The sequence below is a fragment of the Nocardia altamirensis NBRC 108246 genome, assembly GCF_001612685.1.
Classification (GTDB): Bacteria; Actinomycetota; Actinomycetes; order Mycobacteriales; family Mycobacteriaceae; genus Nocardia; species Nocardia altamirensis.
In genome coordinates this window covers 1-56455 of sequence record NZ_BDAY01000075.1, presented here as the reverse complement: position 1 = coordinate 56455, position 56455 = coordinate 1, and the positions used below count along the sequence as shown (strand labels likewise).

Annotated in this window: 57 protein-coding genes and 3 tRNA genes (1 of these 60 cut by a window edge); 28 read left to right on the top strand and 32 right to left on the bottom strand. The window is 66.2% G+C overall.

Features of this window, described 5'->3' with window-relative positions; all coding sequences use genetic code 11:
* Window positions 1-379, top strand: the final stretch of a protein-coding gene (locus NA11_RS33195; RefSeq protein WP_167837784.1) for a right-handed parallel beta-helix repeat-containing protein. 998 nt of this gene lie to the left of the window's left edge; only the last 379 of its 1377 coding nucleotides appear in the window; the start codon falls outside the window, past its left edge; its stop codon occupies window positions 377-379.
* A gap of 282 nt (window positions 380-661) precedes the next feature.
* On the top strand, window positions 662-1468 hold the full coding sequence (locus tag NA11_RS33190; protein WP_084655272.1) for an SGNH/GDSL hydrolase family protein: 807 nt from the start codon (window positions 662-664) through the stop codon (window positions 1466-1468).
* Between the two features lie 339 nt (window positions 1469-1807).
* Here the strand turns inward: NA11_RS33190 and NA11_RS33185 are convergent.
* The 6 genes from NA11_RS33185 to NA11_RS33165 form a co-directional block, all read right to left on the bottom strand.
* Window positions 1808-1884: transfer RNA gene (locus NA11_RS33185), tRNA-Glu, on the bottom strand.
* A gap of 33 nt (window positions 1885-1917) precedes the next feature.
* Window positions 1918-1991 (bottom strand) — tRNA-Glu (locus NA11_RS33180).
* Window positions 1992-2004: 13 nt separating this feature from the next.
* Window positions 2005-2084: transfer RNA gene (locus NA11_RS45925), tRNA-Tyr, on the bottom strand.
* Between the two features lie 423 nt (window positions 2085-2507).
* Window positions 2508-2939: a nitroreductase family deazaflavin-dependent oxidoreductase gene (locus tag NA11_RS33175; RefSeq protein WP_069165997.1), complete on the bottom strand. Its 432-nt coding sequence runs from the start codon at window positions 2937-2939 to the stop codon at window positions 2508-2510.
* Window positions 2940-3148: 209 nt separating this feature from the next.
* Window positions 3149-4285, bottom strand: a complete 1137-nt coding sequence (locus NA11_RS33170; RefSeq protein ID WP_069166014.1) for an alkaline phosphatase PhoX — start codon at window positions 4283-4285, stop codon at window positions 3149-3151.
* Window positions 4286-4457: 172 nt separating this feature from the next.
* A complete protein-coding gene (locus NA11_RS33165; protein ID WP_069166013.1) occupies window positions 4458-5111 on the bottom strand; it encodes a maleylpyruvate isomerase family mycothiol-dependent enzyme in 654 nt (217 codons plus the stop codon).
* A 193-nt stretch (window positions 5112-5304) separates the two neighbouring features.
* Here NA11_RS33165 and NA11_RS33160 point away from each other — a divergent pair, with 193 nt between their 5' ends.
* The 3 genes from NA11_RS33160 to NA11_RS44250 all read left to right on the top strand — a co-directional run bounded on the left by NA11_RS33160 (window position 5305) and on the right by NA11_RS44250 (window position 12077).
* The gene (locus tag NA11_RS33160) at window positions 5305-6174 is read left to right on the top strand and encodes a PGAP1-like alpha/beta domain-containing protein (RefSeq protein ID WP_218023426.1); all 870 of its coding nucleotides are present in this window, start codon (window positions 5305-5307) and stop codon (window positions 6172-6174) included.
* Window positions 6167-10306, top strand: a complete 4140-nt coding sequence (locus NA11_RS33155; protein ID WP_167837783.1) for an NACHT and WD repeat domain-containing protein — start codon at window positions 6167-6169, stop codon at window positions 10304-10306. Before NA11_RS33160 ends, NA11_RS33155 begins: the two co-directional genes overlap by 8 nt.
* Window positions 10307-10493: 187 nt before the next feature.
* A complete protein-coding gene (locus NA11_RS44250; RefSeq protein WP_084655271.1) occupies window positions 10494-12077 on the top strand; it encodes a hypothetical protein in 1584 nt (527 codons plus the stop codon).
* On the opposite strand, the gene NA11_RS33145 is transcribed toward NA11_RS44250, so the two are convergent.
* Window positions 12078-14648 (bottom strand): ATP-binding protein, encoded by a 2571-nt coding sequence (locus tag NA11_RS33145; RefSeq protein ID WP_141717971.1) that lies wholly within the window; start codon window positions 14646-14648, stop codon window positions 12078-12080. It abuts the gene before it with no gap.
* Between the two features lie 143 nt (window positions 14649-14791).
* On the opposite strand from NA11_RS33145, the gene NA11_RS45920 reads away from it, so the two are divergent.
* From NA11_RS45920 to NA11_RS33130, 3 genes are all read left to right on the top strand, one after another.
* Window positions 14792-14968, top strand: coding sequence for a hypothetical protein (locus NA11_RS45920; protein WP_167837782.1), 177 nt, complete (start codon window positions 14792-14794; stop codon window positions 14966-14968).
* Window positions 14965-17148 carry a linalool dehydratase/isomerase domain-containing protein gene (locus NA11_RS33135; RefSeq protein ID WP_069165993.1) on the top strand — a complete coding sequence of 728 codons (2184 nt, stop codon included), beginning with the start codon at window positions 14965-14967 and terminating at the stop codon, window positions 17146-17148. Before NA11_RS45920 ends, NA11_RS33135 begins: the two co-directional genes overlap by 4 nt.
* A gap of 108 nt (window positions 17149-17256) precedes the next feature.
* Complete coding sequence (locus tag NA11_RS33130) at window positions 17257-18264, top strand: M23 family metallopeptidase (protein WP_069165992.1); 1008 nt, start codon at window positions 17257-17259, stop codon at window positions 18262-18264.
* A 19-nt stretch (window positions 18265-18283) separates the two neighbouring features.
* On the opposite strand, the gene NA11_RS33125 is transcribed toward NA11_RS33130, so the two are convergent.
* From NA11_RS33125 to NA11_RS33115, 4 genes are all read right to left on the bottom strand, one after another.
* Window positions 18284-18820 carry a hypothetical protein gene (locus tag NA11_RS33125; RefSeq protein ID WP_069165991.1) on the bottom strand — a complete coding sequence of 179 codons (537 nt, stop codon included), beginning with the start codon at window positions 18818-18820 and terminating at the stop codon, window positions 18284-18286.
* Between the two features lie 55 nt (window positions 18821-18875).
* Window positions 18876-20111: an MFS transporter gene (locus tag NA11_RS33120; protein ID WP_141717970.1), complete on the bottom strand. Its 1236-nt coding sequence runs from the start codon at window positions 20109-20111 to the stop codon at window positions 18876-18878.
* A 69-nt stretch (window positions 20112-20180) separates the two neighbouring features.
* The gene (locus tag NA11_RS45915) at window positions 20181-20342 is read right to left on the bottom strand and encodes a hypothetical protein (protein ID WP_167837780.1); all 162 of its coding nucleotides are present in this window, start codon (window positions 20340-20342) and stop codon (window positions 20181-20183) included.
* A gap of 57 nt (window positions 20343-20399) precedes the next feature.
* Window positions 20400-21122, bottom strand: coding sequence for a hypothetical protein (locus NA11_RS33115; protein ID WP_141717969.1), 723 nt, complete (start codon window positions 21120-21122; stop codon window positions 20400-20402).
* 450 nt (window positions 21123-21572) lie between these two features.
* Between NA11_RS33115 and NA11_RS33110 the strand changes: the two genes are divergently transcribed.
* Complete coding sequence (locus NA11_RS33110; protein ID WP_069165988.1) at window positions 21573-22784, top strand: cytochrome P450 family protein; 1212 nt, start codon at window positions 21573-21575, stop codon at window positions 22782-22784.
* A gap of 36 nt (window positions 22785-22820) precedes the next feature.
* On the opposite strand, the gene NA11_RS33105 is transcribed toward NA11_RS33110, so the two are convergent.
* The 3 genes from NA11_RS33105 to NA11_RS33095 form a co-directional block, all read right to left on the bottom strand.
* The gene (locus tag NA11_RS33105) at window positions 22821-23759 is read right to left on the bottom strand and encodes an alpha/beta hydrolase (protein ID WP_084655273.1); all 939 of its coding nucleotides are present in this window, start codon (window positions 23757-23759) and stop codon (window positions 22821-22823) included.
* A gap of 310 nt (window positions 23760-24069) precedes the next feature.
* On the bottom strand, window positions 24070-24468 hold the full coding sequence (locus NA11_RS33100; protein WP_069165986.1) for a PPOX class F420-dependent oxidoreductase: 399 nt from the start codon (window positions 24466-24468) through the stop codon (window positions 24070-24072).
* Window positions 24469-24655: 187 nt separating this feature from the next.
* On the bottom strand, window positions 24656-25312 hold the full coding sequence (locus NA11_RS33095) for a hypothetical protein (protein ID WP_141717968.1): 657 nt from the start codon (window positions 25310-25312) through the stop codon (window positions 24656-24658).
* A 202-nt stretch (window positions 25313-25514) separates the two neighbouring features.
* On the opposite strand from NA11_RS33095, the gene NA11_RS33090 reads away from it, so the two are divergent.
* Window positions 25515-26417 carry a LysR family transcriptional regulator gene (locus tag NA11_RS33090; RefSeq protein WP_069165984.1) on the top strand — a complete coding sequence of 301 codons (903 nt, stop codon included), beginning with the start codon at window positions 25515-25517 and terminating at the stop codon, window positions 26415-26417.
* 55 nt (window positions 26418-26472) lie between these two features.
* Here NA11_RS33090 and NA11_RS33085 read toward each other — a convergent pair whose 3' ends face one another.
* Window positions 26473-26658, bottom strand: a complete 186-nt coding sequence (locus NA11_RS33085) for a hypothetical protein (protein ID WP_069165983.1) — start codon at window positions 26656-26658, stop codon at window positions 26473-26475.
* Between the two features lie 230 nt (window positions 26659-26888).
* Here NA11_RS33085 and NA11_RS33080 point away from each other — a divergent pair, with 230 nt between their 5' ends.
* The 3 genes from NA11_RS33080 to NA11_RS33070 are packed head-to-tail and all read left to right on the top strand — an operon-like array spanning window position 26889 to window position 28362.
* Window positions 26889-27236: an ArsR/SmtB family transcription factor gene (locus NA11_RS33080; protein WP_069166010.1), complete on the top strand. Its 348-nt coding sequence runs from the start codon at window positions 26889-26891 to the stop codon at window positions 27234-27236.
* Window positions 27236-27742, top strand: coding sequence for an SRPBCC family protein (locus NA11_RS33075; RefSeq protein ID WP_069165982.1), 507 nt, complete (start codon window positions 27236-27238; stop codon window positions 27740-27742). The genes NA11_RS33080 and NA11_RS33075 overlap by 1 nt, the downstream gene beginning before the upstream one ends.
* Window positions 27742-28362 carry a dihydrofolate reductase family protein gene (locus tag NA11_RS33070; RefSeq protein WP_069165981.1) on the top strand — a complete coding sequence of 207 codons (621 nt, stop codon included), beginning with the start codon at window positions 27742-27744 and terminating at the stop codon, window positions 28360-28362. The genes NA11_RS33075 and NA11_RS33070 overlap by 1 nt, the downstream gene beginning before the upstream one ends.
* A 73-nt stretch (window positions 28363-28435) precedes the next feature.
* On the opposite strand, the gene NA11_RS33065 is transcribed toward NA11_RS33070, so the two are convergent.
* On the bottom strand, window positions 28436-29251 hold the full coding sequence (locus NA11_RS33065) for an MFS transporter (protein WP_281197127.1): 816 nt from the start codon (window positions 29249-29251) through the stop codon (window positions 28436-28438).
* 44 nt (window positions 29252-29295) lie between these two features.
* Entirely contained in the window at window positions 29296-30210 is a 915-nt protein-coding gene (locus NA11_RS33060) for a hypothetical protein (RefSeq protein ID WP_141717967.1), read from the bottom strand.
* A gap of 159 nt (window positions 30211-30369) precedes the next feature.
* On the opposite strand from NA11_RS33060, the gene NA11_RS33055 reads away from it, so the two are divergent.
* Together NA11_RS33055 and NA11_RS33050 are read left to right on the top strand one after the other, a co-directional pair.
* Complete coding sequence (locus NA11_RS33055; protein WP_069165978.1) at window positions 30370-31068, top strand: sensor domain-containing protein; 699 nt, start codon at window positions 30370-30372, stop codon at window positions 31066-31068.
* Window positions 31069-31178: 110 nt separating this feature from the next.
* On the top strand, window positions 31179-31556 hold the full coding sequence (locus tag NA11_RS33050) for a cupin domain-containing protein (protein ID WP_218023425.1): 378 nt from the start codon (window positions 31179-31181) through the stop codon (window positions 31554-31556).
* 10 nt (window positions 31557-31566) lie between these two features.
* On the opposite strand, the gene NA11_RS33045 is transcribed toward NA11_RS33050, so the two are convergent.
* The 4 genes from NA11_RS33045 to NA11_RS33030 form a co-directional block, all read right to left on the bottom strand.
* Window positions 31567-32037: a carboxymuconolactone decarboxylase family protein gene (locus NA11_RS33045; RefSeq protein ID WP_069165976.1), complete on the bottom strand. Its 471-nt coding sequence runs from the start codon at window positions 32035-32037 to the stop codon at window positions 31567-31569.
* 63 nt (window positions 32038-32100) lie between these two features.
* Complete coding sequence (locus tag NA11_RS33040; RefSeq protein WP_218023424.1) at window positions 32101-32472, bottom strand: hypothetical protein; 372 nt, start codon at window positions 32470-32472, stop codon at window positions 32101-32103.
* Between the two features lie 57 nt (window positions 32473-32529).
* Window positions 32530-33726 (bottom strand): hypothetical protein, encoded by a 1197-nt coding sequence (locus tag NA11_RS33035; RefSeq protein ID WP_141717966.1) that lies wholly within the window; start codon window positions 33724-33726, stop codon window positions 32530-32532.
* Window positions 33713-34498: a bestrophin-like domain gene (locus NA11_RS33030; RefSeq protein ID WP_069165974.1), complete on the bottom strand. Its 786-nt coding sequence runs from the start codon at window positions 34496-34498 to the stop codon at window positions 33713-33715. Before NA11_RS33030 ends, NA11_RS33035 begins: the two co-directional genes overlap by 14 nt.
* Before the next feature lie 414 nt (window positions 34499-34912).
* Between NA11_RS33030 and NA11_RS33025 the strand changes: the two genes are divergently transcribed.
* From NA11_RS33025 to NA11_RS33010, 4 genes are read left to right on the top strand one after another with little or no spacing between them, the layout of a single operon-like run.
* Complete coding sequence (locus NA11_RS33025) at window positions 34913-36190, top strand: extracellular solute-binding protein (RefSeq protein ID WP_245746363.1); 1278 nt, start codon at window positions 34913-34915, stop codon at window positions 36188-36190.
* A 6-nt stretch (window positions 36191-36196) separates the two neighbouring features.
* A complete protein-coding gene (locus NA11_RS33020; protein WP_069165973.1) occupies window positions 36197-37156 on the top strand; it encodes a carbohydrate ABC transporter permease in 960 nt (319 codons plus the stop codon).
* Entirely contained in the window at window positions 37147-38016 is an 870-nt protein-coding gene (locus tag NA11_RS33015; protein ID WP_245746361.1) for a carbohydrate ABC transporter permease, read from the top strand. Before NA11_RS33020 ends, NA11_RS33015 begins: the two co-directional genes overlap by 10 nt.
* Window position 38017: 1 nt before the next feature.
* On the top strand, window positions 38018-39427 hold the full coding sequence (locus NA11_RS33010) for a beta-N-acetylhexosaminidase (RefSeq protein WP_069165972.1): 1410 nt from the start codon (window positions 38018-38020) through the stop codon (window positions 39425-39427).
* A gap of 17 nt (window positions 39428-39444) precedes the next feature.
* Here the strand turns inward: NA11_RS33010 and NA11_RS33005 are convergent, their stop codons facing one another.
* Window positions 39445-39633, bottom strand: coding sequence for a hypothetical protein (locus NA11_RS33005; RefSeq protein WP_069165971.1), 189 nt, complete (start codon window positions 39631-39633; stop codon window positions 39445-39447).
* 111 nt (window positions 39634-39744) lie between these two features.
* Window positions 39745-40626 carry a phosphotransferase enzyme family protein gene (locus NA11_RS33000; RefSeq protein WP_069165970.1) on the bottom strand — a complete coding sequence of 294 codons (882 nt, stop codon included), beginning with the start codon at window positions 40624-40626 and terminating at the stop codon, window positions 39745-39747.
* A 125-nt stretch (window positions 40627-40751) separates the two neighbouring features.
* Between NA11_RS33000 and NA11_RS32995 the strand changes: the two genes are divergently transcribed.
* Window positions 40752-41522 carry a helix-turn-helix transcriptional regulator gene (locus NA11_RS32995; protein WP_069165969.1) on the top strand — a complete coding sequence of 257 codons (771 nt, stop codon included), beginning with the start codon at window positions 40752-40754 and terminating at the stop codon, window positions 41520-41522.
* 63 nt (window positions 41523-41585) lie between these two features.
* Here NA11_RS32995 and NA11_RS32990 read toward each other — a convergent pair whose 3' ends face one another.
* Entirely contained in the window at window positions 41586-42302 is a 717-nt protein-coding gene (locus NA11_RS32990; protein ID WP_069165968.1) for an ethanolamine ammonia-lyase light chain EutC, read from the bottom strand.
* A 299-nt stretch (window positions 42303-42601) separates the two neighbouring features.
* Here NA11_RS32990 and NA11_RS32985 point away from each other — a divergent pair, with 299 nt between their 5' ends.
* Window positions 42602-43411: a lantibiotic immunity ABC transporter MutE/EpiE family permease subunit gene (locus NA11_RS32985; RefSeq protein WP_069165967.1), complete on the top strand. Its 810-nt coding sequence runs from the start codon at window positions 42602-42604 to the stop codon at window positions 43409-43411.
* A 2-nt stretch (window positions 43412-43413) separates the two neighbouring features.
* Entirely contained in the window at window positions 43414-44124 is a 711-nt protein-coding gene (locus NA11_RS32980; protein ID WP_069165966.1) for an ABC transporter ATP-binding protein, read from the top strand.
* Here NA11_RS32980 and NA11_RS32975 read toward each other — a convergent pair.
* The 6 genes from NA11_RS32975 to NA11_RS32950 are packed head-to-tail and all read right to left on the bottom strand — an operon-like array spanning window position 44031 to window position 50741.
* Window positions 44031-44615 (bottom strand): hypothetical protein, encoded by a 585-nt coding sequence (locus NA11_RS32975; RefSeq protein ID WP_141717965.1) that lies wholly within the window; start codon window positions 44613-44615, stop codon window positions 44031-44033. The two genes, NA11_RS32980 and NA11_RS32975, sit on opposite strands and share 94 nt — an antisense overlap.
* Entirely contained in the window at window positions 44605-45591 is a 987-nt protein-coding gene (locus NA11_RS32970; protein ID WP_084655265.1) for a DUF6895 family protein, read from the bottom strand. Before NA11_RS32970 ends, NA11_RS32975 begins: the two co-directional genes overlap by 11 nt.
* A gap of 6 nt (window positions 45592-45597) precedes the next feature.
* The gene (locus tag NA11_RS32965; protein WP_245746358.1) at window positions 45598-46413 is read right to left on the bottom strand and encodes an ABC transporter permease; all 816 of its coding nucleotides are present in this window, start codon (window positions 46411-46413) and stop codon (window positions 45598-45600) included.
* Window positions 46410-47336, bottom strand: coding sequence for an ABC transporter ATP-binding protein (locus NA11_RS32960; RefSeq protein WP_069165964.1), 927 nt, complete (start codon window positions 47334-47336; stop codon window positions 46410-46412). The genes NA11_RS32965 and NA11_RS32960 overlap by 4 nt, the downstream gene beginning before the upstream one ends.
* Before the next feature lie 13 nt (window positions 47337-47349).
* Window positions 47350-48744: a lanthionine synthetase C family protein gene (locus NA11_RS32955; protein WP_069165963.1), complete on the bottom strand. Its 1395-nt coding sequence runs from the start codon at window positions 48742-48744 to the stop codon at window positions 47350-47352.
* Window positions 48741-50741 (bottom strand): lantibiotic dehydratase, encoded by a 2001-nt coding sequence (locus NA11_RS32950; RefSeq protein WP_245746365.1) that lies wholly within the window; start codon window positions 50739-50741, stop codon window positions 48741-48743. The genes NA11_RS32955 and NA11_RS32950 overlap by 4 nt, the downstream gene beginning before the upstream one ends.
* Between NA11_RS32950 and NA11_RS46810 the strand changes: the two genes are divergently transcribed.
* From NA11_RS46810 to NA11_RS32930, 4 genes are read left to right on the top strand one after another with little or no spacing between them, the layout of a single operon-like run.
* Window positions 50625-50987, top strand: a complete 363-nt coding sequence (locus NA11_RS46810) for a hypothetical protein (protein ID WP_245746367.1) — start codon at window positions 50625-50627, stop codon at window positions 50985-50987. The genes NA11_RS32950 and NA11_RS46810 overlap by 117 nt on opposite strands.
* A gap of 32 nt (window positions 50988-51019) precedes the next feature.
* A complete protein-coding gene (locus NA11_RS32940) occupies window positions 51020-51613 on the top strand; it encodes a hypothetical protein (protein WP_069165960.1) in 594 nt (197 codons plus the stop codon).
* Complete coding sequence (locus NA11_RS32935) at window positions 51610-52389, top strand: hypothetical protein (RefSeq protein WP_069165959.1); 780 nt, start codon at window positions 51610-51612, stop codon at window positions 52387-52389. Before NA11_RS32940 ends, NA11_RS32935 begins: the two co-directional genes overlap by 4 nt.
* Window positions 52390-52406: 17 nt before the next feature.
* A complete protein-coding gene (locus tag NA11_RS32930; RefSeq protein ID WP_069165958.1) occupies window positions 52407-53282 on the top strand; it encodes an ABC transporter ATP-binding protein in 876 nt (291 codons plus the stop codon).
* On the opposite strand, the gene NA11_RS32925 is transcribed toward NA11_RS32930, so the two are convergent.
* The gene (locus NA11_RS32925) at window positions 53240-54316 is read right to left on the bottom strand and encodes a glycosyltransferase family 2 protein (protein WP_069165957.1); all 1077 of its coding nucleotides are present in this window, start codon (window positions 54314-54316) and stop codon (window positions 53240-53242) included. The two genes, NA11_RS32930 and NA11_RS32925, sit on opposite strands and share 43 nt — an antisense overlap.
* A 148-nt stretch (window positions 54317-54464) precedes the next feature.
* Between NA11_RS32925 and NA11_RS32920 the strand changes: the two genes are divergently transcribed.
* Window positions 54465-54860 carry a DUF2511 domain-containing protein gene (locus NA11_RS32920; protein ID WP_069166004.1) on the top strand — a complete coding sequence of 132 codons (396 nt, stop codon included), beginning with the start codon at window positions 54465-54467 and terminating at the stop codon, window positions 54858-54860.
* A 178-nt stretch (window positions 54861-55038) separates the two neighbouring features.
* Here NA11_RS32920 and NA11_RS32915 read toward each other — a convergent pair whose 3' ends face one another.
* Complete coding sequence (locus tag NA11_RS32915; RefSeq protein WP_069165956.1) at window positions 55039-55656, bottom strand: Clp protease N-terminal domain-containing protein; 618 nt, start codon at window positions 55654-55656, stop codon at window positions 55039-55041.
* A gap of 205 nt (window positions 55657-55861) precedes the next feature.
* Here NA11_RS32915 and NA11_RS32910 point away from each other — a divergent pair, with 205 nt between their 5' ends.
* Entirely contained in the window at window positions 55862-56137 is a 276-nt protein-coding gene (locus NA11_RS32910) for a hypothetical protein (RefSeq protein ID WP_141717964.1), read from the top strand.
* Window positions 56138-56455 lie beyond the last annotated feature (318 nt).

The window sequence follows — 56455 nt, the reverse complement described above, 5'->3', positions numbered from 1 at the left end:
CGAGGCGCCGATCCTGCGCGTCCCCGTCGCCTCCCCCACCGGCTGCGGGGTCATACGGCACGACGAGGGCCTTTATCCTGGCCAGTCGCTGTCTTCCTGCGACGGCCGCTTCACACTTACCCTGCAAACTGACGGCAACCTTGTGCTTACGCAGACCGGCAACCCCATCTGGGCTACCGCGACCGACGGCCGCGACAGCGTGGTCGCCATCATGCAGAAGGACGGCAACTTTGTCGTTTACAGCTCGGCGGGCGAACCGATCTGGTCAACCGGCACGAACCCCAACGGCTCGACCCTTGCGGTGCAGAACGACGGCAACACCGTCGTCTACACCGCAGGCGGCCAGCCGTTGTGGTCGACGAACACCGCCGGTCGCTGAGAGGCAATGCCGTGCGGTCCTTGGCCGGACGGTGGGCACCGCCTGATCCACCGCGCCGCGACGGCCCAGCGCGGGCCGTCGCGGCGCATGGGGACCGCATGTCGAGGCAGTTTGCCCCGAGGTGCCGCAGCGACGGTTAGCATTGTCAAGGCTCATTGCCGTCGACCAGATGCGATCTCGGCAGCGCAGTGTCATCGCGCGTGATCGGCCACACCCTCATACGTCATGGGACGACCCGTGCGCTAGCAAGCAAACCCGCAGCTCGATGACAGGAGGCAATCGATGAGCGCCACGCAGTTCAAACACATTGTCGCACTGGGGAGTTCGTTTGCGTCGGGCCCTGACATCGAGCCGATCATCGACAAGGCAGCCAATCGCTCGGCCAACAACTACGCGCACTTGCTCGCGGAGAAGCTCGGGGCCGAACTCACCGACGTCACGGTGTCCGGCGCCACCACCGACACCATCATCGACACCCCGCAGCGTCTACTCAACAAGACCTACCCACCACAGCTGGACAGCCTCCCGGCGGATGCGGATCTTGTCACCATCACGGCAGGTGGCAACGATCTCGAATACGCAGGGAGCATGATCAAGCTCGGCAGCGCGGGACGCTTGTCCACCGACCCGCACACCCACCCCCTTGCGACGCAGCTCGCCCGAGGTGGAGTACCACAACCCACCTCCGACGACATCGACCGCGCGGCAACGAATCTCGTCCGCATCGTCGACGCCGTCCGGGACCGGGCCCCGAACGCTCAAGTCTTGCTGGTCGGCTACCTCGCTGTCATGGGTCCCGACACCTGCTACAGCCACGAGGTGCCGCTCGACGACGCCACCGTCGGGGCGTTCCGTCACCTCGGCGACCAGGTCGACGAGGTATTCGCCCGCGCAGCAACCACATCCGGCGCGGACCTGATCCCCATGAACGAATACAGCCTCGACCACGCACTCGGATCGAGCGAACCCTGGGTCAGAGGACTACCGAAACAGCTGCGCGAGATCTATCGCCTCATGCCGTTCCACCCCAACGACGCGGGTATGCGCGCGGTCGCGAGCACCATCTACGACCATCTCCAAACCAACTGAGCACGAACGGTTTTCGCGCGAGCGGGCCATGCAGCCCGTGAGACCGGCCTGACTTCAGCCGGTCTCACCGGAGCGGAAAGCCGAGGTGTCGATCCCCATCCACGCTCGTGGACCAGCCGTTTTCGAAACGGTGACGGACGCCGGTCCGCATGACCTTCCCAGTGATCACGCCGATCACGAGATCGCTCGCGAGGGAGTGCGGAAAGCCGAGGGCACGATCCCCAAGGTCGCATCGACCTCGATTCGCTTAGCACGCGATCCCAGGCCCTGCCTGGTTGACTTTCCTTGGTAGAGAACATGTTCAGGACCACCGATGCCACAGAGGCGGTGCGATCCAGTTGGTGACCCCGGCGGGAATCGAACCCGCGTCGTCCTGATCGAGAGTCAGGGTGCCCAGACCAGCAGAGCACGGGGCCTCGTCGTCGCTCTTCCACTGAGCTGAACGGGTGTGACGCAGATCGGAATCGAACCGACGTAGTCCTGAGTGAAAGTCAGGGTGCCCGAACCAGCAGAGCACTGCGCCTAATGTGCGGCCGTGGGGGCGGTAGGGATCGAACCTACCTGCGCGATAGCACCTGATTTACAGTCAGGCTGAGTCACCAGACTCCTCGCCCCCCGAGTACGGGACTTGAACCGCTCGTTTTATGACGTGATCACTGTGCAATTTTCAAAGCGCATTCCCGCGCCCTGCATCGGGCGCGGATGGTTGATTTCTATGGCGTACGGCCAGTAACGAAAAAGGGCCGCTGCCGTGGCTGTCAGCCTTGGCGCGACCCTGTGATGTGACCGTCGGTCTCGTCTACGGATCGCCTGTGTAACTGGATGACTCGGCATAGGACAGCGAAGATTCCTCCGCCGCATAGCGTTCAGCGACAGCACAGAACCGCATCTGCGGATACCCCATGTGCTTGCCCATTGCCGTTACCTTCCGTTGTCGCTGAATCCAAACTAGCACCGGCGTTCCCGTCTCCGAAACCGATTATTCGCGAGCGCCGCGTCGGCGTGGACGACGAGCCGCCGCAGATCGCAACGGAGCTGGTCAGCTGGCGGGTGAGAGCACCACCACGGCTATCGGTCGGGTCGTTTGCTTTTGGTAGGTGGCGTATTGGCCGTCGAGGACGTCGTCCATGATCGCGAACCTGCGGGTGTACTCCGGGTCGCCCGGATAGGTCGGACGCGCCGCCACCCGCACCTTTCGTCGCACGATCTGAATCTCGCACTGCGGCTGCGCCTTCAGGTTCGCCAGCCACCCGGGCGGTTGCGGCGCCCCGCCGTTGGAGGCGACGATCAAGTAGTCCTTGCCATCCCGCCCGTAGGTCAACGCCGACGTTCGTGGTTGGCCCGTCCTCCGCCCGACCGTCCGCAGCAACAGCGTCGGCTTTCCGAGCAGCACCCGATGGCCGACCAACCCGCCACTGTTCTCGTACACCCACTGATGCACCTTCAGTACATACGGGAACACACTGGGCATGATCCAACCCTTCTGACGGCCGTAGGACGCCCCACCCTAGTCATCCGTATCGGCCTACCACTCCGGCCAGCTTCCCACCGGTGGCATTCCAGACGAATTCCGTTACAGCGCAAGATATCCTCGGCCTACCGGGCGGAATTTCGCTACGCGGGTCGGCGATATCTCCTGACCCGCCGGAAGATCATGTATTCCGACGGGTACGCAGCATGTCAGCGGCGGAAGGGACCGATCACCTCGTAGGTGATGCCGTCGTTGCTCGAGCCTCGGTTACCGCGCTGGGAGGAGAAATAGAGGCGGTCGCCTGCCGGGTTGAAGGCGGGCCCGGTGATCTCGGACAAGCTCGACCGATCCACCTGAAGGAACGGGGCGACGGCGCCGTCGGCGATGATGCAGATTTGCATGTCGCCGCCGTCTTCGGCGACGAACAAGTCACCGTTGGACGCGCCGGTGACGTTGTCCACTCCTGACAGCGGCGCACCGCCGCCAGGTTGGTAGATGATCGAAAGCTGGCTGCTCGCCGCGTTATACGCCCAGACCTTGTTGTCGCCCTTTGTGGTGAACCAGCATGTTCCGTTGGCGTAGTGGCAGCCCTCGCCGCCGTTGAACGCCTTCGACTCGGGCACCTGCCGCCGCGTCGGCGTGGACGCTCCCGACCGATCCGGGATTTCCCGCCAGCTCACGGTTCCTGCGTTCTCCACGAGAACCTCGAGTTTGCCTGCGGAAAGGTCGGGCCAGACCGCCGGAACGAAACGATAGAACCGGCCGTCGGTGCGATCCTCGGTCATGTACACGACCTTGCGCTCCGGGTCGACGGCACACGCCTCGTGGGTGAACAACCCCATCTCCGGCCTGCGGACCGCGGGCTTGACACCCCATGGGTCGGTTTCGAATACGGCGCCGCGCTCCACCTCTTCGCAGGACAACCACGTGTTCCACGGCGTGGCACCACCGGCGCAGTTGCGGGTGGTGCCGGACAGCGTGCGGTGCGCGCCGACGATCGACCCGTCCGCGGCGAACTTGATCGCACCGACGCCACCGGTGGCGTCGATCTCGCTGTTGGACACGTAGATCCAGCCGGGGCCGTCAGCGAAACAGGCGCCGCCGTCCGGCGCGGGATGCCAGGTGTAGTTCGACGATGCCACCTGCTTTCCCGAGCGGGCCACGATCCGGCTGGTGAAGCCCTTCGGCAGGAACACGCCGTTGCCGTCCGGCCGCTTCGCCAACGGCCCGTACGGCGACTGGCCCGCCTCGGCGCCTGCACTGAAAGCCTCGAGCCATGAAGCACCACCGAACGCAACAGCGGATCCACCGATCACGCTGACCCGCAGAAAGTTACGACGATCCACAACCATCCTCCAACGCGTAATGAACGCGGCCCGACAGGGCCGTATGGCAGTCACACCACGGATCGTCAGGGCTGTGAACGATCCATGCACGGTTGACCAGATCGCCCACAATTATGCTGACGCACAACCCTTTTTCCATTCCCACTCAACTGGTGCTCTCGCCGTTGGACGGTCAGGTGGTGCCGGTGGGCATCCGGGTGCGGAGTGTGGGGACGCCGGGGCCGGAGAGGTCGTCGCAGTAGGTGGGGCGGCCGGCCATTGCCATGGTCAGTGCGATTGTTGTTCCGGTGACCAAGGGGCCCTTTCCGATAGCGAACGGACCGTCGGTTGCTGCCAGTCGCAGGCCCTCGACAGTGTTGCGGCTGGGGACGGTGAAGTTGCGGGCGGCGAAGAAGCGGGCTACTTCGGTGGCGGCCTCCGTCGACGGGGTGTGGGGCAGGCCGAGGGGGCGTCGGATGTCTTGGGCGTGGACGACCGCCTCGCCCAGCCAGGCTGCGGTGTGGCCGGAGGGTGCGGTGGTGCTCGCAATGATTGCCCGGAAACGTTCGAGGGTTTCGGCGGGGGTCGCACCGCGGTACTCGGCGAGTTGTCGATTGTTGTGCCGGTCGAAGTCGAAGCGAGCGGCGAGGACGCTGGACAGCCAGCGCAGCCGGCCGATGCTCGCGCCTGCGGTGAGGTGGGCGACGACCTCCTCGACCACCCAGTCCCCGCACAACGACTGCTGGCCCCACTGCTCGTCGTTCAAGGCGGCAAGGTCGTCGGCCAGGGCCGCGCGTTCGGCGTGCACGAGCGCCCAAAGAGCCTCGCGAGCAACATTGTTCGACATGGAAACCTCCAAGTTCGGGCAAGCACGAGGTGTGACGCGGTCCATCGAGCAACGGCCGCGCGTGCGCTCAGCGTCATCCGTAGTGCAGACGAGGACACGGGCGCGGATTCATCGGCGTCTGCACCGCGGCTTTCGAAATACCAGTTCAGGTCATTCGGACCACCGCATCCCGCCGGGCTTCTACGCTGATCAAGTGGCCGTGGTGGTCGGCGTGCACGGAATCGCGCAGCAGTACAAGGGTGGCTATCAGTTGGCGGCCGCGTGGCATGCCGCGCTGCGCGACGGGCTGGTTGCGGCCGGGTATGACGCGGCGGCCCAACGGCTCGCGGCAGACGATCTTCGGGTGGCGTTCTTCGGCGACCTGTTCCGTCCTGCCGGCGCCATGGCAGCGCAGGGGCCGCAGTTCACGGTCGCCGATGTGCAGCCGGGACCCGAGCGTGAGTTGTTGACCGCGCTGTATGCCGAGGCCATCAGGGTCGAGCCGGAACTCGCCCCGCCCGCGGACTCGATGGGACCGGGTCGGGCAGCCGTGCAGGTCGTGGTGGCGAAGCTGCTGCAATCGCGCACGTTCGCGGGTGTGGCGCAGCGAGCGCTGATCGGCAATGTGAAGCAGGCGGTGCGTTTCCTGGCCGAACCGGATGTCAAAGCCAAGGTGCTGGAACGGGTTTCGGCAATGATCGGTCCTGATACTCGGGTATTGGTCGGGCATTCGCTGGGTTCGGTGGTGGCCTATGAGTTCCTTTGCACGGCAGAGTCGTCGGTCGAGACGCTGATCACCCTCGGCTCGCCGCTCGGGGTGCCGAATCTGATCTTCGACCGCCTCACGCCCGCCCCCGAGAGTGGGAAAGGGGTATGGCCGCAAGGTATTTCGCGATGGGTCAACGTCGCCGAGCGTAACGATGTCGTGCCCCTTCGCAAGGAACTCGCCGAGCTGTTCCCGCCTGCCGACGGCAGCCATGGCGTACTGGACCGGCTCGTCGACAACGGGGACGCGCCGCATGCCGTCGAGCGCTACCTCAATACCGCGGCGACCGGCGCAGCCGTCGGGCAGAGCCTTGGTTGACCCGCCGGTGCTGGTCGCTGTCGGCACCCAGCACTATGCGCGCGATGATCTCGACACTCTCGACCGCGTCCCGACCTCGCTGCGGCAGGTCGTGGAAACCTTTCGTGCCCTGGGCATTTCACCGATAGACGAGGATGGGCACGGATTCCTGCTCGACGTGGAACGAGCGCAGCTGTTGGCGACTCTGCGCAGTGCGGTGGACCGGGCATCGGCCGTCATCGTCTACTACACCGGGCACGGCCTGCAGTTCAACAACAAGTACTACCTGCCACTGACGAGCACCCGATCCGACCTACCGGCCACCGCGATCGCGACGCGGGAGCTGCTGGAGGACTACTTCCTGCGCCTGGACGAGTACGGCGAGCCCGCGGCGGAGCAACCGGCGGTCCTGGTCATCTTCGACTGCTGTTTTTCCACCTCCGCGCTCATCGAGGGCATGCACAGCCTGCTGCAGGGCATCGGCAACGCCAATCTGTGGGTGATGGCCAGCGCCGACACCATCGAGTACGCGCAAGACGGTGCGTTTGCGAAGGCGCTGAGCGAATACCTGCGCAACCCGAGAACTGGTCCTTCGCAACGGTATTTGAGCCTCGAGATCCTCGTCGGCGAGATCAACAGCGCCACCGCCCGCGCCGGAATCGACCAGGAGGCGCGCTGGTTTCCGCCCGCTCGCCGCGGCGTGACCGGACTGCTGCCGTTCTTCCCGAATCCGGGTTTCCAGCCGCACGTCGCAGGCTTCACCATCGACGAGCAGCGCCAGTGGCCCGAGTTCGACGGCTTCTACCTCACCGGCCGTGACGGCCGCATCCGCGCACTCGAGGACCTCGCAGGCTTCCTCACCAGCTCCGACCCCGGCATCGCCGTCGTCACCGGCAGCCCAGGTTCGGGGAAATCGACGCTGCTCGCGCTGCCCGCTCAGCTCAGCGCCATCCACAGTCGAGAGGAGCTGCTGCGCACCGGATTACGGAATCCGCTCATCCTGCGCGCAGGCGTGCTGCTCCCCGAGGAGCTCGAGGTCGTCGGCGTGCACGCACGCGGCCTGAACACCAGCCAGGTCGCCACCGCCATCGCCGGATCGTTGGGCGTTGCGGGCACGACGGCGAATGCCATTCTCACCGAATTGATGTCGTCGAAGGCGACGACAACCCACCGGGTGGTCGTCGACGCGATCGACGAGGCAGCCACTCCGGTCGACCTCCTCGAATTCCTGCAGGCGCTGCCGAAGGTGGCGGCGATCAAGGTTGCCGTCGGCATGCGCAGGCACCTGCTCGACCGGCTCGCATCCCCGGATCTGGTCGTCGATCTCGACGCCGAGCGGTATCGCGATCGGAGCGCGCTGGTCTCCTACGTGCGCCAGCTGCTCGTCGCGGCGTTCGAACCGGGCGTCACGACGGCCTACCAGGGTGTCGATGAGGCGTCGACGGCCGAGGTCGCCGAGTCGATCGCGGCGAAAGCGTCCACTGCCGAGACCGATTCGTTCTTCATCGCTCGGTCGCTCGCCCTCGCGGTGCGCTCGCGCGCGGAGCCGATAGGCGACGTGCCGCCTTCGATGGCGGCGGCCTTCGACGAGGACCTGCTGCGGTTCGGGCCGCGTGCGGAGATCGCGCGAATCCTGTTGGGGGCGTTGGCATGGGCGAAGGGGCCCGGCCTGCCGTGGGAGAACGTCTGGGTGCCGGTGGCGCGGGCGATCGCAGCCGTGCAGGGCGGCCCGGCGATCGACGACGACGATGTGCGGTGGCTGCTGCACCACGCAGGGGCCTACATCATCGAGGACGTCGGACTCGGCGACCGGTCGGTGTTCCGGCCCTTCCACGAGCTGCTCGCCGCGCATCTGCGCGGCGCCGATCCAGTGCCGCGGATCAGCGAACAGATCGTGCAAACCCTGCTCGCTCAGGCCCGGACGACCGGCTCATGGCGCGACGCACACCCCTACATCCGCACCTATCTCGCTGAGCATGCCCGCGACGCGGGCGCGGAATGGGTGGAAGTACTTCTCGCGGAGGCCGACTACGCAGCCGTTGCCGACCCAGCGATCCTCGCCCCGGTGCTCACCGCACTGGCGCCCGACGATCCGCTGATCCGGAGTTACCGGCGCGCGAGCCCGCTGCTCACCCAGGATCCCGCGGACAATCTCGCCCACCTCACGGAGGCCGCGACGGTCGTGGCCGCCGATCCGGAGCTGTTCGCCGCCTCGACCTTGACACCCACTTACCGGACCGTGCGCACCTGGGCGGCCCGCGACGACAGTGTTCTCGCGTTCCGTGCGCACCGTTCGGAGATCTCCGACATCGCATTCGCGGACGATCCCGCGGATCGGCCACTACTGGTGACCGTTACCCGCGGCGGTGACGAGGCAGAGGTATGGGACGTGCGGTCGGGACGTCCCATCGGCGGACCGTCCGAACAGGACGGTGAGCTGCACGTCGACGCGATCGGTGTCGCGGGCACGCGGGACCTCATGGGCGTGGACCGGCTGGTCGGCGTCGACAACCGCCTCTTACACCTCCGACAGGAGAACATGGCGCTGGTGGTCGTCGACGCCCGCACCGAGAAGGCAGTCAGCACAATCCGGGTACCGGTGGCAACCCGGTCGTGGACACGGACGATCCTGAATGCACGCGCGCTGATTCTCGACTTCAAGGACGTATTCGGTGGGCAGCTGCCGCTCGCCGTCGGTTCCGGGGTCGACGATCAACTGCTGCTGGCGACCGGGGACCGGAATGGGCTGGTCCGCTTGTTCGCGGTTGACTCCGGCACGGAAGTCGGTCAACTGGCTGGGGACAATCGCGAAAAGATTGTGGCCCTGGCATTTTCGCGAGAGTCGACGGGCGACTCGCACGAGCTCGCCGTGGTGCATCGCGGCGGCGAGATCCACTGCTGGGATCTGCAGAGTCGCCTTGTGCGGGCCACCACGCATGTCGGGGAAGACAATCTGACCGCGATCGACTTCGGGATATCCGGGGGCACAAGGGCTTTCATGACCGGACATCGCGACGGCCGGATTCGGATCGATGAGCGCGTACTGCGTGGACACAGCGACGCGGTGAACGCCGTCGCGCTGCCCAGATCCGAATCATCGATCGCGGCGTCCGCGGATACGCAGGGGGGCGTGCGCATCTGGGACCTCGACGCCGAGCCGACCCAGCTGGAACACAGCGGCAAGGTGCCCCAGCTGGCGCTCGGTCCGGCGAACTATCTTGCGATCGGCACGGATTCGGGCGAGGTGCGCATCGCAACCACCACACAGCTGGACGAACAGTGGCCGATCCGCCACCGTCACCTCACCGGCATCGCCGCGATCGCCTTCGGGCCGGGGGCCGCCGGACCGCTGCTCGCCACCGCGGACACCGCAGGGCGCGTGCGGCTGTTCGAGGTCGCCAGCAGTCGCCTTGTCACGCAATCGGTTCGAGCGGACACACCAGTCGATGTCATCGGCTGCGGCTTGCTCGCCACGGGGGATCCCTTCGTCGCTACGGCGCAGCAGTCGACAGGCGAGGTCAGGCTATGGCGAGTCGATACCAAGGGGCGAGCGCACCGTGTGGCCCGCCGTGAACTGCTACGGCCCGATGTACACACCCGATTGGCGATCGCAGGCTTCGCGGGCGGCCCTTCCGGTGACGTGCTCGCGCTGGCGACGCTGCGGTCGAGGCCGCCGGAGAAGGGCCAACGGACCACGCTGACCCTGTGGAACATCACCACCGGAGAACCGATGTCGGATCGCTCGTTCGACGGTAGCACCGCCGAGGTGGCGGTGGCGTTCACGACCGGACCCGACGGGCGACCCGTCGTGGTGGCGACCGCCGAGAACGAGCCCATCCACGTGTGGGATGCGGTGACCGCGGAGCCATTGTGGGAACCGGTGCCGCGCAACGGGAATAGTCGCATCACCGCTTTGGGCGTCAGCTGGGACCCCGACGGGCACCCACTGATGGTTGTCGGCGACGATACCGACACCGTGCGGATCGTCGAGCCGTTCACCCGCCGTCCGCTCACGACGATCCGCCGCCGGTCGACGCCGTGGGTCGTCGCCCTCGACGCCGACATCCTCTGCGTTCGCGATGGGGACGGGCTCGCGATACTCGAGGTCACCGACATTCGATCGGCCATCCCCGGTCCGGTCGCGACCGACTGACGCACAACGGTTTTCGCAGGTCTGTAATCGGAGCCGACCGCTGTCGTATCCGCCGATGACAGCTCGGGGCCATGCATCCCAGGCATGGGGAGGCGGAACAATCGACGAAACGTCGTCGGCAGCAACAGCCGAGCCGGTAGGTGCAGTGATGAAATGAGAATCCGACGGGCAAGACTCGAGTGCATCTATGACCAACCCCGCGAATGCCGACTCGGGCAAGACAACTCCAGCACTGCCGACGGCTGCCCCCGGCAGTGCCGGCTTCGAGCATCTGCTGCGGGATACGTTGGAGACGGCGCCGACAACAGCTACGAATGACACACTGCTCAAAGGACATTCGCTCAGCGAAGGCGACTCACGGACGTCCCCGAATGGCAACTTCACCGTGCAGGTCAAGAATTCGCAGGTGACCCTGTCCGATCTGAACGGCAAGACACTGTGGACGCAGGGGCTGGCAAACCAGAACGGCTACGCCGATCCGCACGCGAGGCTCTACCTCGGCAATGACGGGCTCGCACTGAACGGATACGTCACCGGCACAGGACAACCGCGCTACACGGACAACAACTACGGTTCGCTGTGGTCAGCTGATCTCGCAGACCTCGACAAGAGTCGGATAGCGGGCCTGCAGGTGACGAATGACGGTCGCCTGGTTCTGCTCGGCAGCAACCGGGAGACCCTCGCGACGGTGTACGCGCCACCTGACGACAAGCGCGATCAGATCAGGCTGCACTACCCCGTCGGCGCCTCGAACGGGTTCTGCCACGTCATCGCGATGGCCGAAGAAGCCTTCCGGGGCGCAGACAAGTTGATGGCACCCGGAACACCGACACCTGCCCCCGATGCCTGGCAGCTACTCCAGGATCTCGGCCTCGCCTCCCCCGGTCACACCGTCGCGGTCGATACGTACAACTCGCACATCGGCGCCGTCGACGCGACCAAGAAAACGATGCACCAACAGAACAACCGCACCGGCATCGCAACCGCCGACACGGCAGGCATTGCCGCCACCGCGATGACCAGCATCAGGAACATCGTTCATGATCTCAACAGCGCGCTCACTGCTGCCGACGGCATACCGACAACTGTCGGACCTCTTTCGCTTGGCCAGACCGTGTCCGCGTTGACCGAGGGAGTCCTTCCCGCGCAAGCAGGTTCGATGTCGGGTACGGGTCAATTCGATCGAGAGAAGGAACGGGCGCTCCTCTCGAGAATCTTCGACGCGCTCGACGCCTCCTACCAGTTGGTCCGCGGAGCACAGGAACAGATCCAAGAAGCCGCGGCACGTCTCGGGAAAGTGCCGAACCCCGGCGCGCTCACCCCCGATCAACTCGACTACGGCAACGCAGGCACGTGGGCCAACGGCGAGGAAGCCTGCCGACAATTCGTCAACCAAGCGCTCGACAAGCTCGGCATCACGGATCCGGTGGCACGAGACAACTGGATGCGCGGCATGCTCACCATCGCCTCTCGTGAATCCCAATACAATTCACCCAAATATCAGGTCAACACCTGGGATATCAACGCGAGGGGCCCGCAACGGCCCGACGGTGCACCAGGAAGATCGTCACGAGGTCCCTGGCAGACCATCCCGGAAGTATTCGCCGCACACCACCAGATCGGCACCTCCACCAACATCTACGACCCGGTAGCCAACGCCGCGGCGGCGATCAAATACCTGCAGGACGAAAGGCGTGTGAGCCCCGACGGCTCCGACCTCACCAAGCTGGTACAACAGGCCGACCCGAACCGCGGCCCCCGCGGCTATTGACTACTTGCCGCGCCGCCGCCGCTGCCGGCCCGGCGACCGATCGGATTCCGCCGACACTCGCTCGCGCAGGTCGTGCGGCGCGAATTCGACGATCTCGTCGCGTGAGGTGATCGCCAACTTCTGCAGCACCGACGCGACCTGCGCGTCCACGGTGCGCATCGAGATCCCGCGCCGGACGGCGATCGCGTTGTTGGTCCAGCCCGCCGCCGCCAGAATCGCCACCTCGGCCTCCGCGGGCGACAGCGACGACCATCCCCGGTCGGACCCGTGCTGCGCCCGATGCAGCGACAGCGCACCCATGGCGAGCAACTGCACTTCGCCGAGTTCCGGCCGCAGCGCGGCCCCCTGTGCTTCCGCCGCCGTGTACGCCGCCGCACCGAGTACTGCCTGCCCGACCGCGACGGCTTTCGTGGTTTCCGCCGAGAAGGGACCGAGTCGGCTCACGTCGATGTTCGTCTTCGTGAGCAGCGTGTGCGTGCCGCCGGCGAGCTGCGCGATCTCGGTGGCGGCCGCGATCATCCGCTGCCGGTTCGCCTTGTCGCCCTGCCATCCCTCGATCAGCCGTGCCAGCGACCAGATGCGGAACTGGACTGCCCACAGGCCGCCCCACCGGTCTCGGATGCCGGTCACGTGCCCGAGCGCCTCCCGCCCTGTCTGCAATGCCTCCGCAGGCCGACCGATCCGATTCAGCGCGATGGCCCGGGTCAGGCGGGCCCACGAATGCACCCAGGAGGCGCCCGAGCCTTCCACTCGCGCAAGGTATCTCGTGGACAATGTGTCCGCCTCGGACGCAGTGCCGAGTACCGCGGCCGCCAACGCTGCGAACAGTTCGGCCATGACCGATCCGCCGACCTCGTTGTCCCTCCGGTACTTCTCGGCGGATCTGCGCAGCACGACGATCGATCTCGGGTCGCTTCGCGCAAGCAAAAGATCTACACCCCACGCGAATTCGACGGAGGCGGGCACACCGAGGTCGGTCTCCGCCGATTCGCGCCACCCGGCCGCGCCGTCGCCGAGACACATCCGCATGCATTCGTCGAGCAGCGCCTCCGCGTCGTCCCGCATGCCTTGGCACAGCGCGATCCAGACCACCAATGCGGTTGTCTCGACCTGATTCTTGGTCGGCTCCGTCGTCAGGACGCGCATGGCGTCGAGCGTCCGCTCGGACCACATCCGGATCTCACGGAACGAGCACCCGAGAAAGGGCAACCGGATCGCGAGCAGCCCGTGACAGATGTCGAGGGCGACCGGCGCCTGCCCCGGCGCGGCCAGGCTGCGATCGATCGCGGTCAGGATGTTGTCCCACGCCGCCCGCGCCCAATCGAGATACTCCAGTTCGGCGGCGCCGAACCAGTTGGTCGCCGCGTCGGCCACCTTGTTCCGGTAGTACTCGCTGTGCCTGCGCTCGAGCCGGGCGCGTTCGTCGACGCCGGTCCGCGACCGCGATTCGAGCCGCTGCTGCGCGAAAACTCGGATGCTTTCCAGCAGCGAGTACCTGGCCATGGTCGGGCTGAGATGCACCGAAACCAGTGACTGATCGACCAATTCGTCGAGCAGTTGCGGAATATCGTCTCTGCGCAACACAATTGGGCGGCCTTCGGCGTCCTCGTCGGGATCGGCGCAGACGAACTCGATCGCTTCCCGTTCCGCGCCGACGTCGATTCCCGTTCCGTCGGCGAAATCCTCCTGGTTCAGGTCGTAGCCCGCCGCGAACACCGCCATTCGCTCGAACAGCACGCGCTGCCGCTCGTCACACAGCTCGTACGACCACGAAATGACGTCCAGCACACGGCGATGCCGCGCCTCGGCGCCGACCCTCGGCCCGTCCGCCCAGCGCATGCGCCGGTCGTCCGGTGCGTCGCCGCTGAGTTCGCGCAGGATCATCGGCAGCGGCTCACGCACCAAACGTGCTGCGGCGAGCCGGATGTAGAGCGGATGGTTGTTCACGTGGTGGCAGATCTGCGCCATCATCTCGTCCCGATCCGGATAGCTCACGGAGCGGCCGGTCAATTCCGAACGCAAGCGGAACAGCGCTACGCCCTGCTCGCGCGACAGCGGCGGCACCGGAACCAGTTGTTCGTCAACCCATCCGATCGATTGTCTGCTGGTGGCAACGATGCTCGCGTTCGGCAGCGCGGCCGTCAACGTGTGGACGGCGCTGCCGACGCCCTCCAGCACGTGCTCACAGTTGTCCAACACCAACACCACCTGCGCGGCGGATTCGTCGCCGCCGCCGAGCGCGTCGATGATCGCCTCCCACGCCGAGCGACCCGAGAAGTCGGTTTCCATCACCGCGTGCGCGATCTGTTCCGCCACCGCGGTCGCGTCGGTACCGGCGGCCAAGCGCGCCAACCGCACCCAGTGGACCGCGACGCCGGTGCTTCGCTGGAATCGGGCGACGGCTTCGGAGGCCAACCGGGTCTTGCCGATACCGCCGGGGCCGACCAGCGTGATCAGCCGCCATGAGCGCAGCAGGAGCGTGATGATGTGGTCCAGCTCCTGCTGTCGTCCGACGAACGCGTCCGGACCCGGTGTCGAGCCGGGTCTCTCGGAATGGTCTCGAGCACCCATGTTCACGGACACTAGTCCGCCACGGCGCGGTTTTCGTACCGATCGGCCTACTGATGCACGCTGCCCGCACCAAGACCAACCTTGAACTACCTGTGCGCCTGCAAGGCCAATCGTTATGAGGAGAAACCGCCATGATGTGCTGCGTGCTGTTGTCCGGGCTCGTCCTGATTCTCGGGCCGCGCCTCGCGAGCGCGCTCCGGCGATCCGGTCGCCCCGACAGCAGACAACCTGCAGTAGCGCACCGACCGCTCGAAGGCGTGGCCTATCTCGAGTTGCTCGGCGACGCCGACTCCCCCACTGCACTGCGGGAAGCGCTATGACGAGTGTGCGCGGCACTGCGACGCAGGAGGCCGCACCGCGATTGCGCGGACCGATCACCGCTCGGGCCTGGCGCCGGACCTTGGCGGTTTCGCTCACGTTCTGGACGGTGCTGGCGACAGTGCCGAACCTGCTCGATATTGCCGCCCCATGGCGTGCATTCGCGGCCGGGCTGTCCATTCCTGGTGCCGGCGTGCTCTATTCGCTGCCCGCGCAACACCACCACTCGGCTGGTTCGATCGCCGTGCACGCGCTGGTGCTCGGCGTCGGAATCGCCGCTCTCGGTGGGGCGCTGCGGAAGCGGCGGATCGTCGCGGGCCTGCTTGTGGTCGTCGCAGCGGCGGCGTTGGTGTGGGCCGTGCTGATCGCACCGGCCACGCTCGTGGCGGCCGGGCACATCGCAGGCTTCCTGATCGTCGCGGCACTCTCCTTGTTAGCCTTCATGTTTCGCGCCATCGCGCGCTCCGACTACGTCACCTTGCCCGCGATCGTTGTCACCGCAGCGGTTCTCGGTGCGCTGCTGACGAACTCGGCCGAGGGTCACCCGCTTCCGCTCGCGCGGATATCGTGGGCGGCGCCGTGCGTGGCGATCGCTGCCACACTGAGCATCGTTGTGCGCGAACAATTCCGGCACCGGGCCGCGCGCCGCGTCGGCAAGCAACGGGAACAGTATCTCGCGCAACGCCGTACCCAGCGACACCAGCCGGTGCGTACCGCCCCGCTCCCCCTTCGGCATCGGGCGACGCCCACCGTCACCGAGGCGAGTGTCGACCAGCTCCGCCTGCACCGCTACCTGACCAGCCTCGCCATGCAACCACTCGACAGCTGGGACGGCTTCGACGACGACGGGCCAGGGCCACTCCAGCAGTATCGCTATCAACTCAACGCCGTCGGCTGGGCGCTGTCGATGTTCGGCTACTCGCACACGCCCGCGTACTGGGGCGCACCGCACCAGGCCCAACTGGACCTGTTCGCCCGCATGCAGGACCCGCGGGTCTGGGGCTACTGGTATCGGCAGAACCTGTTGGGAAACTGGGACTTCCGGCTCCGCCGCGCCGACCCGATCGACGTGCCGCAGAACATCATGTTCACCGGATACCTCAACTTGCAGCTCGCCATGTTCCGCCAAGCGACCGGCGACGACAGGTTCGAGCACACGGAATCGTTCCGGTTCGAGCGACCACCGCAGGCGACCACCGACTACCACCATTCCGCCATCAACGACATCGTCCTTCGCAACTTCGGCAGCGAGCTGTGCTTGTGGGCGTGTGAACCGGTCCCGGTCGGACGCGGCCGTACCCACGGCCTGGTCTTCCCTTACTGTAATGCCGTTGCCGCCGCGGGCGTTGCGGTGCTCGACGCACTGAACGGCACCCGTCACTGCGCCGACCTCGCCGCCCGACTGCGCCACCGGCTCGACACCGAGTTCACCGCCGCCGACGGCGACATCATCGCCTTCCTCGTCTCCGGCGCCGGACTGTCCGCGCGCGGGTTCCGCGGTCCCGCGTCGACCGCGGCCATCGCGGCGTTCATGAGCCCGCTGCTGCCTGACCTCGCCTGGCGCGCTTGGGAAATCCTGCGGCACGAGTGGCTCGACAACGACGCCTATCTGAACCCGACCTCAGGCGGGAAAGAGGCGCCGACGACGGCCGACTGGGGATCCGGCGCGCCGACCAACGCCGAACCACTGGCGGCGGGCCTGCTGCTCGCGCAAGAATCCGGCGAGCCAGCAGCGTGGGCCACCCTCTGGGCCGAGGCGACCCGGCAACTGCGGTTCGCGCCCGACCCGCGGCAACCCGGCGTCTGGAGCTTCGAGCGAGCATCCGTGCACGCCAACGGCATGCTCGGCCTAGGAGGGCTCGGCCGACCCTACGCGCTCACCGACATGATGACCGTGCCGCGTCCGGCAGCGTGGACGCGTGGTCCGCGGATCCTTGCGACGCCGTATCCGGCGGTCCTGGTCGCCAAGGCGCTCACCGACGGCGCCGGACTCGACGCGGTGTTCCGTCGAGGGCACCAACCTGGCCGGTTCACCGTTCGGATCGATCAGCTTGTGCCACAACGCGAGTACGCGGTGCTCGGCGGAATCGATGCCGTCGTTCGCGCCGACGACCGCGGCAGAGCCGACCTGGCCATCGACCTCGCGGACCGCACCGCAATCACAGTCCGTCCGACCTGGTAGGTCCGCACGTCCCAACAATGGGAAATCGCCTCGTCGGGGCGGGTAACAATGAACACCTGGCCCACGGCGACGGGCCGGACGTGTCGATGGGTTGAACGTGCGGAGGCGATGGTGGCTGGCGGATCGGCAGCAGAACTGGTCACACCCGTCGTCGGTGGTCTGTCCGACGCGAATCGCGGGGCGCTCGGCGCGCTGGTTGCCTTGGCCGACACCTACGGCGCGGGCGGTGTTCCGGTCGACGCGGCCACGGTCACAGCGCGCGACCAGAAGGTCGACGGGTCCGGAAGTGCGGCCGATGCCGCCCAGCAGCAGACCGGGGTGCTCGGCAACACGGCGAGCAAGTTCAAGGGCCTGGATGCCGGGCTCGCCGAGCAGATGGACCAATTGACCAAAGCCAACCGCACCGACCAGCTCGCGATCTACCGGATCATCCGCGAGGCCTGCGATCGCATCGCCGCACTCGGTCCGGCCGCCGATACGCCGCACGGCCAGCAGCAGATCAACGGGATACTCACCGGCGCATTGGACAAGGCGCAGACCATCGTGCGCAACGGGCAGGCCAACGCAGGAGGCTCCAGGGAGACGGTGAATCAGCTCGCCCGCCAGTTCCCAGGACCGCCACCAGCACAACGGGTTTCGGCGCCGCCGCGGCAGCGCACCCCGGTGTCGGCCGCCCCGGCGATCAACCGGCCGGGCCCGCCGATCCTCGGCGACGGGCGGGCCCGGCTGCCGCTGGCGCCGGGAACCTACACCGTGACTTCGCATTTCGGCCCGCGGTGGGGCAAATCGCACAACGGCATGGACTTGGCCGCGCCGGCAGGCACGCCGATCTACGCGGTCACCGACGGCGTCGTCGTTCAAGCGAGCGACAAGGGCGACGGCTACGGCCAGCTGGTGCGCATCCGATCCGCCGACGGCACCGAAACCCTGTACGCGCACCAGCTCGCGGGCAGCATCAAGGTCAACGTCGGTGAGCAGATCACCGCGGGCACCGTCATCGGCGCCGTCGGATCGACCGGTGACTCCACCGGCCCGCACCTGCACTACGAGGTCCGCCGCGGCGGCAAGGCCGTCAACCCCGAGGAGTATCTGGCGGCCAACGGCCTGCGCGCCTGACCGGACCACGCCGAGATGTTCAGCTGGACACGCACGCTCGCGCGAACGGAGGGGTGATCTGCTGGTGCGAGCTTTCGATGCTGTCCAAGTGGTCGTGCAGGCCGGCCAGGCCGGTGCGGAGTCCGTGCCCGTGTGGTGCACCCGCCAGCAGCACCTCGACCGCGCAGTCTGCGACGTGATCGGTCGGTAGCGACCGGTCGAGGGTCGCCACGATCGTGGTGATCGGCTCGACACCCGTGTCGAGGCGCGCGTCGCCGAGATCGGAAGGCGGGTAACACCACGTGAGCACTTCGGGTCCCGAGTGGAAACGATGGAATGCCCAGCCCCGCGCCCGCAGCCGACCGTCGAGGTCGGCGAAGACGTACACCTGCACGGCCGGAACCTGGTGTCCGCAGGTGATTCCCAGTGCCTCCACCGCGGTGGACGGCGCGCGGTGTGGATGCGAGATCTCGGCTCTGGCCTGCGCAGGCAGACCGCCGGATGTCGTCGATGGATTGTCGCGTTCGGACTGCCTTGCGCGAGGTCGCGTTGCCTCGCCGGGAGTGTCCCTGGACATGGCCCAATCCTCACAGCCCGATCGAGCAACACCGCAGCGACACGCGGCAGGCAACCTATCGGCTCTGGCGGGCCAGCACACTCCCTGCACCGGCGAGTGCGATACCGCAGACCGCGATCGTGCTGATGGCCAACTGCGGTGACGTGCCGTCGATCAGCAGCCCGGCCAGTGGCGCGGCGACGCCTGCGCCGATCGCGATCGACGAGTCGTACAGCCCGCTGATGACCCCTCTCGAGTCGTCGGGCGCCAGCTCACTGAGTCTCTGCGAACCGGAGGCAATCGGCGGCGCACTGAAGAGTCCGGCCGGTATCAGCAGGATCAGATAGACCCACCACTGGGTGGCGAGGCCGAGCGGAAATGTGGTCAGGGCAAGCGCGGCAATGAGTGTGAAGAGACCCGGATGCCGCGGCACCATGCCGTAGCCGAGACCACCCGCCACCGCGGCAACACACCAGGCGGCGTACACGATGGTGAGATAGTCCGCCTGCCCGGCTGATTGGAGCCCGGCGATGAGTGTCAGTTCGGTGCTGTACACCAGAAACGCTCTGGCGGAGGCGGACAGGAACACCGCACCGAGGCCGGGCGTGAGCCAGTGCGCGATGCGTCGCCGACCCGCTCGCGCTGCGGTCGCGGCGCCGACCCGCATCGGCGGGTTCAGCCGCCACAGCGCGAAACCAGCCGCACCCCAGCATATTCCGATCAGCCGGAGCGCTATTCCTGGTTCGAGTTGCAGAATCAGCAAGGTGCCGACAGCTGGGCCGATGATGTGGACGACGTCGACAGCGATGGCGTCGACCGCGAAGGCCGGGCGTTGGTGCTTACTCGGCACGATGACGCCGACAGCTTGACGGACCAGCGAGGAAACCGGAAGGGCGAGTACCCCGATCGTGAGCACGCCGACGAGCAGCACCGGAAAGGTGAACCACGGCAAGGCCATCCAGACAAGAAGCTGGGCGCCGGTGGTGACAGCCAGCATGGTGTGCAGGCCACGCCGGTCGAGCAGCAGCCCCATCAGCGGTGAGCCGATGGCGCGGCCGGTGATGTAGATCGCGGCGACGACGCCCGCTTCGTAATAGCTGCGATCGAGGTTGACCACGGCGTGCAGCGTCAACGCGATCAGGGTCGCGGTGGGCGGGAATCGTGCGATGCACGCGACGGTGAGCAGCGATCGGACGCCGGGCAGACCGAGCACCCGGCGATAGGCGGCGAGGCCAGCGGGTGGAGCGGATTCAGCCGATCGCCCAGGATCGAGCGGCGGCTCGCCCGATGGCGGGTGTTCCACCGTCGACACGTTGGGACGGCTCCTGTCGGGTGGTGAGACGGAAGGGCCCGCCGATTGCTCGGCGGGCCCCACGGGAAACTACTTGCCCTCGTCCGACCTTTCGCTTACGCCATCGCTCGGCTCCAGGTTCGCGTCGACCTTGGCGACCCGCAGATGGCCGGCAATTTTGGTCTCGAATTCAGGGTAATCTTCGGAAGGTTCCAGCGCCGAGTAGCCGCGTTTTCCATCGCTTGTTCGCATCGAACTCCACTCCTTCTTCGTTTTTCCATTGACGCTCGCATCTCAGCGATGCAATAACTACGCCACTCTGGTCGGGTAGCCGAGATCGCCCAACTCGTATCGTCGGGCCATCTCCACCCGTAGCGGAATCGTGTCGGAGGCGGTCCCCGATTTGGGGACCAAAATGTTGATCATCCGATCCGAGGTCAAACTGGCGAAGTGATGGACTGCAGGCAGCAGGCCTTTGGAAATATGCGGCCTCGACTGGAACAGAAGTATGTCGCCCGCCACGGTATGGACGGGATCGCTCGCCCACTTCATATAAGGCCCGAAGAGGTCGGGAAAGATTCTTTCGTTGATCTCCACGATCGTCTTTCCCTTGCCACGCTCGGCGTGCAACAGCTCCGCGATCGCGTGCACTTCGCCGAAGCTGCGCACCGGACTGAACCTGGCCGTCCCCTCGCCGCCCAGCGTGATGTGCACGTTGAATCCATGGACTTCCGACACGTCCGGATCATCGAGGTTTCCTGGAAAGTCGGTGTGCGCGTCGCCATCACCGATCCCGGCCGCCACCGCACCCTCGGGTCCGAACATCCGCCTGCCGACCACGTCGGAGCGGTCCAGGATGCCGCACATCGCGGCGTCGATGACGTCGCAGACCCGCTTGGGATAGACCTTGCCGCTTCGGCTTCCGTACGGCAGGACATCGCCGAGATCGATGTTTTCGACGCGGTCCTCGGCATTCTTCGGATCGCTCGGCACCGATGCGACGATCGGCGCCACCTCCACCGGTCCGAACACCCGCGGGACACGAACCGCAATCGCCTCACCCAGTGTGTCGCAAATGATTTCGGGGTGGAAACCACGCGCCGTGAGCACCGACGCGACACGCTCGATCTGCTCGGAGCACGCCGCCGATTCCAGCGCCGGAACCGGAACGGGCCCCCCAGTCGAATTCGTAATTTGATCGACGCCCACTACCATGACCACCCGCTTCCGAGTACCGATCCGCAGCCCGTTTGTGTCGTTCTTCCGGGTCACAATCTCTGATCGACGCGGCTCCCGTCAACGCGCAAGAGTCCCCAATCTTGGGAACCCGTAACAGGTTTCGCGTGGTCCCACTGTCATACCCGGCGGCATCGCCGGTTGCTGTCCACTCGCCTGATCGCAGCCCGCTGTTTGCTGAAATCCCCAGAGTTGGGTATACCGCAGAATTCAGGACAGATGAGGTGTCATTGAACAGGTTCGCTCATGGATTTTCCGTATGCCGGGGTTACGCCCAACGAGCTGTCCTTCGCCGCGCGAGACGAGCGATATCGGCGACTGCACGAGTGGGGCGAGCCGAGCTACCTGCATCCGTCCGGACTGCGCATGATCTGGAAGTACGACGATGTTCGCACGGTGCTCGATGCCGTGCTGCCGGGCGTCAGCACCGCTAACTCGTTGGACCCGTTGGTCGGATACTCGCGGATCGCGACGACCCCCTCGGCGATACTGCCTTTCCTGCGGCACCTGCTTCCGCCGCCGGCCAAGGCCACCGCAAACCTGACCGACCTGGGACTACACAAGAAGGTGTGGGACACGATGTCGGGTGCCGACGGCCATTTCACGATCCCGGCAGGCCAACGCCACGCGCGCGAAGCAGCCATGTCCGCGCATTTCCACGCCGCGCTGGACGAGCTCGGTCCCGGATCCGAACTCGATGTGACGGCCCTGTCGATCGCCTACGCCGCCCGGGTCACCGGCGAAGCGGTCGGCCTGCCACCGCAGTCCTGGCCGAATGTCGCGATCTGGAGCAGCGCCCAATCCGGCCTGCTCGGTAGGCGGATGCACGGCCGTGAGCTCGGCGCGGCAGTGGACGCGCTCGGCTGGCTGTTCACCGTCTCCGCCCGCACCGTCGCGCACGGTTCCGGCCTCGCGTGCCGACTGAGGGAGGCGGAGTTGCCCCGCCGAGTCGCGATCTCCGCCATGGCGAATTCGCTTGCGGCAGGAGTACATACAATTAGCGGGACCATCCAGCAAGGGCTGCAGCGGTTGCTTTCCGCGCCGGATCGGGCCTGGTGGAGCCTGCTCGCCGATCCGAATCAGGCAGGCAGCGTGGCGATCAAGCTGATGCACCTCGATCCGGGACTGGTGGCGTGGAAACGCCGCGCCGACAAGGCGATCACCTTGCCCAGTGGCACGACGCTCCCGCCAGGACCGATTCTGGCGTTGTTCGCGGCGGCCAACCGGGACACGGCAGCGTTCCCGGACCTGTGGAACCTGCACGGTAAGGGCAAGCTGCCGTTGACCTTCGGCATCGGCCGCCACGTCTGCCCCGGAAAACAGTTGGCCACGTTGGCGATCACGGTGTTCCTCAGGGAACTACACGCGCAGGCCCCGAACGCCGCGCTGACACCCGCAATCGGCCGCCGCCCTCCCGACCTGCTCTTCAGTGGTGCCGATATCGCGATCACCACCTGAGCGCAATAGACCGAACTCTGTGGTGCAGTGGTGGTTTCAGTTCGTTTGGCTGCCTACCGATTGAGCCAGGAATGGCCAAGAGCGGTGCAGATCGTCTTCCCAGTAGCCCCACGAATGGGTGCCGACCGGGCGATCGTCCACCGTGACCGGGATATTCAGCTCATGCAGCCGGTTCGCCAAATTCACTGTGCAGAAACGAATAGCCGCTTCGATCGGCCCGCCGAACGCGATCTGCACCGGCAGCGGAATCCGGCCCTCTTGCACTCGCCGATCGCTGGGCGTGTCATGCGGAGCCGCCGCGATGCCACTGCCCGTACTCAAATAGACGGCGGTCCCCCGCAGCCGGTCCGCGTTGACCAGCGGATCGTTGTCCCGCCACAGCGGCCCGTTGCGCGGACCCCACATATTCTCGACACTCTGCCCACCACCCCAGTTTTCGACCGTGAGCCGGACGAACTCCTGGCCGATCGGGTCCGACGTCTGCGCGCAACCACTGAAGGACGCCACACTGTTCCAGAAACCAGGCTTGGCGATCGCCAGGTTCAAGACCGAGGTGCCGCTCATCGACACACCGACCAACGTCCGATTTCCATTGGCCCCCAAGAACTCTTCGATGACCGGAGGCAGCTCCTCGTTGAGGAACGTCTGCCACCTGTTGAATCCGAGCACGGCATCCGTGCGTACCCAGTCGGTGTAGTAGGAGTTGGCGCCGCCGAACGGAGTCACGACATTGATGTCCTTGCCGCGCAAGAAGTTCACGGCATCGGTCTGTACGTCCCATCCGCTCTCATTCGGCCCACCGCCGGAGCCGTTGAGCAAGTACATCGTCGGCCGTGGCGTCGCCCGGTCCGCGGCGCGGATGACCTGCACCGGAATCGGCCGGTTCATCGCGGGCGAGAACACCAGCACATTCTGTTGCCGATCGTTCACGTCCTCCACCGAAACGACGCCGGGCGCCGCAGTGGCGGTACCCATCGTGCCGACCAGGCCTGCGGCCGCGAGCGCCCCGACGAGGAGCCCGCGCACTAGCACCGTGTGTGTCGATCGCCATGTTCTCAAGATTGCCCTCCGGTACCTGCGACATACACCACGCCTTTCGGCGGCTGCCGGTGTCGGCAGCGAAGGAGATTCGCGTCGCCACCGCCCGAGGATTGGTTCCTCGAGCAACAATCGCCTCGGGCGGTGTGCGAACGGGACATAGCGGAGGGGACACGCAGGTCACGGCTCTGTTATGTCCCGTTCGACGGCGGTACGGGGATCGAGTGGGGCGTGGGCGATGGACCGCTCAGTCGCGGAGGGCCGAGCCCGAGACGCCGGACGGCCGGACGGCGATGGCGACGCGGTCCTTGGCGTCCGGCGGCACCACCGGACCATTGTTGTACCGCTCGGACAGGCGGGTGTAGAGCGCCCCGTCGGGGTCCCCGTCGATGTGGTCGACCACACCACGGACCTCGATGTAGCGGTACGGGTCGTCCGGATCGAAGATCGAGATCGATACGCGAGGTTCGTCGGCGACGTTCTTGAACTTCTGCCGGTAGTTGGTGTGCGTGAACCAGATGAATTCGCCGTCCCACACGAACCACATCGGGTTCACCTGCGGGGCGCCATTCGGCCTCGTGGTGCCGAGGCTCGCGTAGATCGGGCGTTCCAGCAGATCGCGGACCTTCTCTGGGATCTCGGTCATAGGTACCTCCGCTCTCGGTGCACAGTTGCATGATCATCAAACCGCACCGCCGCCAGCGTTGACACAGCGGGTAGGTGGACCGGAACCCGCAGGGGCGCAGACACATCAGGCGGCCAGCACGCGAGTGACGCGTACTGGCCGCCATGGCCGACCGCGGCGCCTCATCGTGCCACAGCCCCCGAACTTGTCACTGTGGCACAACGAGTTTCGCGGCTCCTACCGGTGTTGAAGACTGCGGTACCAGCTCGTGCCCCACGCTTGTCGCCGGTTGAGCAGGCTGGGCGATCGGCGATACTGTCCTGTTCTCGCGAGTGGGCAGCAGATCGGGGGCGAAGACCTCGTGGACGAGTACGCTCTGCCCGGTAGAGAACGAGATCTCGTACACCCGTCCGGCCGACTCCGCAGGCAGCGCACCGAAGGTGGCAAGGGTGACACCCGTTCGGAAAATGCGCCGTCGTTCGAACATGCCACGTTCGCGAACATGCAGCCCGAATGGTTGGTCGCCGAGGGGAATCAGAGCTTCCCGGTCGACGCGTCGATAGGTGATCAAGTTTTCGCTGACGATCATGCCTGTGCTGTTGCGTAGCCTGGATCTGCGTACCGCGAGAGCTTTGTGGTTGCCGAACACTTCCTCGAGCTCGGGACAGTCGTTGATAGGGATCGGCTGACTGCGCGCCAGCAACGGTTCGGCAACGATCTCCGACCTCGCCAGCGTGCGGAGCATCAAGGTCGTCGACCCTTCCGCCGTAAGTACCAATTGGGTTACCAGCGGTAGTTCTCGGCGCGCTTCGAGCGCCGGATACTGTTGGCTGCCAACGAATTCCTCATACCATCCAGCAAACATGGCCGACCTCGGTACTTTCTCGCCCCCGACAGGTGATGGCAAGATCTTTATGCCGACGGTCCGGCAGGCGCATCGGTAAGTACTGAGTTCGCATCGGTATACCCAAGCCTGGCAATACTTAAAGGCAACCGACCGCGGCCGCACCTACGATCGGCGACATCAGAGATCCGATAGATGTTGCTCGAATCTATAGAGGTGATCGATGGCCGCGGAGTTCGATTTCAACCTGATCCGCACGTTCGTCCTGCTCTACGAAATGCGGAGCGTCACTGCGGCGGCCGATGCCCTCGGCGTCAGTCAACCGACGGTCAGCTATGGCTTGGGTAAGTTACGCAAGCGGCTCGGCGACGAACTCTTCGTGCGCGGTCCAGGCGGGCTTGTCCCCAGCTCGGAAGCTGAGCGGCTCTATCCGCCGCTGCGCACCGCCATCGACCAGATGGATGTGACCATCAGCGCGGCAACCGAATTCGATCCGTCGGGGCCGGTCAGCTTCTCCATCGGGCTGTCCGACCTCGGTGAGGTCAACTCGCTGCCGCTGGTGCTCGCGGAACTCTCCGCGCGCGCACCCGCCGCGACCCTGCAGGTCCACGCGATCGACATCGAGACCGCACCCGATGAACTCACCCGCGGCAAGGTGGACGCGATCGTGACCAGCCCGGTGCTGGATTCGGTACGCCTGAGCCGGATGCCGCTGTTCACGGAGGGTTACGTCGGCATGGTCGCGGCCGACCATCCGCGCCTGCGCCACGACAACCCGACCGCGGCGGAGTTGCGCACGGAGCGCCACGTGGTCGTCGACGGCACCAGCGGCCATGCCGCCGCATGGCAGGCGCTGCGTAGGTATGGTGTCGAGCCGGATATCGCGGTCAGGGTCACCCGCTTCGCCACGTTGCCCTATGTGGTGCAGGACAGCGAGTTCATGGCCATCGTGCCGGAGCGGGTCGCACACACCGTGGTCAGATCACATCCGGTCCGGACCTTCGCGCTGGCGTGGCCGATTCAGCCGGTCGAGGTCACCGCCTACACCCGCCGCACACCGGGCCGCAGCGCTGCGCAGACCTGGTTCCTCGACGTGATCCGGACTGCGTTGCAAGATCTGCCGTGACCCAACGAAATTCGAGGACTCGTCCGCGAGTGTTCGCGGACGAGTCGGGGCCGGGTCAGCCGCCGATCGAGTAAACCCACAATTGCCAGCCGCTGCCTTGCTGGCCGTAGTAGCACTTGTAATAACTATCCGAGCCACGGTACGGCTCCCCAGCCGCCTCACACTGCCAACTGGTCTCGTAATCGCCGTAGAACACCCCATCGGCGGTCGCGTTGCCTGCCGCCAAGCCGAGGACAAACATAGCCGAGGCCCCAGCTGCCAATGATCTCCATACTGTCCGCATGCCCGACACCTTGCCAGGTGCCGCACGTCGTTCCCACGACTGGGAAACAGCGTGTCGCAGGTCGGTCGTCCGGTTTCGGCTACCCCCCAGCACATTTCGCCCAGCTCGACGCCCACGCTGAACCGCGGACGCAGAGACGTGCGACGGCCCGACTTGACGCATACCCATATCGGAATATGATTGCGGCCATGGCACGAGCAGCGACGACGTCGGACGTGTTCAACGCGATCGCCGAGCCGCAGCGCAGGGAGATCCTGGCACTGCTGCGGGCGGGTGAGCGGCCGGTGACGGAGGTGGCCCGGGAGCTGGGGATGTCCCAGCCGGGGGCATCCAAACACTTGCGGGTGCTCCGGGAGGTCGGGCTGGTGCGGGACCGTCAGGCAGGCAAGCAACGCCTGTACTGCCTGGACGCCCGCGGGCTGCGACCGGTGCACGAATGGGCAGGCGGGTTCGAGCAGTTCTGGAACGAGAGCTTCGACCGGCTGGACGAGTACGTACAGGACATGAAGCAGGCAAGGCAGGAGGAAGGTAGCTGATGAGTGTGACGGGACGAGGAGCGGCGGCGCAGTCCGCGACGGCCGACCGCGAGATCGTGATCTCCCGGATCATCGACGCCCCAAGGGAGTTGGTGTTCGAGGCGTTCACCGAGGTACGGCACTTGTCGCGATGGTGGGGCCCAAAAGGATTCACCACCACCACGCGGGCCTTCGAGTTCCGCGTCGGCGGGGTATGGGATTTCGTGATGCACGGACCGGACGGGACGGACTACCAGGAGTGGATCGCCTGGACCGAGATCGCGCCACCGGAGCGAATCACGTTGCGGCACGGTGAGTCCCGCGACGACCCGAACGCCTTCGAGTCGGTCCTGACGTTCGACCCCGACGGCGCTGCGACCCGGATCGACATGCGGACGGTGTTCCCCACCAAGGAACTGCGCGACGAGGCGGTCGAGAAATACCACGCGGTCGAGGGTGGCGAGCAGACCCTGAACAACCTGGCCGCCTACCTCACCGAGGTCGTTCGGAAGGGAGTGCAGGGCTGATGGCCGGAACGGTTTTCTTCAGCGTATCGATGTCGCTGGACGGGTTCATCGCACCCGAGACGTCCGAGGAGTTGATGGGGCAACAGTGGATGGAACTGCAGCAGTGGGTATTCCCGCAGCGGTTCTTCCGGGAGAACCTGAAGCTCGGCGCCGGCGGCGAAGAAGGGCGGGACAACGACATCGTGCGGGAGACGTTCGAGCGCACCGGCGCGAGCGTGATGGGCAAGCGCATGTTCGACGCCGGTGAACAGATGTGGCCTGCCGAAGCGCCGTTCCATACGCCGGTCTTCGTCGTGACACACGAGCAGCGTGAACCGTGGGAGCGGCCGGGCGGGACCATCTTCCACTTCGTCAACAACGGCATCGAGTCAGCACTCGACCAGGCTCGCAAGGCCGCAGGCGACCGGGACGTCCGCGTCGCAGGCGGCGGCGCAACGATCCTGGAGTACCTGAACGCCTGCCTGATCGACGAGTTCACGATCGCGCTCTCCCCCGTGCTGTTCGGCGCCGGAATCCGCCTGTTCGAGGGCATCGATGCCGCCCGCGTCGCCCTGAAGCCGGTCCGCGCGGAGCCAACGCAGCGGGTGACCCACCTGACCTACACCGTCTACAAGCGGTAGCCGCCCGGCGCACCGTCCCGCCTACTCCAAGTCCGCAGTGGATCGCATGAGTTCAGCGATCCGCTGCGCCAGGTCAGCCGCAGTCTCCTTGGCGGGCCGCCGAACTGGGCAGGACGAGCACGCAGAACCGGGCGATCACGATGCTGCTCATCAGGCCGCCGACACCCGCCGCCGACACGATGAGCCCTGTCGTGAGCGGCGTCAGGCGCAACTCCGCGTTGGCACGTACCAGCAATGGTAGGAACGCTGCCGCCGCGAGCAGGTGCAGATAGCACGCGCTTACCAGCAGCACAGCCTGCGCCCGGTCCCGGCGCACCAGCCGAAGCCCGGCCAACACGGACTCGTCAGCGCCGGATTTCTGCTGCGCCGGAAAGTTTTTCGGTAACCGCGCCAGCAGCATGGCCGAGGCAACGAAGCTCATCGCGTTGGCCACGAACGCCACCAATGGCCCCAGCGCCTGCAACAGCCAGCCACCAGCAGCCGGTCCCGTCAGCGTCGCCGCTGCGTCCGAGGCTTCCACCAAACCGTTGGCGCGCATGAGGTCTCGGTCTCCGACCAGGCTCGGCAGGTAACTGCTCGCCGACGCGTGAAACACCGCGTCGCCGACACCGGTGACCAGCGCGAGCAACACCAGCGGCACCACTCGAGCCTCGCCGAACATCACCTCCACGCCGATGGCGACGAACGCGACGGCCCGCACGATGTCCGCAATTACCATCAGGCCCTTGCGTTCTCGGCGATCCACCAACGCACCGACCTGCAGCGCTGCCAGGACCTGCGGCAGCTGGGCTGCCGCACCGACGACACCGGCCGTGACCGCGGACCCGGAGGCCGCGAGCACGGCCAGCGGCAGCACCATGTCGGTGACGCGGTCGCCGAGTATGCTCAGCGCCCGCGCGGCGAGGAAATACCGCAGCGGTTTTCGTACGGGAGTCAGCGGATGGGATCGGTTTGGACGAGGAGCGCCGAACCGTTGAGCACACTCGCCATAGAATCGAAGGTAACCGCTTCGACACCTCGAGCCATCCCGTATGTGCCCACATCATTGGTGATGAACCACAGCTTGCTTCGAATCTTCTCCGCTCCCCATGTGTCGCCCGACTCTTGGAGGTCGAGAATGTGGTCAATGAGGCGCTGTCGATGGATGATCTGAAGGTCGATGAGCTTGTTGGCGTCCGCCACTATCGCATCCGGGAGCAATGCCATTCTGACAATCTGGGTGTCATCCGAGGCGCGACCGGGGAGTTCTAGGTGATACCGCTCCTTCCACGCTTCCATGCCCGTCCCCATGGTGCCAACCGTCTTCGTCGGGAAGTATTCACCGCGATAGAATTCCTCCAGCTTGTCGCGCGGAACACGCGCGAATAGCTCCGTTCCCCCGTTCTGGATGATTGCTTCCATATCTTCGTAGGTGCCGAGCGTTGGTGCCGTGTCGAATTTTTGGGCGACGCGGACCTGCTTAAAAACATCGGGGTTGTGGTAGATGTCGTCAGCATTCTCTGCCGCATACTTCGCCTCCCAATAGAGCGACTGAGTGTCCAGACGATCGAGCGCGACCAAATCGTCTCCCCGCATGTGTTGACTCCTGTCGACGACTGCCTGCGCTCGATCCTGGGGCGTCATACTGAGATCGACGGGTGTGTCCGGAACCGCATGCGCGATCTGATCCGCTGCGGGCAACTTGTCGAAGTGGTCGCCATGGTCGACGATGGTGATCCCATGAGCTGCGCCACGAGGATAGTCGACACCTAACTCCCGGGATGTTTTCGACATGGCAAAGGCAGCAGTGTCCACGACAGCGGAAATGGTCTCACGAAGCGTCTGCCACACCCCGGCCACAATCCCCACCGACGAATCATGTCATCGCTTCCAGCCGAATATGCTCCCCACTCTCGGGAAGCCCGGCGGCAGCCGCCACTCACACCAATTGCTCTCCCTCCCTAGGGGTATTCGATCCCCTACCTAAGCGGGATGGAGGTCGGTGGGCGCGGACCTAGCGTTGTCTGCATGACGATCATCCGGCGCTTGGGCCTCGACTTCGCGTACACATTCTTGGGACTGCCACTTGCCGTGGTCAGTTTCAGCCTTCTTGTTGCCCTTTTCGCAACCAGCCTCGGTACGACGGTGATCTTCCTCGGGATTCCGCTGCTCGCGCTGACCTTGCTGGTTGCGCGCGGCTTCGCGGACATCGAGCGGATACGCCTTCAACAGCTGACGGGCACAGCGACGCTAAGGCCTCGGTATGCCGCGGCACCGGAGGGGGCGGGTTGGTTCCGTCGGATCACCGCACCGATCAGGCAGGGGCAGAGTTGGCTCGACCTGTTGTACACCATCGTCAACCTGCCGATCGCGATCATCACCTTCGTGCTGCCGATCACGTGGTGGGCAATGACGTTGGGCGGCTTGACTTACTGGCTGTGGGGCAGGTTCATTCCCCGCGGCGACTACAACGACATCGTCATCGAGAAGATCATGGGCGCCGACACCGCCTACAACAGGACAGTCTTCAATACCATCATCGGTGTGGTGGCGCTGCTAACCGTGTACTTCGTCCAGCGTGGCAGCGCCGCCTTGCAGGCCACCTTCGCGCAGACTCTGCTCACCCGGCTCGCCGTCGTGCAAGGGCGCGTTGAGAATCCGCAGGCGGTGGCTTACGGCCGGAATCACCCAGCTGCGCAGCATTATCCGTTAGGAGCAGACGAGTGACAGCGAATGAACCACCACCGAATCCGACCGCGAACAGCGATTGGCGCGATAACGGAGTGCGGGTCATCAAGTCGGATCAGCTCGACTCGAACACCGCCCAGACACCGGGGATGAGCCGGGCGGCGGCGATCAACGCCGCCCGGGTCGGTGCCCAAAAGATCTGGGCGGGAACAGTTACCATCCACCCCGACGCCAAGACCGGCGCACACCATCATGGTGCGCTGGAAAGCGTCATCTATGTCCTGCGCGGACGCGCGCGGATGCGCTGGGGCGAGCAGCTCGAGTTCGTTGCCGAAGCAGATCCCGGTGACTTCATCTTCGTGCCGCCCTATGTCCCGCACCAAGAGATCAACGCCAGCACCGATGAACCGCTCGAATGTGTTCTGGTACGCAGTGATAGCGAAGCTGTCGTCGTCAACCTCGACATCGAACCGGTGGAGAAACCGACCACCGTGCATTGGGTCGATCCCATCCACCCGCAGCCATAACCGGTCGATGTCAGGCCCGCACGGCGTCCTCTCCGGTGGGTGTGGGCTGCTGGATCAGGGCGACGTTCATCCAGAAGCCTGCTGAGGCAAGGACAACGGTCAGAGTTGCCAACGCCTTGTCGTCGTATCGCTCGGCGAGCTCGGCGAACAGCTCGCCGGGCACCCGCTCCTCCGCGCGCGTATTCGGCTGGAACACGGCCTCGGTCAGCCGCAGCGCGGCCCGCTCGGCGGCGGTGAAGTAGGGCGCGTCCCACCACGTCGCCACAGCGGCGATCCGCTCCTCGGATTCTCCCGCCTTACGGAGATCCGTCGAGTGCCGAATCGTCTGATACGTACTACCGACGATCTGTCCGGCGCGTAAATAGATCAGGCTGATCGTGGTCGATGGCACCGAGCCGTTGCCCGCAGCCTGCAACAGCGCGCCTGCCACCTGTCCGACTTCGGGGATGAGCGTGTAGATCTCGGGTATGCGCTGTCCCATGGCGTTCTCCTTTTTCGACCGGAACTCGCTTGTATGACAACGCCGAGCGCGCAAATGTGACAGCTAGGTCGTTTCTGCGGTGCCGACCAGTGGCAGGACGGCTTCCTCGGACTGCGGATCCCAGACGACGAGGTCGAACTCCGCGGCGAGTTCGAGCATCGCTTCGAGCGCAGGCGTGCTTCGCGGTGAAAAGCTCAAGGACACGCTCACGTGGTCGATGCCTACTGCGAGCGGCATCGACATCCATGGACAGTCGTCGGGATAGGGCGGGAAGTCCGGAAACCGAGTCCGCAACGATTCGTAGAACCGAATGATCCGCTCATCCGGGTCGCCGTCGACGTGATCCCCATGGGCGCTGCATCTTTCGGCCACTGCCCGGACGGCTTCAGTGTCGGCCGACTGACTCATCGCGAGAACTAGCAGATCGAAACTCACCGGTCCATCCTCGGTGGACACGTCAGCGAAAGCGTTGCCACCGGCGGGAAGATGCGATCACAGCGGGGGTTTGCGGGCGGCTGCGGTCGAACTGGTTCCGTAGCCCATCAGGATCACCAGGATCAGCAGCGTCATTATCTCGATGGTGTTCCAGCCGGCGGGATCGACGGCGGATCCCGCTGCCCCGGTGGCCACCGGAAAGTGCGGAACGAAAGGGGCCGCCGCGGCGGATCCTTGTGCGGCACCGGCGGCCGGGGCGGACACGGTGACAACGCCGCCAGGAATCGCCCCGCCCGGCAACGGCGGGAACAGCAGCAGCGGCGGGAATGGCGGCACCGGCGGCGGAAGGCTGGGAACGACGGTCAGCATGCAGGTCATCAGTGCGCTGCCGGTGACCGCACTGCCGACCACGGCGCTGCCGAGCGCGGAACCACTGGATCCGAAACCGGGTGGGAGCCACAGCGATCCGGCCGAGCCGATCGGTATCCACCAGGGCGGTGCGAAGCTGCCGGGACCGATGAAGCCGGAACCCGCGGCCGAACCGGCAAGCAGGCCGAAACCGCCGGACAGCGCGCTACCCGAGCATGCCGTTGCGACACTGCCACTTTCGAGCCCGAATACGACAGGACTGGCGGCGTTCGCGTCGGCTACCGGAGTCGGGTCCAGCTCTTGCTCGTGCGTGATGTTGCCTGCGGAGCCGGTCTGGAGAATTCCACCGAGGGCGGGCGGCGGTTCGAGCGACAACGAGTTCTCGTCGAAAGCGCTACCGGTCGAGGCGCTGTCCAGCACAGCGCTTCCCGTCGATTCGACCGGTGACGACGGCGGGTCGCCGGACGCGGCATCTTCCCCGCTCGCGCTACCGGTCAAAAGTTCCTGTGGTGGTGCGTCATCCGGCGAAGCATCGTGCGACTCTGCACTTCCGGTCGCGATGCCCGGCGGAGCAACGCCAGGCGAAACATCATGCGCGGCAGCGTCTCCCCCGGACGGCTCGGACATGTCCGGCTGGGCCACACCATCGGGCAAGGGGTCCGGTGCGACGCCCACTTCACCGGGCGTGTCCTGCGTAGCGTTCTCGCTCGAAACATCGCCGAAGGACTGCTGATTCGCCAGCTCCGCATCGGCCGCGGCACGACCACCGAGCAACACCGCCGTCGGCACGAACGCGCTCAGCACGACGAGCGTCGTCGCGCTCCTGCGTAGTCGTGGCGCGAACCCACCGGTCGTCGAAGGAGTGGAGGCATCATTCTTGGCCACTGGCCGGTCCACCGGTGATGTGCTGGTACTGGGACTGCGCGTAGGTGAAGGCGTTCGTCGGTACCTTGATCGACCCGGCATACGGCCGTTCCAGGTCGTGAATGGCCAGCAACACGGTGCCGAGCACGACGCCGAGTAATGCCGTCATCGCCAGGCTGCGTCTGCTGACGTGCATTCCGGACAGCACCGGATTCAACAAAACCAGGATTGCGCCGAGAATCAGGGCGACGTACAGGAATTGCGGTATTCGCCGCTGCACGTCCATGGCACGATCGTGCCGAGCCTGCGCCACCTTGTCGAGACTTTCCATCGCGCGCGCCCGCGCTTCGGCGACGGAGGCGTCGCTGGTCTGAATCGAGGCGACCCGGTAGCGCAGTTTGTCGAGCGTATCGTCGACGCTGCGGCTCAGCCGGTTCTCCTTCTCCATGAGCGGCCATTCTTGGGTGAGCACCTGGTCGGTATACGCGCGCAACTGTTCCTGGATCCACTGTTGCTCGGGGCCGGGCAGCGCTTGCGCGGCCAAATAGGTGTCGACCAGGCCTTTCGACTCGTTGATGGTGCGGGAGTGGGCATTCTGGTTCTGCTGCCAGCAGGTCACGAAGACGAAGGCGACCACGGCGGTGAAGAATGTCTTGGCCAGGTCGAGCACGAGCGTGTGCGAGGATTCATCGCTGGCGTGCCGCCACGATCTCGGTCGGATCAGATCCCCGACCACGAATACCGCCACGGCAACCATTGCGGTACTGATCGCGACGAGCAATTCCTCAGCCATCTCGCTCCACTTTCCCGGTCAAAGTCGATAAAACTGATCTCCGAGTGCGCAGTCAAGCGGCCGAGGCAACCCCGGCATCTGAACAATAGCAATAGCTACGGCCGAACATTAGTCCTGGCCAGTCGACCACATATCGTGCCGTTATCAAACTGTTACCGACGCGATTTTCGACTAGCGATTGTTCAGCAAATCAGAACTGGCGCCGACTCCCGCCCGACGGACATCTCGATCCACACCGGGGGCGTCCTGCGACCCACATCACATCGACCTATTGAATCCATCAGCGCATGGTGCTAAACATTGTGGCACGCAACGCAATATGCGTTGCATATAACGCAACGTGAACTACCGCTTGACTTCTGAGGGACCCAGATGCCGCACCGTGAATTTCGCCGCAAAGGCGTTGGCGGGCACGTGAAACGCGCACTGATGTGCGGCGCCGCCGTGCTGCTTCTCGCCGGCTGCGCCCCGGTGCAGTCCGGCCCGGCCAGCTCGGGTGGCGACGAGAAGACCGGCACCGTCCGGGTCTGGCTCTTCGACGAGGCGAACCGCGCGCCGAAGGAAGCCGTGGTCAACGAAGCGATCGCGGAGTTCACCGCGACCAGGCCGAACGTCCAGGTCGACGTGCAATGGGTCCCGGTCGCCGCCCGCGCGGAGAAGTTCTCCGGCGCCTTCAACGACCCGGCAAGCGCCCCCGACCTCGCCGAGTTCGGCAATACCGACCTCGCCGGATACGCCGTCACCGGCGCGTTCGCCGACCTCGGCGCCGACCTGGCGGCCTGGCCGGAGAGCGCCGACATCATCCCGTCGGTACTGGACACCGCCAAATCCGGCGGCAAGGTCTACGGCCTGCCCTGGTACACCGGCATCCGCGCGCTCTACTACCGCACCGACGTCTTCACCGAACTGGGCCTGCGACCGCCGACCACCCTGGCCGAGCTCACCGCGACGGCCCGCCGCATTCACGCGGAAAAGCCGGACCTGTACGGGATTTCGGTCGGCGGCAAGTACACCTACGCGATGCTGCCGTTCCTCTGGGCGCACGGCGGCGAGCTCGCTCGCTATGACGGCACGATGTGGAACGCCACCGTGAACTCGGATCAGGCCCGCGAAGGGATCACCCGCTACGCGGAGCTGATCCACGACGACATCTGCCCGCCTGCCCAGTGCGCCGATTTCACCGGAACCCAAAGCGTGCAGGCGTTCGCGGGCGGCAAGGCGGCGATGACTATCGGTGGCGACTTCAGCCGCAAGGCAATGGATCAGGGGTCGGTAAAGGGCAAGTACGCGGTGATCCCGTTGCCAGGCACCCAAACCGGTTCGGTCGCACCGGCCTTCGCGGGCGGCAACCTGCTCGGCGTCTTCCGCGCGAGCATGCACCGCAGCCTCGCCGTCGACTTCGTCGAACTGCTGGGCGGCGCGAAGTATCAGCACAAGATGTATGCGGCGATGGGGAATCTGCCGACGCTCGCGAGCGTGCAGCGCCAGCTCGCCACCAACGATCCGTTCCTGGCACCCTTCGTCGAATCACTGTCGGCCGGTACGAAATTCGTGCCGAGCACCCCGGCCTGGTCGAAGATCGACAGTCAGAACCTGCTGCCGACCGCCGTGCAGCAGATCGCCACCGGGGCCAAGCAGCCGACGGCGGCGCTCAACGCGGCCGCTGCCGCGATGAACAAGGCATTCAGGTAGGCGCACATGGCAATTCAAGAACTGCCGGTCATCACGCCGGCACCGCGTTCGGCACCGAAACCACGACGGCTGCGCCGGGACACCCTCACCGTGTGGCTCTATCTCGCCCCGGCGGGGATCCTGCTTGCCGCGGTGCTCGCCTACCCGATCTACCAGATCGTGCTGATCTCGTTCTACGACTACGGGCAGGCGCAGGCGACCGGCGCCGAGCCGTTGACCTTCATCGGCTTCGGCAACTATCGAGAGCTGCTCTCCGACAGCCAGTTCTGGACGGTGCTCGCCAACACCTTCGTATTCGGCGCGGTGTGCGTGGTCGGGGGGCTCGCGGTCGGCACCGCGTTGGCGGTGCTGGCGACCCGGGTCCGTGCCGTGCCGCGGATGCTGCTGTTCCTCGCGGCACTCGGCGCGTGGGCGACCCCGGCCATGGCCGGTTCCTACGTCTGGCTCTTCCTGTTCGATGCCGACTTCGGCGTGGTCAACGAGGCGCTCACCGGCCTCGGCTTCAGCTCGATGGCGGGACACTCCTGGACATTCGGCACCCTCAGCGCGTTCGGAGTGGTTGCCGCCGAGGTCATCTGGTGCTCGTTCCCCTTCGTCATGGTGACGATGTACGCGGGCATCAAGGCGATCCCCGAGGAAGTGCTCGAGGCCGCGGCACTGGACGGCGCCTCGGTGTGGCGTTCAGCCCGCTCGGTGATCCTGCCGATGCTGCGGCCGCTGCTGCTCATCGCGACGATCCAGTCGATCATCTGGGATTTCAAGATATTCACCCAGATCTACGTCATGACCAATGGCGGCGGAGTGGCCGGGCGCAACCTGGTGCTCAACGTCTACGCCTACCAAAAGGCCTTCGCCGGGCAGGAATACGGGCTCGGCTCAGCGATCGGAGTGCTGATGACGCTGCTGCTGTTGTCGATCACCGGACTCTATGTCCGGTCCCAGCGCAGGAGCACGCCGTGGTCGTGAAACCGTTGCGCCGCACCCGGCGTCGGCCGGGCCGGATGCTCGCCGAGGTGGTCACCGTCGTCATCGCCGGGTTCGTCGCCTTCCCGCTGTACTGGATGGTGATCTCGGCGCTCAAGCCCCCAGGCGAGATCCAGTCGGCCGATCCGAAGCTGTGGACCCTGGCGCCGAGCCTCGACAGCTTCACCAGGGTGCTCTCGATGAACGGGTTCGGCCGGTTCTTCCTCAACAGCTTGCTGATCGCCGTCGTGGTCGTGCTGTGCTCACTGCTGCTGTCGTTCCTGTCCGCGGTGGCGCTGACCCGGTTTCGCTTCCGCGGCAGGACGGTGCTGCTGGTGATGATCCTGGTGGCACAGATGGTTCCGGTCGAGGCGCTGACGATTCCGCTGTTCTTCCTGATGCGCTCCGTCGGCGGCACCGTCCCCGCGCTCGGCTTGAACGAGCTCGGCTCGATCATGCTGGTGGATCTGGTGTTCAGCCTGCCGCTGGCGATCTGGTTGCTGCGCGGCTTCGTCGCCGCGGTGCCGGTCGAGCTGGAGGAGGCGGCGAAACTCGATGGTGCGAGCCGTCTTCGGTTCGCGTGGCAGATCTTGTTGCCACTGGTGGCGCCGGGGCTGGTTTCGGTCAGCGTGCTGTCGTTCATCCACGCGTGGAACGACTTCCTGTTCGCGAAGACGTTCATCATCTCCAAAACCGAGAATCAGACACTGCCGCAGGCGATTCTGGTGTTCTTCAAGCCGGAGGACACCGATTGGGGCGCCGTGATGGCGGCCTCGACGTTGATGACGATTCCGGCCCTTGTGCTCTTCATCCTGGTGCAGCGCAAGCTGGTGTCCGGGTTGGGCGGGGCGGTGAAAGGCTGACATGCCAGGCTTCGACACACTGCTCCCCCGCCCGGTGTCGGTGACCCCGCTGCCTGGTGCCTGTCCGTGGCCCACGGATATCGAAATGCGCACCGACGCAGCGCTTCCGGCCGAGGGCTACCAGCTGGAGATCACACCGGGCGGCATCGTGCTCACCGCCGCGGATCAGGCAGGCCGGATCCACGCGCAGCAGACGCTGCGCCAGCTGGCAGGCCCGGATACCTTCCGCGCCGCCGCCATCGGCACCGAGCACGCGGTGCCGTGCGGGGTGGTCGAGGACTATCCCCGATTCCGCTGGCGCGGTTGCCTGCTCGATGTCGCCCGGAACTTCCGGACCAAAGCCGAGGTGCTGCGGTTCGTCGACCTGCTCTCGGTGCACAAGCTCAATGTGCTGCATCTGCACCTCACCGATGATCAAGGCTGGCGGATCGAGGTTCCCGGCTATCCGCGGCTGACCGAGATCGCGTCGTGGCGAAAGGAATCGATGGTCGGTCGGCACGACGGCCCGGAACGGGACGGGCGGCCGCACGGCGGTTTCTACACCGCCGACGATCTGCGCGAGATCGTCGCCTACGCCGCCGAACGATCGATCACGGTGATGCCGGAGATCGATGTCCCCGGGCATGCCCGCGCGGCCATCGCTGCCTATCCCGAACTCGGCCCCGAGACCGAAACACCGTGGGAAGTATGGACTTCCTGGGGTGTCAGCACTTCACTGCTCGATCCGACGCCACACACCATGGAGTTCCTGCGCGCGGTCTTCGACCATGTGCTGACCATATTTCCGTCGCCCGTCATCGGCATCGGTGGTGACGAGGTGCCGGGCGCGACCCCGGCGCACGGTCGCCTCGTCGCCGATCTGGCAACGTATCTCGCCGCACAGGGCCGCCGCGCCTTCGGCTGGGACGAAGTCCTCGATACCGACGCCCTGCCGCCGATGGTGATCGGCGCCTGGCGCGACGAGGCCGCAGGCCCGCGCGCGGTGGCGGCAGGCCACGACGTCGTGCTGTGCCCGGAAGACCATGCCTACCTGGACCATCGGCAGTCCGATCACCCCGACGAGCCGATACCGGTCGGCTATCTGCGCACGCTCGAAGACGTGTACAGCTACGCGCCCGCGGTCGACGGACCGCACGTCCTCGGTGTCCAGGCGCAATTGTGGAGCGAGCACCTGGATTCCGTGCGACGCGTCGACTACGCCGCGTTCCCCCGGCTGTGCGCCATCGCCGAAATCGCTTGGAGCCCGGCGCATCGCGACTTCGCGGAGTTCCTGCCGCGGTTGCGCGACCATCATCTCCCTCGCCTCGACGCGCTCGGTGTCGAATACCGTCCACTCGACGGCCCGCATCCGTGGCAGACCCGCCCCGATGTCCCGCCGACCTCGCACCGTCCGATCGCGCTACGCGCCTGAGCGCGCCGTCGGGATGACTACCGGAAGTCAGGGGCGAGCGGTGGGGACGAGATGCTCGGCGCCCGGTCGAGCACCGAGGTCACCGGCGCCTCGATGGCGGGCAACGGGTCCGTCGAATTCTCGTACCACGGCGCAACCAACACGCCGATGACAACAAGCAGGACGGCGATCATCCCGCCGAGAAGAGGTCGGACGAATGCGTTCACCGGCCCATGATCGGTAAGAATCGCTGAGCAGTAGCCCGAGTGCAGGACATCTAAACACCGGTGAAGCTTCAGGCAAGCGCAGCCGTCGCAATCGACCCGCCTGGTGCAGGATCATGGCCGGAGCCGGTGGAACGCCGCGAGCCGATCGCGGTGGTATTCGAGATCGTCGTCATCGTGCTCGACACCACGGGCGACGGCGATGCCGAAGTACACCGCTTCCCTGCGCAGCCGGTGCCGCATCAGTTGTGCGAGCGCGACGTCGTCCAGCTGCGCTGCCGTGCCTCCCTCCGCGTGATAGGCGGCGACGAACGCACCGGCGGCGGTCAGGTCCTTTCCCAGCTCGTCCGCGAACTCCAATGCGGCAGAAGCCAGTTCGACTTCGGGCGGGGCGACCAACGCCTCGTCCCAGTCGAGCACCGCGATGACGTGTCCGTCGCGGGCCAGCAAGTTGCCCTCGTAGTAGTCGCCGTGCAGCGGCTGTACCCGTGCGGTCGCGGTGAACGCGGCGAGCCAACGATCCAGCTCAGGATCGGGCAGTTCGGCCGATGCCGCGCCGTCCAACCCGATCGCCAGGAACGACGGCTGCGGTCGCGGCGGCGGCCGGTGTTCGGCCAAGGCGCGGTGCAGGCGGGCCAGGAGGCGCGCCGCCTCCTCGACCTGGATCGGGTCCTCGCTGCTCGCCCACTGCCCCTCGATCAACGGCCACACGGTGATCGGCCGCCCCGCCACCATCGCGACCGTCGAACCGTCCGCCCGCGCCAGCGGCGCCACCGCCGCAGGCAGGGTGCGCGCCGCCGCGACGGCGATGCCGTTGCACCATTCGACCTCGGCGGGGTCGCGATCGAGCGCTCCGATGCGGACCACCACCTCGCCGACTCGGTAGGCGGCGGACTCCTCACCGCCGTGCAGGCGCTCGCCGTCGCCCTTGTGCCCCCATTCGGCGGCAACAGCGGTGCGGATGTCCTCGGTCAGCGGGATATCGACGTAAACCACGGTTCCACATCTACCAGGTCGAAAACTTCATGGAACCGATCGTGGACTTGCCGCGTCTGATCATGTGTAGGACACGAAGACGATGATCGCCGTTGGCGGTCGCACCACTTTTCGGGGGGTTAACCGTGATTGAGAGTTATCCGCACCACGCAGGCCGCGCACGGGAAGGGTTTGCCCACGCGGGCCAGCAGTCGGCGAGAAGCGCCGAGACAAGCCCACAGCGCACTGTTTTCGTACATCCCGGCCTACGGGAATGCCTCGACTCCGCGAATGCCTTATGGGAGAAGATATTCGCGCCGTCCTGCCGGATCGAGTTCGCCGACTACCCAGCGCTCACCGGCCGCGACGACCTCGACGGCGCGCCAATCCTGTTGCCGGTCAACACCGAATACCAGGCGGAGAACCTCCGCGCCGTGCGCGCCAGGCACGCGATGGGCCTGATCGTCGCGGTCACCAACGACATCACCGGCCACTCCACCTATTTCGCGATCCGCTCCGGCGCCAACTTCGTCGTCAACCTCGCCATCTCCGGCGATCGTCAGGCCGAGATCCTGCGCGGGCAACTGCGCGAGCACGCACGCACGACCCAACCGGCGACCGCCCCGACACCGCTCGCCGCCACCGGAGGCACCCGCCGCCCGGCCGCCGTCCGCGATCTCCCCACCACCAAACCCCGCAGGCGCACTTTGGACGACTCCGACAAGCTCCTGATCCAGATGCTGCGCTCTTCGATGACCGTCGCAGAGATCGCCCGCCACTGCTACATGTCCGAGCGCTCCATGTATCGCCGCATCCGCCAGCTCTACGACAAGGTCGGCGTCGCCAGTCGCGCCGAGCTGGTCAGATCCAGCAGCGGCGACGACCCCGGGCTATCGGTCACCGTCTTATCCGCCTGACCGATGGCGGCTGTCCTCTCGTCGATCGGGCGCACCGTGATCGGCAGTCCGCTGCTGCCGACCTCACGCCGATCTGGAATTCGGCGTCCACAACGGAGCGCCGTCGAGTTCGACGTCGGCGGGCCCTGGCTGCCGCGCACCCGCGATGACATCGGCAGCGATCTGTGCGGCCCGAACATAGTCAAGGCCGCCCTGCGGGCGAATGCCGGAGATGCGGACGCGCTCGGCATTCGTGCGGCCGGGCACCGGGTCCTTGGTGAGATAGATGCTGAGGCTGTCGGCCACCGCCGGTCCTGGCCGTTCGCCGATCACGACGAGAACCGTGGTCACGCCGAGCGCCTGCCCGATGTGGTCACCGAGCGCGACGCCCGCACGCGTCGCGATCACCGGCACCGCGAGTCGATACCGGCCGCCGAGCTCGTCGCGGAGGGCGGCAAGCACGGCGACACCACCGCCGCGCAGGGCCCGCGGCGACAATCCGTCCGCGAGCACGATCCCGATATCCGCTCCGCTCGGCTGCAGCATCGCGAACTGCTGCTCCGCACCGAGATCCGGCCAGTGGCCCAGGTCGGGTTCGCGCAGGTACTCCGACCGATCCGCGGCCACGCTGCGCACACAAACCGGGTTGCCAAGTCCGACCTCGGCCACCTCGGCCGCGAATTCGGGCACCGCGAGCGGAGCGTGCACCGTATCCCCCGCCGCCGCATGCATCGCGCGAAACTCCAACTCACGGGCCATGGGCACCGCAGCGCTCACAGACCGTTCGGTCGGTTCGATCATCGATCTGCTCCCAACGCTCGTAGCGACGCCATGCAATGCCCTGCGCCGGACACCCCACCTATCAGCCCTTGGCGACCGATCGGAGGCTTCCGACACTACGCAAACATTGATTATTCGGGCCAGAAGGATATGCCCACCATCACACCGATCCAGCCGTGTGCCCGCCGTCATAGTGCGGCCGGAAATCCGCACTCATTCGGTGGATTCGCACCGGTTGTGACCGCAACGCAGCGACCTGTGAACCGAGTAGCCCGCCGCGGCTACCTACCTTGTGACGCTGAACAATTCGAGGAGAAACAATGGCAAGTATCGCCGCCCGTGGGGAGGCTGACGTGCGCACTCGCCGAGACCAGCCAACAATCTGGGACGTCACCCTGACCGAACTGGCCAGAATGCGACGCGGCTTCATCGGCTGGTACGTCATCCTGCTGCCCTTCATCATCACCGTTCCGCTGTATCCGATGTCGATCACCTCGCCGGAGGGGCGGGCCGGACGTACCTGGACGGTCTTCCGCGATGTCAGCCTCGAGGCTTGGGGCGTCCTCATTCCGATGACCGCCGCACTGCTGGCCGCCCTTTCGGTCCGCGCCGACCAGGATGCCTGGCGGCTGTTGTTCTCCTACGCCGTTCCCCGGTCCAGGTACCTGGTCGGCAAATATCTCGCCCTGGCGGTGTTGTCCGCCGTGTCGACGGCGCTCCTGGCCGCGCTGCTGTGCGGTGGCGCCGCACTGACCGGGCGGCTGAGTGGCAGCTTGCCGACGATCCTGGCCGCGTCCGTCCTGCCGTGGCTGGCCGGATTGGGTTGCGCCGCACTCGCTCTCCTCATCGCGGTGATGTGGGGCCTCGGCCCGACCATTGCGGTCGGGGTCCTCGGGATGATGAGCGGAATGCTGATCTCGGACAAGAGTTGGTGGATGACAGTCCCGTTCGCCTGGCCGATGCGGGTGATCCTGCCGTTGGCCGGGATCGGCCCCAACGGCGTCCCGCTGCCCGCCGACAGTCCGGTCAGGGACCGCGGCGTCATCCTGCCCGCGATCGCACTATCGCTGGTCCTGGCCGCGCTGGTCCTGGCCGTCGGCGCGATGCACCTGAAGCGCAAGGAGATCTGAGCATGTATGCCCTGGAAGTGTCACAGCTGCACAAGCATTACGGAAAGCACCGGGCCTTGGACGGAGTCGACTTGTCGGTCGGCGCCGGCGAGGTCTACGGGCTACTCGGGCCCAACGGTGCGGGGAAGTCCACCATCATGAAGACGATCCTCGGTTTGCAACGGCCGACCAGCGGCAGCATCCGCCTGTTCGGCCAGGAATACGACCGGTCGCAGCTCGTGGATGTCGGCGCGCTTATCGAGACGCCAGGTCTGTGGCCGAAGCTGGATGCGTTGACACACTTGCGTATTCACGCCAAGTTGCGCGGCGTCCCCGAAGCGTGGATCGACGAGACGCTTGCCGTCGTTCAGCTCACCGAGGTACGCAACCGCAAGATCCAGGCCTTCTCCCTCGGCATGCGCTGGCGCCTCGGGATCGCCATTGCGCTCCTGGCACGACCGAAGCTCATCCTGCTCGACGAGCCGACCAACGGCCTCGATCCGGTGGGCATCCGCGAGATGCGTGGCATCATCCGGTCGCTCGCCGACAACGGAACCACCGTCTTCATCTCCAGCCATCAACTCACGGAGATCGCGCAGGTGTGTGACCGGGTGGCCGTCCTGGTGGCGGGCAAGACACGCTACGAGGGCGACCTCGATGGCATCGCGGGCGACGGCGATCTCGAGGAAGGGTTCTTCCGCATCCTGGAGTCCAGCGGTTCACAGATACGCTGAAGCGCGACAACACAATGCCGGGTGAGGGCGATCCGAACGGCGAGCTCGGATCGCTCCTCACCAGGGTCCGCGTAGCCGAAGCCACCGTCGGCCTGCTGCTGCGCGATCAAGAAGCCCAGCGCCCGATCCGGGATCGGGCGTGTCGACAACTCCAACTCCACACCAGCAAGCAGCAGTGTTGCGAGCGCGTCGAGGTCATAGCGCCGAATCGACAGTGCCAGTAAGGCATCGAGCACGACGGCCCATTCCGGCCGAGGTTCGGACGACGCGCCGATTGCTTCGAGGCCGCGCCACAGCAGCGGATCCGCATGGAGCAGGCTCATCGGATTCGACACCGACGGTGCGGATTCCGAGCCACGTCCGTTCGGGTGCTGCGCCGCCTCGAATTCAGGTGCAGCGGCGGCTTCCTCGACCGCGACCAGCCAAGCCTGTGCCGCAGCAAGCGCCTGACGCACGCGTGCTGAGCCGGAACCCGCTGCGTCAGCAGACATTACGATCCTCTCGTACGGCCGCAGCCATGGCCGCGACCATCGTGGTGTGGTGACAGGTTCCGAACGCGTACGCCTCCCGGACTTCGCCACGCAACCCCGACCATCGGTCCGGCTCGTACAGCGGACCAGGCACCGCACCGTCCGTCCGACGGCGGCGCGCCAGTTCCCGCCATCCGTGTGCGGTCATCGGACAGTCCGCCGCACCAACCGCCTGCAGGCACAGCAACAACTCACCGGCCAGGTCCATGTCCCCGAGCGCGAGGTACATCCCGAGCAGCGTCCGCATCGTCTCGATGAGCGCTGCCCCCGCAGGCATCGGCCGAGCACCGAAATCCGTTGCGTAGAAGACGACATGGGTAAGGGCGTAGGCCTCGTCGTCGCGAAGGTAGAGCGGATCAGGCGCGGCGGCCGCGATCGTCGCCGCCGTCAGATCAGCCACCGGCAACGACGTACTGGCGAATCCGCCGAGATCGAGCACATAGCGCAGTTCGAGCCGCGTGAGCGCCGGCTGCCAGGCACCGGTCCAGCCGCCGCAACCCGTCTCGAGGACCACCTGCACGCGCTCGACGGCGCTGCGCACCGGACAGCCCAATTCGGCAAGTAGTGCGACCAAATACGCTCGGTACGGGAACTTTTCGTCGGCACGACCCAGCGCGGAGTGGAAAGCCTGCTCCGAAACAACCGCCTGCGCTAGTTCTATCGCGCCACCGACCAGCTCATGGTCGCGGAATCGACCCCTGCGCAGAATCCGGCACAGCACAAGCAGTTCGAGCACCGTGCCCTCCGGGAACTCTCTTCGCGGCAGAAACCGCTCCCACTGCCGCTGGTCGAACCACTGCAGCTGTCCGGTGAGCCACTCCACCGCGGCATCGAGCACCGGCGCATCCAAGTCGGCAGCAACGCGGGCTACCGGTGCCCATCGGGGAAATCCATTGACCTGTCCACGGAGTTCTTCCGCAGGATGCAGCTCGGTCATGCGCGGTCACCGTCCGATCGCGAGGCGAATTCCCAGCGCGAAAACGAGCGCGAGCCCCACGAGCACCCCCAGATCAACGCCGATCGGGAGCATTCCTTGGCCGCTGCCGACCAACACTTGTCTGCCCAGGTCCACCAGATAGGTCAACGGGTTCAGGTGAATCAACGCCGAAAGCCAGGCCGGAACACCGTCCGGCCGGAACACCGACCCGGACAGGAACAGCATCGGCATCATCGTCAGCTGCACGCACGCCTGCAGGGTCTGTATCTGGTTGAGCATCGTGGCCAGAAACAGACCGAGCAGGCTGAACACGGCCGAGCCGCCCAAATAGACGCACGCAGCCAGCGCTGTCTGCGCAAGCGTCGGTGACAATCCGAAGACCGGCGCACACAACAGCAGCACCAGGCTCTGCACGCCGATGATGATTCCGGTGCTGACAACCTTGCCCGCAGGCAGGCACATCCGCGGCACGGGTGCCACGGTCATCTCGCGGAGCACCCCGAATTCACGATCCCATGCGTAGGCCAGCCCGGCGGAGATGCCGATCGTCGCCACCTGGATGGCGATGATCCCCGGCAGAATGTAGGCGCTGAACGACACGGAGCCGACCGCGCCGACCATGGCGTCGAAACCGACCGCGTAGATGGCGATGAAGAACAGCAGCTGCACGGCATTGCTGATCAACAAGCCGGGCCGCCGGACCTGACGTTGCAGATCCCGGCCCGCGATGACGGCCACCGCGCGGACACTGCCGACCATCCGGCGTTCCGGCGGCAGCTCAGCGTAATTCGGCGTCGCCGCCGACTCGTCCAGCATCGTCATCGCAGGTTCTCCTTGGCCAGAGTTGTCGCCGCAAGGTAGACATCGTCCATCGACGGCTGATGTACGGAAACGCTCACGACCGCGACGCCGACGTGCGCGACGATGTCGGCCACCCGCCGATCCGGTTCTGCGCAACGGACTTCCAACTCACCGAACCCGGTGACCACCTCGAATCCCGCGGTCCGCAGATATTCGGCGGCCAGCGCGTCGTCATGGGTCCGCAGCCGGACGCAGGCGGCGCGCAGCGAGTCCTTCAGATCGATGGGAGACCCTGATCGACCGATCCGGCCCTTGGCCATGATCACGATCTCGTCGGCGTATTCGGCCTCGTCCATGTAATGCGTGGAGTAGAGCGTGGTGACACCCAGTTCGTCGCGCATGCGCAGCAGATCGCGCCACACCACCCGCCGCGATTGCGGATCGAGACCTGTCGTCGGCTCGTCCAAGATGAGCAGACCCGGCCGGTGCAGCAGCGCGCGCACGAGTTCCACTCGTCGCGCGGTGCCGCCGGACAGCTTCTCCACTGCGGTGCGGCGATGGTCGGTCAACTCCAACATGGCGAGCAGCCGGTCGATCTGCGCGGCCGTGTCGGCACGTCGCATGCCGAACAGCCGGGCGTGGAACCACAGGTTCTGCTCAACGGTCAGCTCTTTGTCCAGGGTTCGCTCCTGGAACACCAGGCCGAGCTGAGCGCGAGCGCGCATCGGCGCGGTGCGGACATCGCTGCCGAAGATGCGCACGGTTCCGGATTTCGGGCGCGCAGCGGTCGAGAGCACGGTGAGCAGGCTGGACTTGCCCGCCCCGTTGGGCCCGAGCAGTGCGGTCAGGCGACCGGGGGCCGAGCTCAGTGACACTGCATCGACAGCAACCGTTTTGCCGTACTGCACGACGATATCGGCCAGTTCGAAGGCGTTGGGAGACATGCGTATCCCCTCGTCAGCAGAGGCCGAGGGCACGGTCCCACGCCCGATACGTTTCCGATGCGACGGCGTCGCCGAGCAGCCCTGGCGGAATCACCGACAGCAGCGCGCAGGCCACGCCGGCCGAACCTTCGAGGATCCCTGCGACATCGAGCAGCTTGAACTCGGTCGGACCCGGCGCCGACCGCGGATAGCGCATCGGATGCCGAAAGACGAAGGGCGCGTCGGGATCTGCCATGTCCAGGATCGTCTCGGCGAGCCTGGCCCGCGCCCCGAGCAGTACCTCGTCCTGTTCGGCGCTGCCGATCCGGTGCACGATCTGCAACAGCCCCGCATAGCCGTGGCACACGGTGGGTCCGGCCAGGGTCCACCGTGATTCGTCTCTGGCCAGCGCGTCGTGCATGGCCCGGAGCGCGTGCGCGCGCCATGCCGGGTTGTCGAGAGTGCGGCCCGCCTGATACACAGCGGCCGCCACCCCTGGTGCGCCGTAGCACCATGCGGTCCTGGTGAACAGGGATTCCGTTGGCGTGTCGGCGATCTCGTCGTCGAATCCGACGCGGCACGGCCAGTAGGTGCCTTGATCGTCGACGCTGATCCAGCGAATCAGCCACTCCACCATGCGCACGAGGGCCTCACGGTGCCCGGGCACCTCATGCCCGCGCTCCAGCGCCAGCGCCAGGACCATGACCGGTCCGGGAATCCCGTGCGCGAGACCGAGATTGAAGTCACCGCGCGGGTAGTCGAGGCGATCCTGTTCCACGGGCTGCAGTTCCACCGGTACCCACCAGCCGGGCACGACGTGACCATCGACGGTGATCGGCACGCTGATGGCCACCAGGTGCGCCAACGTTTCGGTGAGCGCCCGCTCGACCTCCGCGCTCTTCTCGGCGGGGTCGTCGACCGCATCGAGCAGCAGCCGCGCGGTGCCGGACAGCCCGTTGATGAGATCGTAGGACTCCCACGAAATGCCGTGTCCCACTTCCGGCTTGAGCCGTTGCAACCGGGTGAGCTGGTCGTCGGCGAGCCAGTCCGCGAGCCGCCGCCGCAAGCCGGGATAGTGGTCACCACATCCTTGCGCGGCCGCGAGCAGCGAGGCGGGGCCCGCATGCAATCCCCTGCTCGGCTGGGTCGGCATCGCGGCGCCCGCCGCCTGCAGATGCCGGTGGGTGGTCGCCGACCAGCGCGGGTTGATCCTGGCCAGTTCGGCATAGAACGACGCGGTACCCGGCAAGCCGGTAGACAGCGTCATCGGGCCCCACATCGTCGCACCGAAGAGGGGATCATGATTGTCCGGCCGACCCGCGACCTCCGCGACGACCTCGGGGTCGGCGAGCCGCTCGGCCACCAGGGTGACGGCTTCGGCGGCGCGTTCGGCCACCGAAACCCGGTGCTGCTGCAGGGCATTGCTCATCGTGTATGCCTTCTTCTGTTGAGGTTGTCCTGCACCGCGCCGCGGGCGATGGCGACGACCGCTCGCTCCCGGTCGCTGTCACCACCGAAGAGTCGAATGCAGGTCATGTGCATCAGGCTGCCGATCAACCGAGGGTGTCTGGTGCGGGAGCCCGACAGGGCCGACCGCAATGCGCGAACCGCAGCGTCGCGAGCCTGCAGTGCGTCGAGCACGGCCGCGCCGTAGGGATCTGCACGCAATGCCGGCCAGTCGCCGTACGGATCGATCAGCGCGCGCCAGCGCTTGGCATCCACCCGGAACGCCGTCGGGAGGTCGCCCCGCGAGCCGGTCAGCGACAACCAGGCCGCCGCGGCGTCGTCGCCGCACCCGGTATCCGACGTCGAGTCCGGTTCCGGCGCACCGAAAGCCGCGGCCAGCGCGGCGACCGAGACGGCGGCGACCGTGTCGAGTGAGTGCGGGCACGCCGGATCCTCGACCAGGTCCAGGAATGCGATCGCGGCCTGGCTGTCTGCTTCGAAGACTCGCTCGGCCGCGGCTATCGCCGCTCGGCCCCCGTAGCGCTCGGCTTCCGGATCGTAGGGGCAGACTCGATGCGTCCGAATGAGCCCGGCGTGTTGCCAGCTGTCGAGTTTCGCGCCGAGCGCGGGTGCGGCCTGTGCCCACAGTGTGTCCGGATCGCCGTGGAAGCGAACACGCAGATGCGGCCCGTCCGGGCCCGTGTATCGGATGAAGAACCAGCGATCGCATCCGTATTCCCGGCCTGCGTCGACCAATTCGCGCAGCTCGGTCCGGAGGAAGTCACCTTGGCATGCCGAAGGGAGATAGATCTCCAAGTACAGCCAATCGCTGCCGAGCCCGGCCGGTGTCCGAGGCATTTCGGCGTAACCGCCGTGCGCTGAGCGCGACGGCCGACTGTCCCGGCGCGACAGCGGCACAACAACTTCCCTCGTGTGTCCACCGATGCCGTCGTACGATCCCTCGGCGCCGGGCACCTCGTGCGCGACGATCGCCGGATCCTTGCGCAGCTCGTCCCACAGCAGTTCGAGGTGGGCGGGATCGCTCAGGTCGAACAACAGTCGCTGATCCATCTGGACGACGAGAATTCGCTCCGGCACGCGCCATTCGCGGCGCCACTGCGCCACCGCGCGCGCGAAGTCGGCCTCGGGCACACCGATCAGCACATCCAACCGCCACACCGCGGGCGCGAGCACGATCCGCCCATGCCTGATGCGTGGCACGAAGGGCATCTCCGCCAAGGCCGCCCACGTCCACGGCTCCCAGAGGCGTTGCCCCTCCAAGCCGATCTCCCACAGCAGCCGAGCGGCGTTCGGCGCCTGCGTCATTGCGCTGACCATGTTGTTGAGCACCGGCACAATCTCGCGGCCGGTGGACAGCTGTACCGCGCACAGTCGCTCCGTGGTCGCCCCGATGGCCACGTCGGCGAGCGCGATCTCCTCCACTCCGGTGGCATCGGGCAGGCCGACGGCGATGCGTTTCCCGTTATGCGCGACGGTGTGCGTGAGGTTCGCGGCTTTGCCCGATCGTGGCATGAAGGCGAGGTCGACCCGGACCGCATCGTTGACGTGTACCGGAATCGCCGCGGACTCCGCCGCCACGATGGCGCTCGCCTCCGGAGGGAGTAGATCGGCGAACCGAGCCAGCGTCGCCCCCGCGTGATGGGATCCGGGGCTGGGCGCAACGACGAGGCGAAAGTCACCGTCGGACAATGCATCCAGTGACGGCGCGACGACATGGAACGTCAGTTCGCACGAGTTGGGCACCGCTGCGTGCACCGGCTCGTCGATGATCAGCTCGCCGATCATCGCGTCGGTCAGCTCTACCTCGTTGGCTCCGTCCCGCAGTGCCGCGCCGAGCAACCGGTGCAACAAGCGCATTCGTGCGGGATCGCGCTGGATCGTCGGGTTCGCGGTGGCGGCTTCGGTGGTCGGCCAGGTGTATCCGTCCGGCGCGCCGAGCCCGCGGGCGGGGTCGAGCAGCTCTCTGATACCGACCAGACGGTCTGCGCGGTGTGGCGTTCCAGCACGGTCGGCGCGGTCGCGGGCGGCGTGGTGTGGCTGCTCGGAGCGGCCGGGGCGTCCTCGGCCGGACCGGCGCATCGGATCGGCGCGATCATCCAGCCGCTCTGGTCCACCTCGGCACTGACCGTCGCGATCGCCGCGGTGCTGCTGGTTGTGGCGGTCGTCGGCATGACGAAGCCCCGATTCAGCGCCGCCGCGGCATGAACCGATCGGCGCGACGGCGCTACCACTCTTCTGTGAATCCGATGTGGCTGTACGAAATTCGGCGATGCGGACGGGCGGTCCTGACCACACCGGTCGCGGCCGCGGCCGCGGTCGGCATCGCCGCGACCCTCCTTGGCACTGTGCCCGCGATCGACAGTGCAGCGGCGGCGACCGTGCCGCTGGCGGCCGGGCTCACCACGGCTGCCGCGCTCGGTGGCGAGCAGATGATCGAGCTGCAGCTCACCGTGCAGACGCCCTACCTGCTGACCCTGGCGCGCCGGATCGCGCTGGTCATCGCTGCGGTCGGCGGCGCGATACTCCTGCTCGGGCTGCTGACGGTAGCCGCCGCGAACGAACACGTCGGCGGTCTGTTGATCAACAACGCGGCGCTCGCGCTCGCACTGGTCGGCGTCGCCGCGTACGTGGTGACGACCCACCGTTCCACCGCGGGCGCGGCCACGATCGTCAGCACACTGTGGCTGGCGAAGCTGTTGGTGCTGGATCAGGTGATCGGCGCCAAGCAGGCGCAAGCCGTGCTGTTCCTGCTCGTCGCCTTGTCTGCGCTCTGGCTGACGGGACTTCGCGCGATGGACAGCGAGGCGCAACTGCGCGGAGCGACTGGATGATGCGAGTGCCTGCCCCCGCGCTTCGCGCCACCATCCGCTACGAGGCGATCCTCACCGCCAGACACCGCATCGTGTGGTTGTCGCTGATCCCACTTTGCGTATTGATCCTGCTGCTCTCGGGATTTCCCAACGGGCGAAACCGAACCGACGAGATCGCGGCGGTCGGCGACACCGCGCTGCTGATCAACTTCCTCGGCTCCATCGGCATCGCCATCGTGCTCGCGGATCAGTTGGCCGGGCAACGCAAACCAGGACTGCGCGAGCTGTTCGACGCGACACCCGCGGGCGGCCGTACTCGGTCGGCCGGAATCATCCTCGGGCCGTGGTTGGTCGCCTCGATACCAGGTGGTCTGGTTCTCCTTGTCATGGGCGCGTGGCTGTCGGTGACCGCGAGCTCGGCGCGGCCGCTCGGCGCCGCGGTGATCGGCTTGATGACGATCGTGCTGCCCGGCTCTCTGCTGCTCACCATGCTCGCCAATGTCGCGAGCCTGCTGCTCCCCGGCGCCGTTACCCGGGTGCTTGTCGTGCCGTTCTGGTACTGGGCCACCGCGCTGACCCCCCTCGTGCCGATCCCGACGACGGCACAGACCATCCTGTCGCCGCTCGGCGATTACCAAGCGGCACAATGGCTCAACGTCACGCTCTCCACATCGGATGCCGACTGGTTGCACCCGACGGCAGGCGCCGCCGCCGCGATCGCCGCGCTGGCGATCACCCTCGCCACGACACTGCTCGCCTTCCTCGTCGGCCACCTGGCCCTGACCAAGAGCCGTTGAGCCGGAACGGAGTTCGGATGACGATCACGATACGAAACCTGACCAAGGTCTACCGCGGAAACGCGGCCGCGCTGCGCGACGTCGACCTGACGATCACCGAGGGAATGACCGGACTGCTCGGCACCAACGGCGCAGGCAAGACCACCCTGATCCGCATTCTCACCGGGACCATGCACCCCACGTCGGGCACGGTCCACGTGTGCGGCTACGACATGGCCACCGCCGCGGGACGTTCCGCGGTCAAACGACTGCTCGGGTATCTCCCGCAGGAACTCGCGCTCTATCCCGACCTCACCGGACGCGAGTTGCTCGACTACGTCGCCCTGCTCAAGGGAATCGACGACAAGCGGACCCGGCGGTCCCAAATCGACGCGCTCCTGGCTCGTGTCGGCCTGGAAGCCGTTGGCACGCAACGGATCAGCCGGTACTCCGGCGGCATGAAGCGCAGGCTCGGCATCGCCCAGTCGCTCCTCGGTGACCCGAAGATCATCATCGTCGACGAACCGACGGCGGGGCTCGACCCCGAGGAACGCATCCGCTTCCGCACGCTGCTCGGGCAGCTCGGTGGCGATCGCATCGTGGTGCTCTCGACCCACATCCTCGACGACGTGGCACACAGCTGCCCCATGGCGGCCGTCCTCACCGAGGGCAGCCTGGTCTATCACGGCACCACCGCCGGGTTGGTCGGCATGGCCGAAGGACAGACGCATCTCCTGCGTGCATCCGCCCAGCCCGACGGGGACTTCACCGTAGTGAATGTGACAAGCACCGCCGACGGCATGGAATATCGGATCGTCGGGCCGGTGCCACCGCCCGAATCACGGCCGGTGGCACCGACATTGGACGACGGCTACGTCGCGGTGCTGCGGGCGGCCCGCACCTCGACGCTCTGATCGGCGATCAGGGCACGCAAGTACGCGAACTGCCCGGGGAATCGGTCGCGCAGCACCCGGCCGATGGCTTGGGCATGCTCGGAGGTGGCACACCACAGCGGCAGGAGTATCGCCCACTCGTCGCCGACCGGGGCGATGGTCAATTCCTCCAGCAGACAAGGCTTGTCGTGCCGAATGAAGTCGGCGCGGAGCTGAACTTCGAGGTGGTCCGGGACGTGATCGGCAACCCGGTAGCGAGTAGAGCCCGCCAAATCCGCGTACCAGGCACACATTTCGGTAAGACAGTCGGCCCGCGCGGCCATCCGGTGCGGCTCCGACCTGGCGGCATGGACGACGGCCGCGGCGACGTCACGATCGGCAACTCGGTCGAACACCACCGCCTGCGGCGGACGTAGTCCGTTGCGCCGCGACCCGGGACCGATAGTCAGCAGTGCCGTGTGTTCCGTGGCAATGGCGAAATCGTGGCCGTGCCGCGCCGCGCGAAACCAGAGATCCCAATCCTCGTAGCCGGCATGGATCGTCGTCCAGCCGCCCAGCTCGGCGAGCACGGTTCGGACATGGCCGACGCGGGACGGCTCGAACATCCCGTTGACGGTCTGTAGCTCCGGATGCCAGATCCGATCGATCAGGCCGCTGCGGTCCAACTCCGCGCCCGCCTCGTCGACGCGAACGCAACCCGTCGTCGCGAACGCGGCACCACCGTCCAGCAGCCGGAGCAGCACCGCCAGATGTGTTGGCGCCCAGCGGTCGTCGTGATCCAGATAGGCGACGAACGGTGCGGTCGCCGCCGCGACGCCCGCATTGCGCGGTCCCCCGGGATGCCCGTACGACTCGACCCGCAGCAGCCGGATTCGCGGGTCGCGATAGGCCCGAACGATGTCGTCCGTGTCGTCGGTGGAGCCGTCCGAAACGACAAGCAGCGTCCAGTCCTCGACGGTCTGCGCCAGCACGCTGTCGATCGTCGCCCGGATCGCCGTCGACCGGTTGAACGTCGGACAGACGATATCGATCCGAGATGGTGAATGCGTCGACACGGTCCCCTCCAGTGACTTGCCCGGCTAGTTCGGTTCCGACGCTACCGACCGAAACCGCCGTCGCCGCTGCCATGACGTCCGTGAACCGAAAGTCGGCAGTGCGCAACGTTATGGGTAGAAGGGCATGCCGACACAGGTGGAGGAAAGAATGAACTCGCAGGTCCGAACCATATTGTCGATCGGCCTCGCGGTAACGGGGGCACTCGTGGTCAGCGCGTGCGGCGGCGGCTCGGGATCGAAGGATCCCGCGCATCCGAGCCCGGTTGCCCTGCCGGAACCGACCTCGAACAGCCAGGCGGTGGCCAGTGAGAACCTGGGCTTCCTCTGGCCGTTCACCGTTGATCGCGGCACCATCGAGTGCCGCGCGGGCGGGCAGGCGGTGTTCGTTGTGCCCGACGGCACGTCCTACGCGCTCAACGACACGGCCGAGCAGGCGGGGCTGGCCAGCATAGAACCGTTGCGCGCCAACGGTTCCGGCGGCGACAAGATCAGCTTGGGCGCGCTGCGGAGCCGAGCGCTGCAGTTGTGCAAGTTCGCAGGCTGACGACGTCGCCGGCGGCGGCGGCGCGGGCACGGTTCGTCCGGAGGGGAATCCGTGCCCGCGTTGCCGCACGATATCGGGTGGAGAATCTACGACCGCGTTGCCGTACGACATCGGGTGGAGAATCTGCGACCACGCTGCCGCACGACATCGGGTGGCGCGGCTATCCGCAGGAGCCCTGTTACGCGAGCGCCTCGGCAACAATGGCTTGCACGTCGATGCCCGCCTCCGCCCGAACATAGGCGGTCTCGTCGTCCTTGTAGTTGAATCCCCACGTCAATCCGTCGCCGGGTGGGTGCCGGGTAGTGAGCAGCGCCAAGACATCATCGAGGGCGCGCCGCGGGAATTCGACGTAGGTATCCATCCGCGTCGAGAGCTCCAACTCCGGCAACGGAGCTCGCGGCAATTCGACGCCAAGGCCGACCAACGCGGCGACGACCTCCTCGCGAGTCGGGCCAGGGATGTCAGCAAACAACCATCGGGTGCGATCCCACAGGACCGCCAGGACGAAATGCACAGCACCGGGTTCGGCGGCGCCGAAAGCACAAGCAATACCTTCGGCGCGGCCATGGACCGTGTACCACCTCAGGTTCGGGCTCAACCCGTCACCGGTTTCGGCCGAACCGATTCTTTTCAGACTGTTCTCGACGGTTGTGGTGTCGAGCCCCGCTTGCTCGAGTGCGCGCCGCGCGATGTCGTCGGGATCGCCACGCAATATACCGAGCACCGTATGTTCGGGGGCGATCCAGCCCTGCTGCAGCCGATTAGCTTCACTAGCTCCGAGATTGAGCAGATCCATATATCAATAGTGCCCGAGCCACCGAAGTTCGGCAATGCGATACCGGTGGACATTCGCAGCTCGTGATCGATGATGGCAGCAATTCAGCTGTTGTGCCGCAATGCTTTTGGCAGTCTCAAGATATTCCGACCCCCGTGCCACGGTGTTACCGTCGGTTTCGATCGGCGCTCGATCTGCGTCGACGCGATAAAGGGGATCTATTCACATGACAAGAATTCGATTGGCCGCCACCGCTATTGGAATTGCGGCGGGGGTAAGCATGCTCACCTTGCCTGCCCAGGCAGCGACCGAGGCGACAACCTCAATTCCAGCAGCCGTGTCCGCCCAGCAAGTCCCGTCGTCGTTCAATGCGGCCGAGATGTACTGCTCGCCAGGGCAGGACGGCAAAATCGTCTGGCTGCAAGGCGGGTTCTACGAATGCAAGCATATCGGTAACTACAAGTTCGTCTGGGTACCGCGGCCCGACCGCGGCCCCCGCTGATCCTGCGCTCGGTCGATAACCGCCCGTGACGCCAGACGCCGGGCCGCCAACGAATGTTGGCGGCCCGGCGTCGTCCGTGGAAGGCTCTCGCCGACAACACTATTGCGCCGGCGACCGAGGTGACGTCGACGACGCAGATGATGCCGGGTCCCCGCAGAGCAGCCGATACGGAAATGCGCGCGTGAGCACCGAATCGACTGCTATGCCATGGATCGACGGGAGAGAAGGGTTTGCTGGCGCGCATTGAGCGGAGAGAAATGGTTGTTGACCGGTTGAGCGGAGAGAAATGGTTGCTCACCGCCGTTGAGCGGAGTCATA

Coding starts and splice junctions, on each gene's coding strand:
- NA11_RS33190 (WP_084655272.1), top strand. CDS start 662: ATGAGCGCCACGCAGTTCAAACACATTGTCGCACTGGGGAGTTCGTTT.
- NA11_RS33175 (WP_069165997.1), bottom strand. CDS start 2,939: ATGCCCAGTGTGTTCCCGTATGTACTGAAGGTGCATCAGTGGGTGTAC.
- NA11_RS33165 (WP_069166013.1), bottom strand. CDS start 5,111: ATGTCGAACAATGTTGCTCGCGAGGCTCTTTGGGCGCTCGTGCACGCC.
- NA11_RS44250 (WP_084655271.1), top strand. CDS start 10,494: ATGACCAACCCCGCGAATGCCGACTCGGGCAAGACAACTCCAGCACTG.
- NA11_RS33145 (WP_141717971.1), bottom strand. CDS start 14,648: ATGGGTGCTCGAGACCATTCCGAGAGACCCGGCTCGACACCGGGTCCG.
- NA11_RS33135 (WP_069165993.1), top strand. CDS start 14,965: ATGACGAGTGTGCGCGGCACTGCGACGCAGGAGGCCGCACCGCGATTG.
- NA11_RS33130 (WP_069165992.1), top strand. CDS start 17,257: ATGGTGGCTGGCGGATCGGCAGCAGAACTGGTCACACCCGTCGTCGGT.
- NA11_RS33125 (WP_069165991.1), bottom strand. CDS start 18,820: ATGTCCAGGGACACTCCCGGCGAGGCAACGCGACCTCGCGCAAGGCAG.
- NA11_RS45915 (WP_167837780.1), bottom strand. CDS start 20,342: ATGCGAACAAGCGATGGAAAACGCGGCTACTCGGCGCTGGAACCTTCC.
- NA11_RS33110 (WP_069165988.1), top strand. CDS start 21,573: ATGGATTTTCCGTATGCCGGGGTTACGCCCAACGAGCTGTCCTTCGCC.
- NA11_RS33105 (WP_084655273.1), bottom strand. CDS start 23,759: ATGGGTACCGCCACTGCGGCGCCCGGCGTCGTTTCGGTGGAGGACGTG.
- NA11_RS33100 (WP_069165986.1), bottom strand. CDS start 24,468: ATGACCGAGATCCCAGAGAAGGTCCGCGATCTGCTGGAACGCCCGATC.
- NA11_RS33095 (WP_141717968.1), bottom strand. CDS start 25,312: ATGTTTGCTGGATGGTATGAGGAATTCGTTGGCAGCCAACAGTATCCG.
- NA11_RS33090 (WP_069165984.1), top strand. CDS start 25,515: ATGGCCGCGGAGTTCGATTTCAACCTGATCCGCACGTTCGTCCTGCTC.
- NA11_RS33085 (WP_069165983.1), bottom strand. CDS start 26,658: ATGTTTGTCCTCGGCTTGGCGGCAGGCAACGCGACCGCCGATGGGGTG.
- NA11_RS33080 (WP_069166010.1), top strand. CDS start 26,889: ATGGCACGAGCAGCGACGACGTCGGACGTGTTCAACGCGATCGCCGAG.
- NA11_RS33075 (WP_069165982.1), top strand. CDS start 27,236: ATGAGTGTGACGGGACGAGGAGCGGCGGCGCAGTCCGCGACGGCCGAC.
- NA11_RS33070 (WP_069165981.1), top strand. CDS start 27,742: ATGGCCGGAACGGTTTTCTTCAGCGTATCGATGTCGCTGGACGGGTTC.
- NA11_RS33055 (WP_069165978.1), top strand. CDS start 30,370: ATGACGATCATCCGGCGCTTGGGCCTCGACTTCGCGTACACATTCTTG.
- NA11_RS33050 (WP_218023425.1), top strand. CDS start 31,179: ATGAGCCGGGCGGCGGCGATCAACGCCGCCCGGGTCGGTGCCCAAAAG.
- NA11_RS33045 (WP_069165976.1), bottom strand. CDS start 32,037: ATGGGACAGCGCATACCCGAGATCTACACGCTCATCCCCGAAGTCGGA.
- NA11_RS33030 (WP_069165974.1), bottom strand. CDS start 34,498: ATGGCTGAGGAATTGCTCGTCGCGATCAGTACCGCAATGGTTGCCGTG.
- NA11_RS33020 (WP_069165973.1), top strand. CDS start 36,197: ATGGCAATTCAAGAACTGCCGGTCATCACGCCGGCACCGCGTTCGGCA.
- NA11_RS33010 (WP_069165972.1), top strand. CDS start 38,018: ATGCCAGGCTTCGACACACTGCTCCCCCGCCCGGTGTCGGTGACCCCG.
- NA11_RS32990 (WP_069165968.1), bottom strand. CDS start 42,302: ATGATCGAACCGACCGAACGGTCTGTGAGCGCTGCGGTGCCCATGGCC.
- NA11_RS32985 (WP_069165967.1), top strand. CDS start 42,602: ATGGCAAGTATCGCCGCCCGTGGGGAGGCTGACGTGCGCACTCGCCGA.
- NA11_RS32980 (WP_069165966.1), top strand. CDS start 43,414: ATGTATGCCCTGGAAGTGTCACAGCTGCACAAGCATTACGGAAAGCAC.
- NA11_RS32975 (WP_141717965.1), bottom strand. CDS start 44,615: ATGTCTGCTGACGCAGCGGGTTCCGGCTCAGCACGCGTGCGTCAGGCG.
- NA11_RS32970 (WP_084655265.1), bottom strand. CDS start 45,591: ATGACCGAGCTGCATCCTGCGGAAGAACTCCGTGGACAGGTCAATGGA.
- NA11_RS32965 (WP_245746358.1), bottom strand. CDS start 46,413: ATGACGATGCTGGACGAGTCGGCGGCGACGCCGAATTACGCTGAGCTG.
- NA11_RS32960 (WP_069165964.1), bottom strand. CDS start 47,336: ATGTCTCCCAACGCCTTCGAACTGGCCGATATCGTCGTGCAGTACGGC.
- NA11_RS32955 (WP_069165963.1), bottom strand. CDS start 48,744: ATGAGCAATGCCCTGCAGCAGCACCGGGTTTCGGTGGCCGAACGCGCC.
- NA11_RS32935 (WP_069165959.1), top strand. CDS start 51,610: ATGATGCGAGTGCCTGCCCCCGCGCTTCGCGCCACCATCCGCTACGAG.
- NA11_RS32930 (WP_069165958.1), top strand. CDS start 52,407: ATGACGATCACGATACGAAACCTGACCAAGGTCTACCGCGGAAACGCG.
- NA11_RS32920 (WP_069166004.1), top strand. CDS start 54,465: ATGAACTCGCAGGTCCGAACCATATTGTCGATCGGCCTCGCGGTAACG.
- NA11_RS32915 (WP_069165956.1), bottom strand. CDS start 55,656: ATGGATCTGCTCAATCTCGGAGCTAGTGAAGCTAATCGGCTGCAGCAG.
- NA11_RS32910 (WP_141717964.1), top strand. CDS start 55,862: ATGACAAGAATTCGATTGGCCGCCACCGCTATTGGAATTGCGGCGGGG.